At 43.0% G+C, this 57320-nt stretch carries 49 protein-coding genes and 3 pseudogenes; 4 read left to right on the top strand and 48 right to left on the bottom strand.

Annotated elements, in window-relative coordinates; genetic code table 11:
- From JL57_RS28495 to JL57_RS28355, 29 genes and pseudogenes are all read right to left on the bottom strand, one after another.
- Positions 1 to 759: pseudogene (locus tag JL57_RS28495) on the bottom strand (RNA-guided endonuclease TnpB family protein); the annotation flags it as partial.
- A gap of 299 nt (positions 760 to 1058) precedes the next feature.
- Positions 1059 to 1376 carry a DUF6951 family protein gene (locus JL57_RS28490; protein WP_034145264.1) on the bottom strand — a complete coding sequence of 106 codons (318 nt, stop codon included), beginning with the start codon at positions 1374 to 1376 and terminating at the stop codon, positions 1059 to 1061.
- A gap of 87 nt (positions 1377 to 1463) precedes the next feature.
- Positions 1464 to 3029 carry a methylenetetrahydrofolate reductase C-terminal domain-containing protein gene (locus JL57_RS28485; protein ID WP_034145263.1) on the bottom strand — a complete coding sequence of 522 codons (1566 nt, stop codon included), beginning with the start codon at positions 3027 to 3029 and terminating at the stop codon, positions 1464 to 1466.
- A gap of 108 nt (positions 3030 to 3137) precedes the next feature.
- The gene (locus JL57_RS28480) at positions 3138 to 4970 is read right to left on the bottom strand and encodes an ASKHA domain-containing protein (RefSeq protein WP_034145262.1); all 1833 of its coding nucleotides are present in this window, start codon (positions 4968 to 4970) and stop codon (positions 3138 to 3140) included.
- 150 nt (positions 4971 to 5120) lie between these two features.
- Complete coding sequence (locus JL57_RS28475; protein ID WP_034145261.1) at positions 5121 to 5744, bottom strand: HAD family hydrolase; 624 nt, start codon at positions 5742 to 5744, stop codon at positions 5121 to 5123.
- 139 nt (positions 5745 to 5883) lie between these two features.
- Positions 5884 to 6687, bottom strand: a complete 804-nt coding sequence (locus JL57_RS28470) for a methyltetrahydrofolate cobalamin methyltransferase (protein WP_034145260.1) — start codon at positions 6685 to 6687, stop codon at positions 5884 to 5886.
- A 336-nt stretch (positions 6688 to 7023) separates the two neighbouring features.
- Entirely contained in the window at positions 7024 to 7650 is a 627-nt protein-coding gene (locus JL57_RS28465) for a corrinoid protein (protein ID WP_034145259.1), read from the bottom strand.
- A gap of 86 nt (positions 7651 to 7736) precedes the next feature.
- Positions 7737 to 9179, bottom strand: a complete 1443-nt coding sequence (locus JL57_RS28460) for a trimethylamine methyltransferase family protein (RefSeq protein WP_034145258.1) — start codon at positions 9177 to 9179, stop codon at positions 7737 to 7739.
- Between the two features lie 169 nt (positions 9180 to 9348).
- Entirely contained in the window at positions 9349 to 10551 is a 1203-nt protein-coding gene (locus JL57_RS28455; protein WP_034145257.1) for a phosphotransferase, read from the bottom strand.
- A gap of 295 nt (positions 10552 to 10846) precedes the next feature.
- Positions 10847 to 11500 (bottom strand): corrinoid protein, encoded by a 654-nt coding sequence (locus JL57_RS28450; RefSeq protein ID WP_034145256.1) that lies wholly within the window; start codon positions 11498 to 11500, stop codon positions 10847 to 10849.
- Between the two features lie 13 nt (positions 11501 to 11513).
- Positions 11514 to 12788: a PocR ligand-binding domain-containing protein gene (locus tag JL57_RS28445; RefSeq protein WP_034145255.1), complete on the bottom strand. Its 1275-nt coding sequence runs from the start codon at positions 12786 to 12788 to the stop codon at positions 11514 to 11516.
- Between the two features lie 263 nt (positions 12789 to 13051).
- Positions 13052 to 14509 carry an ethanolamine ammonia-lyase reactivating factor EutA gene (locus JL57_RS28440; protein WP_034145254.1) on the bottom strand — a complete coding sequence of 486 codons (1458 nt, stop codon included), beginning with the start codon at positions 14507 to 14509 and terminating at the stop codon, positions 13052 to 13054.
- Positions 14510 to 14630: 121 nt separating this feature from the next.
- Positions 14631 to 15539, bottom strand: coding sequence for an ethanolamine ammonia-lyase subunit EutC (gene eutC, locus JL57_RS28435; protein WP_034145253.1), 909 nt, complete (start codon positions 15537 to 15539; stop codon positions 14631 to 14633).
- Positions 15540 to 15553: 14 nt separating this feature from the next.
- Positions 15554 to 16918: an ethanolamine ammonia-lyase subunit EutB gene (locus JL57_RS28430; RefSeq protein ID WP_034145252.1), complete on the bottom strand. Its 1365-nt coding sequence runs from the start codon at positions 16916 to 16918 to the stop codon at positions 15554 to 15556.
- A 30-nt stretch (positions 16919 to 16948) separates the two neighbouring features.
- Complete coding sequence (locus JL57_RS28425; protein WP_034145251.1) at positions 16949 to 17623, bottom strand: cupin domain-containing protein; 675 nt, start codon at positions 17621 to 17623, stop codon at positions 16949 to 16951.
- A 321-nt stretch (positions 17624 to 17944) separates the two neighbouring features.
- Positions 17945 to 18493 (bottom strand): BMC domain-containing protein, encoded by a 549-nt coding sequence (locus tag JL57_RS28420; protein ID WP_034143206.1) that lies wholly within the window; start codon positions 18491 to 18493, stop codon positions 17945 to 17947.
- Positions 18490 to 19833, bottom strand: a complete 1344-nt coding sequence (locus JL57_RS28415; RefSeq protein ID WP_034145250.1) for a 4Fe-4S dicluster domain-containing protein — start codon at positions 19831 to 19833, stop codon at positions 18490 to 18492. Before JL57_RS28415 ends, JL57_RS28420 begins: the two co-directional genes overlap by 4 nt.
- Before the next feature lie 18 nt (positions 19834 to 19851).
- Positions 19852 to 20145 (bottom strand): EutN/CcmL family microcompartment protein, encoded by a 294-nt coding sequence (locus JL57_RS28410; RefSeq protein WP_034145249.1) that lies wholly within the window; start codon positions 20143 to 20145, stop codon positions 19852 to 19854.
- On the bottom strand, positions 20142 to 20963 hold the full coding sequence (locus JL57_RS28405; protein WP_034145248.1) for a hypothetical protein: 822 nt from the start codon (positions 20961 to 20963) through the stop codon (positions 20142 to 20144). Before JL57_RS28405 ends, JL57_RS28410 begins: the two co-directional genes overlap by 4 nt.
- Before the next feature lie 2 nt (positions 20964 to 20965).
- Positions 20966 to 22363 carry a phosphate propanoyltransferase gene (gene pduL, locus JL57_RS28400; protein ID WP_034145247.1) on the bottom strand — a complete coding sequence of 466 codons (1398 nt, stop codon included), beginning with the start codon at positions 22361 to 22363 and terminating at the stop codon, positions 20966 to 20968.
- Positions 22364 to 22455: 92 nt separating this feature from the next.
- Positions 22456 to 22767: a BMC domain-containing protein gene (locus JL57_RS28395; protein ID WP_034145246.1), complete on the bottom strand. Its 312-nt coding sequence runs from the start codon at positions 22765 to 22767 to the stop codon at positions 22456 to 22458.
- 147 nt (positions 22768 to 22914) lie between these two features.
- Positions 22915 to 24399 carry an acetaldehyde dehydrogenase (acetylating) gene (locus JL57_RS28390; protein WP_291300699.1) on the bottom strand — a complete coding sequence of 495 codons (1485 nt, stop codon included), beginning with the start codon at positions 24397 to 24399 and terminating at the stop codon, positions 22915 to 22917.
- 22 nt (positions 24400 to 24421) lie between these two features.
- A complete protein-coding gene (gene eutL, locus JL57_RS28385; protein ID WP_034145245.1) occupies positions 24422 to 25069 on the bottom strand; it encodes an ethanolamine utilization microcompartment protein EutL in 648 nt (215 codons plus the stop codon).
- Between the two features lie 47 nt (positions 25070 to 25116).
- Positions 25117 to 25452 carry a BMC domain-containing protein gene (locus JL57_RS28380; protein WP_034145001.1) on the bottom strand — a complete coding sequence of 112 codons (336 nt, stop codon included), beginning with the start codon at positions 25450 to 25452 and terminating at the stop codon, positions 25117 to 25119.
- 510 nt (positions 25453 to 25962) lie between these two features.
- Positions 25963 to 27192 carry an ethanolamine utilization protein EutH gene (eutH, locus tag JL57_RS28375; protein WP_291300698.1) on the bottom strand — a complete coding sequence of 410 codons (1230 nt, stop codon included), beginning with the start codon at positions 27190 to 27192 and terminating at the stop codon, positions 25963 to 25965.
- Between the two features lie 371 nt (positions 27193 to 27563).
- Positions 27564 to 28136: an ANTAR domain-containing response regulator gene (locus JL57_RS28370; protein ID WP_034145243.1), complete on the bottom strand. Its 573-nt coding sequence runs from the start codon at positions 28134 to 28136 to the stop codon at positions 27564 to 27566.
- Positions 28105 to 29442 carry a sensor histidine kinase gene (locus tag JL57_RS35855; protein ID WP_291300697.1) on the bottom strand — a complete coding sequence of 446 codons (1338 nt, stop codon included), beginning with the start codon at positions 29440 to 29442 and terminating at the stop codon, positions 28105 to 28107. The genes JL57_RS28370 and JL57_RS35855 overlap by 32 nt, the downstream gene beginning before the upstream one ends.
- A gap of 55 nt (positions 29443 to 29497) precedes the next feature.
- The gene (locus tag JL57_RS28360) at positions 29498 to 30853 is read right to left on the bottom strand and encodes an amino acid permease (protein ID WP_034145242.1); all 1356 of its coding nucleotides are present in this window, start codon (positions 30851 to 30853) and stop codon (positions 29498 to 29500) included.
- A gap of 34 nt (positions 30854 to 30887) precedes the next feature.
- Entirely contained in the window at positions 30888 to 32348 is a 1461-nt protein-coding gene (locus tag JL57_RS28355; protein WP_034145241.1) for an amino acid permease, read from the bottom strand.
- 422 nt (positions 32349 to 32770) lie between these two features.
- Here JL57_RS28355 and JL57_RS28350 point away from each other — a divergent pair, with 422 nt between their 5' ends.
- Positions 32771 to 34195, top strand: coding sequence for a sigma-54-dependent Fis family transcriptional regulator (locus JL57_RS28350; RefSeq protein WP_034145240.1), 1425 nt, complete (start codon positions 32771 to 32773; stop codon positions 34193 to 34195).
- 35 nt (positions 34196 to 34230) lie between these two features.
- Here the strand turns inward: JL57_RS28350 and JL57_RS28345 are convergent, their stop codons facing one another.
- The 16 genes and pseudogenes from JL57_RS28345 to JL57_RS28270 all read right to left on the bottom strand — a co-directional run bounded on the left by JL57_RS28345 (position 34231) and on the right by JL57_RS28270 (position 50557).
- On the bottom strand, positions 34231 to 34431 hold the full coding sequence (locus tag JL57_RS28345) for a hypothetical protein (RefSeq protein WP_034145239.1): 201 nt from the start codon (positions 34429 to 34431) through the stop codon (positions 34231 to 34233).
- Between the two features lie 167 nt (positions 34432 to 34598).
- Positions 34599 to 36275, bottom strand: a complete 1677-nt coding sequence (locus JL57_RS28340; protein WP_034145238.1) for a sodium:solute symporter — start codon at positions 36273 to 36275, stop codon at positions 34599 to 34601.
- A gap of 353 nt (positions 36276 to 36628) precedes the next feature.
- A pseudogene (locus JL57_RS35850) lies at positions 36629 to 38095 on the bottom strand (trimethylamine methyltransferase family protein).
- Between the two features lie 288 nt (positions 38096 to 38383).
- Positions 38384 to 39022: a B12-binding domain-containing protein gene (locus JL57_RS28325; protein WP_034145236.1), complete on the bottom strand. Its 639-nt coding sequence runs from the start codon at positions 39020 to 39022 to the stop codon at positions 38384 to 38386.
- Between the two features lie 207 nt (positions 39023 to 39229).
- Positions 39230 to 39550: a pyrrolysine--tRNA(Pyl) ligase small subunit gene (pylSn, locus tag JL57_RS35845; protein WP_291300696.1), complete on the bottom strand. Its 321-nt coding sequence runs from the start codon at positions 39548 to 39550 to the stop codon at positions 39230 to 39232.
- A 75-nt stretch (positions 39551 to 39625) separates the two neighbouring features.
- Positions 39626 to 40447 (bottom strand): 3-methylornithyl-N6-L-lysine dehydrogenase PylD, encoded by an 822-nt coding sequence (gene pylD / locus JL57_RS28320; RefSeq protein WP_034145235.1) that lies wholly within the window; start codon positions 40445 to 40447, stop codon positions 39626 to 39628.
- Between the two features lie 5 nt (positions 40448 to 40452).
- A complete protein-coding gene (gene pylC / locus JL57_RS28315) occupies positions 40453 to 41643 on the bottom strand; it encodes a 3-methylornithine--L-lysine ligase PylC (RefSeq protein WP_034145234.1) in 1191 nt (396 codons plus the stop codon).
- A gap of 23 nt (positions 41644 to 41666) precedes the next feature.
- Positions 41667 to 42773, bottom strand: coding sequence for a methylornithine synthase PylB (gene pylB / locus JL57_RS28310; RefSeq protein WP_291300695.1), 1107 nt, complete (start codon positions 42771 to 42773; stop codon positions 41667 to 41669).
- A gap of 677 nt (positions 42774 to 43450) precedes the next feature.
- Positions 43451 to 44404: a choline kinase family protein gene (locus tag JL57_RS28305; RefSeq protein WP_034145233.1), complete on the bottom strand. Its 954-nt coding sequence runs from the start codon at positions 44402 to 44404 to the stop codon at positions 43451 to 43453.
- A gap of 102 nt (positions 44405 to 44506) precedes the next feature.
- Positions 44507 to 45457, bottom strand: a complete 951-nt coding sequence (locus JL57_RS28300) for a choline/ethanolamine kinase family protein (protein ID WP_034145232.1) — start codon at positions 45455 to 45457, stop codon at positions 44507 to 44509.
- A 98-nt stretch (positions 45458 to 45555) separates the two neighbouring features.
- Positions 45556 to 46389 carry a pyrrolysine--tRNA(Pyl) ligase large subunit gene (gene pylSc, locus JL57_RS28295; RefSeq protein ID WP_034145231.1) on the bottom strand — a complete coding sequence of 278 codons (834 nt, stop codon included), beginning with the start codon at positions 46387 to 46389 and terminating at the stop codon, positions 45556 to 45558.
- 424 nt (positions 46390 to 46813) lie between these two features.
- Complete coding sequence (locus JL57_RS28290) at positions 46814 to 47062, bottom strand: hypothetical protein (RefSeq protein WP_291300694.1); 249 nt, start codon at positions 47060 to 47062, stop codon at positions 46814 to 46816.
- Positions 47063 to 47086: 24 nt separating this feature from the next.
- On the bottom strand, positions 47087 to 48469 hold the full coding sequence (locus JL57_RS28285) for an APC family permease (RefSeq protein ID WP_034145230.1): 1383 nt from the start codon (positions 48467 to 48469) through the stop codon (positions 47087 to 47089).
- Between the two features lie 147 nt (positions 48470 to 48616).
- Positions 48617 to 48913 carry a hypothetical protein gene (locus JL57_RS28280; RefSeq protein WP_034145229.1) on the bottom strand — a complete coding sequence of 99 codons (297 nt, stop codon included), beginning with the start codon at positions 48911 to 48913 and terminating at the stop codon, positions 48617 to 48619.
- A gap of 75 nt (positions 48914 to 48988) precedes the next feature.
- Positions 48989 to 49273 (bottom strand): hypothetical protein, encoded by a 285-nt coding sequence (locus tag JL57_RS28275; protein ID WP_291300693.1) that lies wholly within the window; start codon positions 49271 to 49273, stop codon positions 48989 to 48991.
- A 285-nt stretch (positions 49274 to 49558) separates the two neighbouring features.
- On the bottom strand, positions 49559 to 50557 hold the full coding sequence (locus JL57_RS28270; RefSeq protein ID WP_034145228.1) for a 4Fe-4S binding protein: 999 nt from the start codon (positions 50555 to 50557) through the stop codon (positions 49559 to 49561).
- Positions 50558 to 50872: 315 nt separating this feature from the next.
- Here JL57_RS28270 and JL57_RS28265 point away from each other — a divergent pair, with 315 nt between their 5' ends.
- On the top strand, positions 50873 to 51199 hold the full coding sequence (locus JL57_RS28265) for a YnfA family protein (RefSeq protein WP_034145227.1): 327 nt from the start codon (positions 50873 to 50875) through the stop codon (positions 51197 to 51199).
- Between the two features lie 182 nt (positions 51200 to 51381).
- Here JL57_RS28265 and JL57_RS28260 read toward each other — a convergent pair whose 3' ends face one another.
- The 3 genes from JL57_RS28260 to JL57_RS28250 all read right to left on the bottom strand — a co-directional run bounded on the left by JL57_RS28260 (position 51382) and on the right by JL57_RS28250 (position 54864).
- Positions 51382 to 52245 (bottom strand): SDR family oxidoreductase, encoded by an 864-nt coding sequence (locus tag JL57_RS28260; RefSeq protein WP_034145226.1) that lies wholly within the window; start codon positions 52243 to 52245, stop codon positions 51382 to 51384.
- A 281-nt stretch (positions 52246 to 52526) separates the two neighbouring features.
- Positions 52527 to 53444, bottom strand: a complete 918-nt coding sequence (locus JL57_RS28255; RefSeq protein WP_034145225.1) for a GTP-binding protein — start codon at positions 53442 to 53444, stop codon at positions 52527 to 52529.
- A 43-nt stretch (positions 53445 to 53487) separates the two neighbouring features.
- Entirely contained in the window at positions 53488 to 54864 is a 1377-nt protein-coding gene (locus JL57_RS28250) for a uroporphyrinogen decarboxylase family protein (protein WP_034145224.1), read from the bottom strand.
- A gap of 578 nt (positions 54865 to 55442) precedes the next feature.
- Between JL57_RS28250 and JL57_RS28245 the strand changes: the two genes are divergently transcribed.
- Entirely contained in the window at positions 55443 to 56102 is a 660-nt protein-coding gene (locus tag JL57_RS28245; protein WP_034145223.1) for a corrinoid protein, read from the top strand.
- Positions 56103 to 56105: 3 nt separating this feature from the next.
- Positions 56106 to 57320, top strand: a pseudogene (locus JL57_RS35840) (monomethylamine:corrinoid methyltransferase); the annotation flags it as partial.

The following is a 57320-nucleotide window of genomic DNA, read 5'->3' as shown; positions in this document are numbered from 1 at the left end:
CCAGAAGGCCTTGGAACCTTTACGCTTTTTGGATATCTTTTTCGAAAGCTGAGCTAAGACTTTATTTCTTAATTGATACAACGACCGAAGTTCTCGCGCGGTGAGAATAAGGTGTTCTTTTCCATCCGTTAGAGTCAACGCATGAATCTCCCCTGGATCAGCCCCGGCGATGCCGGAGTCTGTAACGGTGATTAACTTTGGTTTCTCGATGGCTAGGTGAAGCCAATATTGATTGTAAGCCCAAACGATTTCGGCCGAATGGATAGACGTAAAGGGAATATGTTTGGGTCGTTTAATCACCAAAGACTCTTCATTTCGGCCATTCGAAAAGACAATGCAATCGGTCTTTTCTAGGTGACGGAGAGCAATTTTCTTATAGTTAACCGAGAAAAATCGTTTATATCGCCAAGGATATTTCCAATCGAGGTTTCCCTGTACTCGTTGCTCCCGGGTCCGATCGCACGTTTCCTGATGGAGTTCTATCGTCGCTTGGATCGTCTGGGAATGAAGTTTATGCGTTTTCGCATTAAAGAGCTTCTTCATTTGGCTCTCGGAACTCCAGACTCGATATGAACTCCAAAGCCACCAGTGAATATCCAAGATGTCATTCCAGAGACGCGCCGACTCCTTCCGAAGGCGATCCACGAGATCGTGTTGCTCCAGCTTAAGCCTCAATGGGATCTTCGAGACGAGAACATCGTAATCATGCTTCATATCCTTTGATGGATCGCTTTTACGTTTGGCTTGCTTGATACCCACTCTCTATTCACCTCCCTTCAAGTTAGGGAATGATTTGATTAGATTATATCAGAGAGCCACGACAAAATTATGTAGAAGAACGCAATTCATCCCCCACTTAAACACTGCGGAGTTTTGAAGTCGGGGGTCTTCTTGCTGACTTTGATAAATCAACTTGGAATTCCTGGGAAGCTGGATGGTATGTACTTATGGTTGACAGGATAGTGCAAAATCAGTGGGATTTTTAAAACAAAAGAAGGCCCATTAACGATCTTATCAATCGGCAATGGGCCTTCTACTTCTTCGTTAACGTTTCAAACTTACTCCCTAGTAACACTGATACTAGCATTTTGGGGCAAAGCCAACCCTGCAGCCACTTCTATGGTTTTTATAATCCCGGAAACACCCGGGCAACTGGGATGTGGGCTATATTTGGCAAAAACTTCATACACTTTCCCCATATGAAGTTTTTTAAAAATCTCTTGGAAAGCATCGACTTCGACTAATTCTTGAGCAATCTTTTGGTAATTCGGACAGTCACTAGTAATCTCCAATTTTACTTTATGCCCGTCCTCGCTTAGCGCTTTTACATTAATTGTAAAACCACATGCCCCCGCTTTAATAACTCCTGTTGCCATCATATTCACCTCGAACTTTAAATTTAGATTCTGAATCAAAGGGAGCAATCGCAATTTGACCATTAAAGAAATAATTAATTAAATCAATTATTTCTTTAATTTACTTTCTGGGCGCTTGATACCTAAGATAGGTGCTGAATGGTCTTTTCCTAAGAAGAAATTAGACCATGAGGACGTCTGATAGAAATCCCAGTTAGCGGGTGGCACCGGAGGAACATCTAAAGATGCTTCTTCACCATATTTCTTGAGTCTGGCATAAGCTCTGACCCAGACACATTTCTTCTCTTTTGGATAAACCTCACACCAACCGTCCAGGCTCCCGCCACAAGCCCCATTACGCTGATTTTTTGGACATTGGGACATAGGGCAAAGATAGGCTAAATCCAACATAGCACAATCGCCGCAATCCTTGCAATCAAGCATGACGACTTTGGCAAGATGCTCAACAGCATGCAGCCTCTTTTCAGTTTTCTTCTTACCCTCTGCTGCACGGTACATACTGCGCATCATGGGGAACAACTTCTTATCAGGTGTGAACATGAGACCATGCATTCCACGCATCAACGAATACATCGCTCCAGCTGGGGCATCTAAGGGGAGATTGGCTCGATTTGTAGGTCGATCTGTGTTCAAACCAGTTTTCTCATCTTTTTCAAAGTAGTAGAATCCATTCGTTTGAGGATAATCAAACTCTTTGACAAGATCTTGCCAATTCGGGTAAAGTTCTTCCCCTTTGTCAAGAATGTATTCTAATTGTTCGTATTTAAGGTTATGCCCGCCAATATGAACTCCGGCACAGCCTATGCCTTTCAAGATCGCGTACAATTTGGCGGCCCTCAACATCCGTTGACCTACCCCTTTATCCGCGGCGCCCTTTTCCTCATTGAGTTCTGCCAAAAGTTTGTCTGTGACGACACAACCAGGCAACTTGTTTTGATTCATGACATTAGCTGCTCCATAAGGCAGCACGTAAATATTTCCCACAACCGGAATATCTAACTTATTAACCTTCAGGAATTGGATGACTTCATGACATTTCCGAGCATCATACCCTAGTTGAGTGACGACAAATTGAGCGCCGCCTTCGATTTTCTTTTTCAGCTTGTAGTATTGAACCATCAGTTCAGCCTCTGTAGACTTGAACGGGGAAACAGCCGCTCCGGCAAAAAAGTCACTGGGTGCGTGATAAGTTGGTCCCTTCATTCCTTGAACTTCTAAGCCCTTATTCATTTCAGCGATCAGTTGTAAGGTATTAGAGGGATCGAGATCAAAGACTGGTTTAGGGCGTCCTTTAAATCCAGAATAGGTGTAGTCTCCTGTCATCACTAAGAGATTGCGAACTTTTGCACGATCTAAAGCGTATAACTGACTTTCCATCTGATTACGATTCTTATCTTTACAAGTGAAATGTACCAAGGGTTCAATCCCCATTTTGAGAATCTCCATGCCCAAATAATCAGCTAGGATTGCCGGATTACCACCAGGGTTATCTGTAATGGTGAGTGCATGGACTCTACCACCTTTAGCAGCTTGTTCTGCCGATGCGATAGCACTCTCTTGGGCCTTTTCATTGGCACCTCTTCCGGGTACAAGTTCCCAAGTTACAGAAAGTGTGTTTTTGTCAAGTATCGACTCTTTAAACTTATTTAACATTTAACAGACCTCTCCCTTTTCTCCAATATCGATCTTGTTTTCTTATTTCATTATAACCCTTCTTGGACTATAATTTAAGATGTTTTCCGGCAATTTTAAAAGATTCAATCAACTTAGGCGCTCTAAATACATGCTATTCATGAAGTAACTGGAAAATGTGGAATTTCCGCCCAGTTCCACATGGCGAATTTTAAGATATAACTCCTTGGCCTTCGTTAATTCTTGGTAATTCAGAAGAGCTCGTATAGCTCCTACATGCGCCGCATTACCAACCGATTTAATCTTATCTGGGGATATATCTGGAACAAGACCAATATTTAAAATGTTATTTGCTTTAAGATAGGTTGCAAAGGTCCCTGATAAAATAACTGAATCAAGCTCAGGTACTGTAATATCAGCCATTTCAACTAAGGTTTTAATTCCTGCGCAGACAGCTCCTTTGGCTAACTGCATTTCGCTAATGTCTTTTTGACTTAAGGTCACATCTATTCCTTGATCCGTACCATAAGCCAAGACAAATTCACGCCCTTTTTCACCTTTGCGAATCCGATTGGCTAGTTCTAGGGAAAGCCCTTCTCCCTTTTCAGGATCATAAAGTTTCCCTTGTTTGTTGACAACACCAGACTTTCTCATCTCATCGATCCCCTCAATGAGACCTGAGCCGCAAATGCCGACTGGTTTATGTCTGCCGATCACTTCAAAGGTTACTCCATCGTCCGTGATCGTAACTCCTTCAATGGCTCCCTGTTTTGCTCTCATTCCATGGGCAATGCCAGCACCTTCGAAAGCTGGTCCTGCCGCCGTAGAGCAGGCAATCATCGTGTTCTCGGTTTTTAAGAACAGTTCGCAATTCGTACCTAAGTCAATGAGTAAATGATTCCCTTCTCCCAAAACTTCAGGCGCTCCTACAATAGCCCCCATGGTATCTCCCCCAACAAAGCTTCCGATGTTTGGGAAGAGATGAACCTTAGCTTGAGCATTGATTTCCAGTCCTAATTCCCTCGCCGTGAACGTCAAGGGTCGATTACAGACTGAAACAAAGGGAGAAACTGCAAGATGAGAAACATCCAAACCTAGAAGAAGATGTTGCATCGTCGTGTTACCCACGATCGTCATTTTATAGATCTCGCTTTGTTGGATATCCGTCTTAGAAGCGAGTTCTTCAAGTAAGTGATTAATCGTTCTCCTCACAGCACTGCGTAAAGTCAAGGCATTCTCTCGACTTTCCGTAGCAAAGGAAATACGAGAGATTACATCCGCACCATAAGCTGTCTGTTGATTTTCCGTAGATACAACTTTCAGGACATCTCCTTGTAATAGATCGACTAGGGCGACTGCTACGCTGGTGGTTCCAATATCAATGGCTACACCATAAAGTCGTTTTGTCGTATCTCCCGCTTCGATATCCATAATCTCATCGTCAGAAGCTGTAATCGTTAAGGCGTACTTATCTGCCCGTAAAACGTCCGGAACCTTACCTAGGACATACAAGCTGGCCTTAGTATAACTCTTACCTGTGATCGTGCTTAGGGTATCTACGATACGATCCCAGTCCCCTCGTTCATCAGCAAGGGTTGGCTTGCTGGCCTGAATATATACCTTTTCCACCTTGGCATCTAAGGCAGTCGCCTTCATTCCGAGGAGAGCCCCTTCTTTTCGATCCTGGCTCTCGACAAAGTCCAGTTCAATAACCATACCCTCAGCAGGTACAACGGTACAGGCAAGCCTTATACCTGTCTTTAATTCAATGTCATTGAGATGCGCTAAATCTCGCTCACTTGGCGAAGAGACATGCCCAGTCATTCGAACTTTACATTTACCACAGGTTCCTTTGCCATTACAAACATTTTGCACGGGAAGACGATTACGGATGAGGGCTTCCATTAAGGTTTCATTTTCCTCTGTTGTTATGACTTGATTGGGGTAAATTGTTATCTCCATGACGACCTCCTATTAGCATATCGACTATCTGTCTTCCCCCAAGGCAAACAGTTCACCTGTCCCCTTGTTCTCCCACAGATACTTTCTCCTATAATTAATATTCGCCTCGTTTCATGGTTATCCTTCAAGATAACTCAGACTTATCTGTCATTATTCTACCTTTTCTAAGAAATTCGCCAGTTCTTTAGGAGTATTAAAGAGATGATCTGGAGAACCTTCCTGGAGTTTAGCGGGTGAATGCCATCCCCACGTGACTGCAATGGTCTGGGTTCCAGCATGTTTACCTTCGATCATATCTCCTTTAGTATCCCCCACATAATAGGCGGGGATTCTGGGATGTAAGGACATTGTGTTTTGAATCTTTTTAATTTTACTCTTTTCCTTTTCTGCCCCAATGACATCGATAAAACAAGTAATTCCGTTTTGGCTTAATATCTTTATCGTAGCACTGGACAGATTTGAGGTTATGACATAAACTAAGTGTTTTTCAGAAATACGTTGTAATGCTTCTCCTATGTCAGCAAAGAGTTCAAGATCTGCCAATTGTTCACCTTGTAAAATTTCATATCGCTTTAAAATAGTGTCAATCGTTGATTCATCCATACCGCGCTGCATCATAGTTTCGTAGACATTCCCTTCAAAAAGCCCGATCACATCATGCGGCTCTTGGATCCCTGTGAACCCATTCTCCAGACAGGCTTGTGAAAAGCGAGCTATAAAAACCTCAAGGGAATCAACGATAACTCCATCATAATCAAACATTACAAGCGCCACGTTCTACCTCCTAGCTTGCCAGTAGAATTCCTACTATTCTTAAGCGTACTGACTTGTCCATCAAGCATAGTACCCCTATTAAAGATGATCCCCTCCTCAAGCGAGAGAAGGGGATCATTCACTGATTTGCAGTTTAAGATTAGCCTAAGAAATCGAATTGTTTATTGCGGAAGGCCTTAAGATATTTGACACAATAGTCATCTCGTCCAGCCAGAGCCTCGGCAGTCACCAAGCTCGCCATCATCATCTTATCCAGCGGGTTGATGATGAGTCCATCCAACCCTTTGCCGATGGCCATAATAGCAAAGGCATGGTTCATGAATTTTCGAACTGGCAAGCCATAAGACACATTGGAAAGTCCGCAAATCGTATGGACCCCTTTAAAGCGAGTCATGATGGCTTCCACAGAGTTAATGAACTCAACTGCAAAGGTACTGTTGGTAGAAACAGGCTGAACCAACGGGTCAACATAAATATTATTAAGCGGAACATTATTTTTGACTAAGCCGTCAATCAGTTTTTCGGCAATTCTAAGCCGAGCATCCATTGTTTCGGGCATCCCTTCGTCACTCATGCAAAGGGCCACAACTTTTAAGTCAGTTCCGGCAACGACAGGAATTAAGGCATTATAACGTTCTTTTTCCAAAGATATAGAGTTAATCATCGCGATGCCTTTGTGCACAGACAGAGCCGCCTCGATGGCCTTGGGATCTGGACTATCAATGCAGCAAGGGGCGTCAACTGCTTCTTGAACTGTTTTCACTAGCCATTGCAGGTATTCAGGTTCTTTGCCCACAAAGATACCGGCATTCACATCGATAAAGTCCGCTCCTGCTTCATATTCGTCCTTAGCCACCTGTTGGATATATGCAGCATCCTGTGCTTTGATGGCTTCCCCAACAGCCTTGCGGCTTGCATTAATTAATTCTCCAACTACTAACATTGACTTTTCCTCCTCATATTTCAGTTCAACTTAATCCTCTTAGTGAATACTGCAAATTCTATGCCAACAATTATACTGGCAACAATCCCTCTTAATGACCTGACTCAAGCAAAATATTATCCCAAAAGGTCACTAATTAAATGGATCGGTATAAATATTCACTAACTTGTTACATGTCTCCTAAGTCAGCATCGACTTAAGTCTATCTGACTTAGATCCACTTAAGTCATTCACCCATTGAAAGGTCGTCATTCAAACTCAGATAACGGTAATGACTTAGTCAAGAATAAACTATAGTATAAGCTGAGATAAAATTCAAATCTTTAAAAAATGTTTTTATTTAGCAGTAAGTCGGCGAGCCGTCTCCACTGCTCCGGGAGCGTCAGTGCTCCAACCATCTGCCCCAATTTTGTTAGCAAAATCTTCTGAAACAGGTGCGCCGCCGACCATCGTCTTAAGGCTTAAACCCTGTTCGCGGATTGCTTTAACCGTGACTTCCATAAACGGCATCGTGGTGGTTAAGAGTGCGGACATGCAGATCACATCGGCATTTTTCTCCTTAGCCGTGGCCAGGAATTTTTCTGTATCTACGTCTACACCGAGGTCATAGACTTCAAAGCCGGCACCTTCCATCATCATGGAAACCAGGTTTTTGCCAATGTCATGTAAGTCACCTTTGACAGTTCCGATAATAATGGTTCCCTTTTTCTCGTTTTCCCCTTGAGACAACAATGGCTTAAGTACTTCAAGTCCGGCTTTCATAGCTTTAGCCGCCATGAGCATTTCCGGCACAAAGAATTCTCCTTCAGAGTAGCGTTGGCCAACTTCATCCATGGCTGCGATCAGACCATCACTAAGAATTTCAGAAACGTCAGTCCCACTAGCTACCTCTGCATTAACGAGAGTCACCACTTTGTCGATATCAAATTCAACCACTGCAGCAAAAATGTCTTGTACGCTCATTATTCTCTCCCTTTCCTATCGGCCGCTCTTGGCCGTCACGTTAAATTTCATGATTATGAATTAGTGATAAACTATTTACAATTAAATTATAGGCTCCATTTAGCGTCTCCCGCGACTAGTCCCTTAAAATGGTCACGAACTTTAGCATCCATTTCGTCGGTGAAGCGCGACTTATTAGGTTTGCTCAGAATTTTATTAGCTTCTTTCATCGCTCGGCTATGGGCATCCGGCTTACCTTGATCTTCCCAACGACGACGCATTTCTCTCGTCGCAACTTTAGGGAGAACTGCGATAGTACGCATATTCTTCATAGTATGGTCGGTGTCCATATAACTACCACCAGGTCCAATTTTAGCAATTAGATCTAAGCAGAGGTTCTCTTCGCTGTATTCATAGCCCTTTTTCATTCGTTTGAGCATTAAGGCGATTTCATTATCGATAACCGCTTTAGCAAAGTCAAAGGCCATCAGACTTCCTAAGAGACCACCCATATTGAAGAGGTCTGCCCCTGCCAGCAAGGCACCTGTGGTATTCATACCCGTCTCATAGCCGGATTGAGCATCATTTGAATGAGCATTCGTCAAGCCAATGTATCCACCGGAAGGAACATTGTAAAATCTTGCCATCTCTGTATGAGCCATTTGCATCATTCCGGTCTCGATAGCACCAGGTGCATAAGCCCCTGTCCGCATATCAGCAACCGTTGACAATACCGCATAAATCATAGGGGCACCCGGACGAATCATTTGGATTAGAGTTGCCAATCCCAAGAACTCAGCATTACCAAGCGTTAATGTTCCCATCAAGCTAAGTGGTGAGGTCATCCCTGCATTAGGCACAATCGTTCCATAGACTGGTAAACCTTGTTCAATCAGGTAGATAACTGCTTCCGTCGACTCCACATCAAAGGTCAAGGGAGAAACAACTGGGCAGTAGTGGTGGTTGATGAAGGGACGCTTACGATATTCTTCTTCGCTTCCTGCGATCAGGGCGCCTAACTCTAAGACTGTTTTGAGGTCCTCCATGTTGGGAGTATTACTACGGACAGGTTTTTTGCAGTTTTTCAAAGCAGGGTAAAAACGAGATATACTGAACTGCCCTTCTGGGGCATCATCAGCTAAGGTAGAAATTGAAAAAACATCAAAGCCTGGCAGTTCATTAATCAAATAAGCAATATTGGCAATATCGTCAGATGTTGCTCGACGTTCTTCGCCTGTTTTAGGATCGATAATATTAGGTGCTGAACTTCCTGTTACGACGATCGGTCGGTCTCCGGGCATTGTGACATCGAATTTAGGATCTTGGGCCGTAAAAGTATAAGTAGGAACAAACGACTTTCTAGCGTTCTCGACTACTTCTCTTGGAAACTTGACCATCATTGTCTCCATGTCAACTTGGCAGCCATTCTTAGCAAAAATTGCAAGTGCTTTCTCATTGCGAACCAGCATCCCAACGTTTTCAAGAATTTCCAATGAGGCTTCGTGAACGCGTTCTACTTCTACCTGACTAAATAATTTTGTAAATTCCACAATACTGTCCCCTTTCCATACTATCAATTTTTCTTTTACATCTCATTTATCGAGTGTAAGGTCTCCCGTTTCTATATGCGGGAGAAAAATTGGCACAATTCAATTTAGTGGTAGGGCAAAGACCCTTACTATATTACCGAGTGAATTCACTCTAATATGATTTAAACCATTATAAGGAGTTAGCAACGTCTGCAATCTCTGCTTTATGGTTTTCAATCCAATTCATCAAACGAACATTATGCTGTAAATAAGCAATGTACTCATACTCGTTCAAATTCGTTCCGGCATAGTAGGCTAATACATCCCAGTTAATCAAATAGATATTGGCAGCGGCAATCATCGTTGGCAGATACTCTAACTCCACTGCATTGAGCGGTTCAAGTCCTTTCAATTTAACCAATCTTTGTTGATATGCTTTTAGAAAGATTGCACATTTATCGAGAAGTAATACACCATCCTCGTCATCTTTCCAGGAGCAACAACAATAGGCTAGAGCAAGCGAAACATCAAAGAGCCGATGATCAATTTTAGACCAATCAAAATCAAAGATTCCCACAACCTTGTTATCCTCGTATTTTAAGTTGCCGGCATGAAAGTCATTGTGACAAGGTGTGTATGGCATTTTTTCTAGTATTTCATTGGGGATTCGCGAACTCTCAATAACCTCTAATATTGAGTCAAGCTTACTTTTATAATAGGTGTGAAACTTTGTGTCAATATCGGTCTGTGCTAAAGTCTTATATTTTTCCGGTAGAGCCAAGAGTAAATCCATGATCTTAGGTTCTACCCGCTCTAAACCATGTGAATTAAAATCTCTGGCAGCGTTATGGAACGTTGCGAGAACTTCTCCAGCGCTGGCACATTCTTCATCATTTAAATTAGGAGTATCCCAGGTGTATAAGTCCTCTCCTTTCAGAAATTCATACACCGCAAAATAGATATCCTTCTTCTTTTCTTTCGCTCCCTCGACTTTCTTGACAAATGTTGAACCATCTTTAGTACGAATTAATCCTGCCGCAATATCTAAGCCATGAGCTTTTGAGTATTCAATCATTAAATGTTCAAATGTTATTTCTGACTCTGTAATTCCGTATTTATATTTCCTCACAAAATATTCGTTCTTCTGTCCGTCTTTTTCAGTATAAATGCCAAAACTACGATTAACATATCCACCAAAAATTTCGTAAACAGCAGTAACACTCCCAAGATTATAAGGTTGAAGAGCATCAACGATTTGATTTCGGAGCAGGACTGATTCCATAGACTCAAAGAAATGAGCAGCAGCTTTTTTTAGTTCTTGACTTTGGGTAAACATGGAAAACGTTTGATCCACACTAGGTTCTTTAAGAAGTCTCATCTTTTTTGTGTCCACAGGCACCCTCCTCAAAATTATTACTCTCTAAATCGCAACCCTTCTCTATTTAAATATTATTTACTCTTTAATGCGCGATTAGTTTGACTATTGTTATAATAATAGCATCTAATGAAAACTTTTTTATAACACATTCCTGCTCGTTTTGACGCATTACAACCAATTGAATATTCGTACTATTTAGTACATATTGCTATTCTTTGTTGATATTAGCCAAAGAAGACTCTACCCTCACCTAAGCAAACTACAAAACACCCACTTGCAAGAAGTGGGTGTCTTAATTGCGGCTAGAAATTTAGCGACTTTTTCTACTAATGATCTTAGCTAGATTTTCTTCTAAGAAGACTCGAACTTCAAAAGCATCTTCAAAATAATAATCAGCCCCGATTGTCTTAGCATAACCTGAGTCGACAGGTGCACCTCCCACAATGATGACCAAGTTTTTACGAATCCCCATTAGCTCTAATTCGTCAATCACTTCTTTCATCACCGTCATCGTGGTTGTAAGCAAGGCAGACATCATAAGAATATGGGGTTTTTCTTTGCGAACGACACTGGCAAACTTTTTGGGCGTTACATCCACTCCCAAATTAATAATCTCTGCTCCGGTGCTGATGACTAACATCTTCACTAAGCTTAAACCAATATCATGAAGATCCCCAGCTACCGTTCCCATGACAATTTTAGCGGCAATTTTTTTATCAGAATCCTTTAGCAAGGGTTCTACAAGGCTTAACCCGGCATGCATTGCCCGAGATGCCATGAGAACCTCGGGGACCATCACCCTTTGCTCACGAAACTTCTCAGCTACACGATCCATTCCTGCGATTAAACCCTTTTCCAGAACAGACTCTGCCGAAAAACCCTGAGCTAACGCTTGTTTCGTTAGGGCCATGGTATTTTCTGCTTCTCCAGAAATAATGGATTTAATGATAGCTAGAAAAACCATTCATACTCACCCTCTAATACAAACTGTTTTTGTAGATCAGGGGTGTAACCCCGATATACTTACGGAAGACTTTAGAAAAATAACTTTGGTTTTGAAAGCCAACCGCTTTCGAAACTTGAGCAACACTAAATTCAGGTTTTTTCATCATTTCAACCGCTTGCTCCACTCTCACTCTGGTTAAGTAATCATTAATCGTACAATCGAGTTCTTCTCGAAACAAGCGAGAGAGATGCGAAGTACTTACAAAGAGATGCTCAGCCACATCCGCAACAGTAAGGGGCAAAGCGTAATGTTCCATGATGAAATCCCGAGCATTTTTAACAATGGCCAGGTGTTTTTTATCTGCTAAGGTAAAAATCCCTTCTAAGAAGGTTTCAACAATATGCTGAATCTTGTAAAAAAACTTTTCTACTCTCTCAATACCTTCGATTTCCTTGTTAAATTCTTTTAGATGCATCATAATACGTTCCGCGTTAGCTCCACCTTCGACGGCCGCCCTAGATGTTAAGGTTGCCAATTCCAAGATACGCACTTTGACCGTTTCCAGATCCCCTACAGTTTTGGTATAGAGGTCTGTTAAAAGACTTTGAAGCGTTTGGTTTGCTCTCGTTCGATCCCCAAGGCGTATATAGCGCAAAAATTTACGTTCTTTCTTTAGATAAGTGTCATAATCACTAATATCCGGTAAATTCTTCCGCTTTCTCTCCTCGATTTCCCGGCGTATCTGCTGTTGTTGCAAACGGGTGGCATCAATTTCTGCTAAGCTATTAATATTTCGTTTCACGATATGATTGACTACGACGAAAAGCATATCTGCAGCCGCTTGGGAACGAGCCGGAGAGACAACCTCAAGCTTACAGGCTTTGGACTTTAATTCCTCGAAGTTCTTGATCCCAACATTCAGCTTCTTCAGTTCTTGAAAGAAGAAGTGATCAGGTTCCCACATTAAAACTTGTCCACAGATAATGCTTCCCCTGGAAACCCCTTGAATCGTGATTGGAACGGCCCAAATCACCAATCCTGCATGACAACGAAAAAAATAGGGTTCCTCCCATTTTGCAGCTTCCAAGCTGGCTCGTTTATAGGAATCTTGACATTTTTTTTCTCCTTCAGGTTGGCAGCGAATATAACGACAAAAATCGCTGCGTTCTAATTCTCCAAGTACAGAAAAGGTTGCTCCCTCGTTATTAATCGCCTCGATATGCAAACCAGTAGCGTTGTGAAAACTACCTAGGATTTCTTCAAGATAGTTAGGGTCCAGTAGGTTAGCCTCAAATGTTTTGCGCATCGAACCCATCCTTACCTAAAGGGGTCAGTAATTCCCCTCAAGTTCATTGTTCATTATCTCTTCTATTCGTCAGAACTATTGCAAATCCTGCCCTAAACTGCACGATTTTAAAAGCGACTGAACATTGTTAAACTTCAGTCGCTTAGGAAATGTCACTTTAATATTATGTCAAATTTACGTCTAGTGAACTCGTTCAGTTAACGTCAAACCGAACATCGAGACTTCAAACTAAGATAGTCTCCAATAAAGGTTTGAAACTTGGCTCAACGATTGAAGACTAAGGTTTTCAAGACCACTGGAACAACTCTGCCACCCATAAGGGGTTTCCCAATATCAATATAATCACAATTCTCCACTTCCAGCTGATCAATGCAAACCAATTCTAAGTGGCGATTGGCTAAAGCATTAATACACTGTCCTAAGACTTTCCCACAGTCCGCTTCGATAACCAGAATAAGGGGTTTATCTGTACACAAGTAGTCTTCCAGCCCCCATAGCAGCCCTTGTGCCAAACCATTGATATCTGCAAAGGACATTGTGCGGGGACCTTTCATGGCTAGGGCTATGACTCCCTCTGAGTGATCCACTTGAAGGCGGAGAATCTCGTTTTTAACGACTTCAGCTATGCTTATTGGTGTATCGGGAATCCCGGCTGTGAAGGGAGAAATAACCATGACATTGCGCAATGGCAAGGTATTTTCCTGAAGATGGATGGTACTGCCACTTAAATTGACCGACTGAGTTCCAGTCCCAATGACGGTTGCTCGAACTGTTTCATTCGGCTTTTCTAAGACAAACCCAGCTGTTTCTAAGCTTACTTTAAGCTCCCAGCCTAAAAGCGGACCGAAATCTCCAAAAGCAGTCACTTCTGCCATAGTTGCAGGCCCATTTGAAGCATAGACATAGTCTGCTACCCCGCCAGAAATCATCACTTTTCGAATCGGATGTTCTAACTGCAAAGGAGGGGTCATCAGAAGTTCCTTGGTTAACCCAGCGTGTATAGAGGTCTTGAGCACCTCCACAACACACTCAGCCATTGCTTTAACCAAGGGGCGAAATTGAGCAAGGGTCACTCTCTCTCCTACTTGAAGCCTTTGTCCAGTGGCTTGTAAGGCAATTCTTGCCGGCTCAGAAATGTAAGTGATCCGGTCCCCTTGTCGTTCAAACTCGATTAAGTGTCCGCCGACGTTTAGGCATGAAGAATCGACTGCCTTGCCCTCCCGAAACGTAGCATAGTTGGAGGTTCCACCACCCACGTCGATATTGACGACGACTTGGTGTCTTTGGGCAGAGAATAACGCAGCACCCGATCCTTTGCCTGCAAAAATAGCCTCCAAATTGGCACCGGCAGTGGCCACTACAAAGTCTCCAGCAAACCCAGCTAAAGCATCAATAATTGCTTTAGCATTTTCCTTTTTTGCCGTCTCTCCAGTGATAATCACAGCTCCAGTGTCAATCATTTCTGGCGTTAGCCCAGCAGCCTGATATTCGCTTTCCACAATCTTGGAAACTGCAACCGCATTAATCAAGTCGCGGTCTAAAAGCGGCGTAAAATAGATCTGGCTGCGGTGGATCACTTCCTTATCCGTGATTTCCACACGAGGAACTAAGGTTCCGGAAGCCGTATTCTCAATGGTCAAGCGGCTGATCACCAGTTGTGTAGTCGTGGTTCCAATATCAATGCCCACACTCGTGATCTGTTGATTAGTCGATTCGGGCATTTTTCACCACCCCTATCTACCTCCGTGGCTCCCACTTCTATAAGTGGGAGTTCCATGCTCTGCTTCGGTGGGGGTAGACTCCCCCACCGAAGTCTCGATGTCCAGCTTTAGCTGGTCGAGTTCACTTTTGCTGGTTCAGCTTAACACCACTAGCTTTGGCAGCCAGAATTTGTTTAATGACATCCGTGAGGTGTGCCCCTGCTTCAGCAGGTGGGATTCCGCCCTTGTGAATATTGGAGATAACCGTACGGTCCGCTTCAACCGTGTTTTGATCGGGTCGGTAAATCATGTAGGCACTAAGGCTCTCCGCCGTTCCTAGTCCTGGACGCTCTCCAATCAAGGAAATGATCACATCTGAATTGACGATAGATGCTACATGGTCTTGAACCCATACCCTGCCATTCTTCACGAAGAACGGGGCTCCGACTTTGATTCCTGCAGCTTTCAATCCTTGCATTAAGGCAGGCAGTAAGTCGGGGATGTTGGCTTCAATCGCACTTGAACTCAGTCCGTCGACGATTAGAATCTGGACCTGGACATTCTTTTCACACTTCTCCGAAATCATTTTCACTGCTTCTGAGGATAAACGACGCCCCAGGTCTGGTCTTTGCAGAAACTCGTCCTTACTAGTAGCAGCACTTTGAACTGACATTAAGTTCATCCGTTGGAGAAATTGCTCAGAAACATCGAGGAATACGGCATCTTGGGCTACGGCATGATCCGCCAAAAACCTTAATAAGGCCATGGTCTTGGGTCGTGCTCCGGCTCTGCCAATTCCAATCCGGGCTGGGGTTGATTTCATCATAGCCTTTACCGCATCCGCATTGAACGGGTTGGAAATCTGCATTTCATCTAGGGGAGGGAACGTCACCATCTCCTCTGATTCTCTGCTAGGGAGTAGGGACGGATCCATCATCGCTGCCGACATCACGTGGTCTTTCCCCTTCTGTGAAAGCAGCCCTTTCTTAGCCAGTTCTTCCATAACACTTTGGATAATGACTTTTTCTAATTCGTTATTCGCAACTGCCACCTCGATTCGCCTCCCTATTTATCAAATATCGATGGGTCTCCGGCTCTCTCAGTCAGTTTGCCGTTTTCTAAAATCCCCATCTTCTCTAACCATTGCTCAAATTCAGGAAGCGGTCGCAAACCCAAAATTTCCCGGGTACTTGCATCATCATGGTAACTAGTATCCTGATAGCTCAACATGACATCATCACCGCCAGGAACTCCCATGAAGAAGTTCGAACCAGCCATGGCGCAAAGCAGGGTTCCCATTTCCTGATCATTCTGATCTGCTTTCATATGGTTGGTATAACAAGGTGCGATTCCCATCGGCAAACCATGCAGCTTACCCATAAATAGATCTTCCAAGTCTGCCCGGATCACTTCTCGACCTGAATAGATCGTCTCTGGTCCAATAAATCCAGAAACGTTGTTGGTCATAAATGGCCGATAACCACGTGCATACCCATAGGTTCTTGCTTCCAAGGTCATCATATCAACACCAAGATGGGCATCTAGAGAGACCTCGGAGCCTTGGCCAGTTTCAAAGTACATAAGATTAGGACCTGTCGCCGTTCCTTGGCGCTGTGCTAAAGCAAAAGCCTCATCCAGAATGGTCGCGCTTACACCAAAGGCATCATTCGCTTTTTGCGTTCCAGCGATACTTTGGAAAACCAAGTCAACAGGAGCCCCTTTTTCAATCGCTTTCATTTGGGTTGTCACATGAGCCAACACACAGTTTTGAGTTGGAATTGCCCATTTCACCATGAAATTTTTGACCGTATCTAAAAGTCGAGTAACCGTCTCTACATTGTCTTCCACAGGATTAATTCCAATTACGGCATCTCCCGAACCATACGATAACCCTTCTTTAAGGGATGCCAGCATTCCTTCGACATTGTCTGTGGGGTGATTGGGTTGACAACGAAAAGCAAGTGTTCCAGGTACACCGAGTGTGGTATTACAGTGTGACTGAATGCGCATCTTCTTCGAGCCAAAGACTAGGTCCATGGTGGACATTAACTTAGCTACTGCAGCAATCATTTCGCTCGTCAGCCCTCGACTGATATGAGCCAAGTCCTCTCCCGTTGTTTTATGGTCTAAGATATACTCACGCAAGTAGCCGACCGTCCAGCTTTTGATCTCTTGATAGATTCTCAAGTTAAGTCCGTCATAGATTGCTCGAGTGACTTCATCCTCTTCATAAGGAATGACAGGGTTATTATAAATATCCTCAAGGGTAAGATTACTCAAGACTAATTTTGCTGCCACTCGCTCAGAAGCAGATTTTGCGGCAATTCCGACCAATTCATCACCAGACTTCTCTTCATTGGCCTTAGACATAACTTCCTTGAGACTTTGGAATGCAAAAATTTTATTATAAACTTTTGCTTTTAAAATCATGGATCGATCCCCCAATCTGACTTAATGTCCTTAATCGCAAAAATCTGCCCAGTTCGCAGGGTAGGTAGCATAGAATACTTTACAAAACGTGGGAGAGGAAAAAACCACTTGGCTTCCCTTAGGAATATAGACCACATCTCCTGGTTTAGCGCGAAAGACTTGCCCCTCAACTTCTAAGACAAACTCGCCCTCTATAACATAATCGACTTCATCATAATTTAAAAACCAAGGCAATCTGGAATGATCAAAGGTCATAAAACCCGAGGCGAGGTTGCCCACCCGTGAGTCAATCACATCAACGAGTCCCACCTTTTGCCCTGGAGGAGCTTCCAGAAAAGGCTGGATGACTACGGTTTCCCCTTTGACATGAGTGGCTTTGGGATTCTCACAGGCTGGTTTGAGCACCTCACCCAGAATCTTCTGCACCGCTCTTTTCAGGTCTTCACTCTGGCTTCCTGCATCTGTTGAGTTTCCAGAGGAAATGCTGACTTCTTTAACACTAGACGGTTGATTCACCTGTTGTCCGACTGATTGACCAATAACACTGCGACTAACAATTTCCTGTCTCCCTTTGCTAATCGTGATCCCTAATTCTTTAGCAAGATCTTTGGCGGAGGGAGTTAGAACACTATCTTCTTCTAAAACTACATTTTTATCCAGCTTAGCCAAATCTCGTAATACGGCCGCCGAAATAAATCGTCCCATAACACACCTCCTTTTCGATGTTCGAAGTTCGAGGTTCGATGCTCGATTTTTAAGTTTTCGTTACTAGTTTTCTCTGGCTCAAACTTAGCGCTTCGCACCTCGTTTTAGTCTCCTTTAGTACTTCGTATTCAATAGATGCGTAGTTCAGGTCGCGTTTCGAGCCTCGAAACTCGCTTCAATTAGTCCTCGCGCCTCTTGTCTCCCACCTCATGCTTCGTTCTTCGCCATCCAGTTCGTTATCCTTGTTTCGAACCTCGTGCTTCGTATCTACCAGTTCGTGATCCTCGTTCGAACTTCGAACTTCAAACCTCGAACCTCGATTCAAGCCAGGCTTTCGATGAGTTGCTTCGCGGGCCTTGGGATGACAACTTGACGAATGAGGAGGCCCTTTTCACTGGCTATGGCGCTTCCCTCTTCGACCGCTGCTTTCACGGAGGCGACTTCTCCAGTCAGTACGGTATAGCTTTTGCCTCCGATTCCAAAGGCCAGATGGATCAGCATTGGCTCCACATCTCCTGCTTTTACCGCAGCATCGGCTGCTTCGATTAAGGATGCCACGCTGTATGTCTCGATAATTCCTAAGGCTTTTATATCATATAGCCGGTTGGCGTTGCCGATGGCTGGTAAGATGGAGGGATGAACATTGGGGATGACGAAAGAATCCACCACGGTCTCCGCTCCTAAGTCGATGCCGGCGTTCACGGATTGCTGGACTCCCGAGACGTCTCCACTCACCATGACGATATATTTTCCAGGGCAGATGGTTTTTGCTACCAAAATGGTCACGTCGGCTGTTTTGACCATGATATCGGCGCATTCAATCCCTTGCGCTATACTTGTTAATTCGACCAGCCCTATGGCATGGATCATTTGGCTGCACCACCTTTCCTTATCGTTATGGTTTGAGGGGTTATCTGTGTGACGGTTCCTCCGATGCTGGCGTGGACTCTTGCGCCAAGTACTTCTACTGGGATTTCCCCGACGAGTTGTCCTACACTCACGACGTCTCCAACCTTGACAACGGGTACTGCCGGTGCGCCAATATGCTGTTGGAGCTTGAGGGTGACTTCCTCCGGTTGATACACTTCTAAGGATAAGGGAGCTTCCTTATACCAGGGTCTTAGTCGCAAGCGATCCATTAAACGTGACGATGGGATTAAGCGATGCTTGGCCATCGGGTCAACCTTCCCGAGTTCTCCTTGATATTTGATGCCCTTGGCCCGAAGCTCAGCTTTCAAAGCCATATTCACTCTCAGCGGTGAGATTCCCACTGGACAAGCGTAGGCTTCACATACGCCACACTCTGAGCAAGTTAGGGTACTGGTTACTAAAGATGGATTTCCAACGTTTTTATAATTGACCGCTCGGATCAGGCGATGGGGAGAGAGTTCGTGACCGATGATATGCCTTGGGCAAAGCTCGGTGCAGAAACTGCACTGTTCGCAGACGGTTTTGGCGATTCTTAAGACGGTTTCAACGGTCATGCTTTTCCGCTTAATCAGTGGATGGTCCTTAGGAAGGCCGATCAATCCTCCGGTGGTTTTGGTCACGGGGGTCGAAAGGTCAGTGATTAAGGTTCCCATCATGGGGCCTCCGCTCAGATACGTGAGGTCCTGGTCGATGCCGCCGGCTAGTTCGAGAACGTCGCGCAGGGAGGTTCCGATCGGGACGGTGACGGTCTTCGGTACTTTGACGGCCCCTGTGACGGTAAGAGTTCGGGTGGTGACGGGGGTTCCCTTGACGGCTCTTGCTACATTGATCAGGGTTTGGACGTTATTGACGACAACTCCGATGTTTAAGGGTATTCCACCCGGTGGGACTCGTCTTCCCGTCGTTAGCCAGATGGTGATGACTTCGTCTCCGGCAGGATAGATATCCGGCATTATGGCAATCTCTAGGTTATCCGTGTTCATAATATAGGGCTCTAAGGCTGCTATGGCATCCTTATATTTGGCTTTTAAGGCGATGATTCCTTTTGGGGCACCGGTTGCCTCCATGGCTAGGGTTAAGCCTTTAACGAGAAGCTCTGGATGGCAGGCTGCCAATTGTTGGTCGGTTTTCAGTAAGGGCTCACATTCTGCGGCATTGACGATGACGAGCTCAGCCTTTGCTGCAAGCTTGACATGCGTCGGAAATCCTGCACCACCTGCGCCGACTACCCCAGCTTCTCGGACCTTCGCACTGATCTTATTCATGATTATCTCGCTCATTTTTTCACCCACTTAAGCTCACGCTTCAAAGGTTTCTTTATCGATGATGCCCACGATGATGGCATCGATGGGGATGCTATGATTCGCCAGCCCCTGCCTGGCTGAGGAACCGCCGGTGATCATGACAATCTCGTCTTCCCCTGCTCCGATTTGATCGGCTGCAATCAGGGAATTCCCGACTTCCTGAAGCTTTGGTGTTCCATCCTCATGATAGGTGAGGGTGACAGGTTGGACGACGAGAAACTTCAGACCCCGTAAAGATTCTTCTTTACGAGTGGACCATACATTTCCTATGACTCGAGCTAAGATCATCCGCGTCCCTCCTCCTTCTCCATCCACAGCTCAATTCGGCGTAACTTTAAGGTGTCTCGGGCCAGTGGGGAGATGACGGTCCCTTGCTTCACAAGAACTCTCGATTCTTCCGGAAATCCATAGGCCTGCTTGTCCCCTAGGAACTTCTTGAGAAAGTGGATTTCGTTGGGTTTGAAGGAACACTCTGCATAGGCAGCTGTTTTCTTCTGTTCGTCGATCACGGATGTCTGCTGATCAGGATGGGTTGGGTATTGTTGAACAGGATTTAGAGCAAAGGTGACGTCTTCTAGGTTAGCACATACCCTAACTCCGTAAGATTGGAGCGTCTGAATATACCCTTCATAGAGTTCTTTATAGGCCAGAGGGGTTTTGGCCGTCAAGCCAAGATACTCCATCACTAACTCGATGGAGTTCCCTTCAGTTATCCCACGCCCAATCATTTCACAGATGGGGTTATCTCGTATCCCTAAGGCTGCTTTTGCCAAGGTATTTGGAGAACACGTGGGGAGGATTAGTTTTTGCCAGTCTGACTTACTCAAGGCGTCTTGGGCCGTTATCCAGGTCATGCCAAGGGGGAGTTCTGGGTTTGCTGTATAGACCTGGTCACTCGGTAGAACGTTGAGGGTGTAGTTGGCTCCCCAGCGTTGTTGAACCTTGGTTAAGACGCGTGGGAAATCTGGGACATAGTTTAAAAGGACCAAGGCTTGGGATTTAACTGCCCTATCTCCTGCGGGGCTTAGGTTGCCTTGTAATAGCCCTTGCAAGGCAGGGTCAGACAGGATACGGCGCACGATTTGGTTAATTAATTCTTCATTCATGGTCATACCCCCATGAGTTTCCCCTGGCTCGAAGGATCGAGGAGGGCCGCATTGGCCTCATCGAGATCCAGGTGCATCTCTTTACGGTATTCGTCACTGACTCGGATCAACACGTCTTCATAGACCATCGGACGTTGACTTTCGACTTTGACACACACTCGGTCTCCATCCTTGAGTGACCACTCTTTAGCCTCGTCGGTGTGGAGGTGTATATGCCTGCTGGCTACTATGACGCCTGCTTCAAGCTCGACGCTTCCCACCGGACCAGCAATCCGAAGACCCGGGGTTCCTTCATGTTGCCCTGAATCTCGGATGACAGGGCTTATTCCTAATTTAAAGCAATCCGTGACACTAAGTTCTGCTTGAGTACTTTTTCTCACGGGACCTAATACGCGGACCTTCTCTAAGGTTCCTTTGGGTCCTTGTAAGGTCACTGTTTCTTGAGCTGCGAATTGTCCGGGTTGGGAAAGTTCTTTTTGGACGGTCAAGCTATAGTTTCGGCCGAAGAGGGCCTCTAAGTCGGTCTGCGAGAGGTGGATATGGCGATTTGAGGTTCCTAAAGGAACTAACTTTTCTGCGAGTGCTTGAGTTTTCCGTCCCCGTACTTCACAGGCCAGAATATAGAAGGCACTGGATAGCCGATTTAAGGCCTGAATCAGGTCGGTACGGCTACAGGCCCCAGTTTCATCATCCGTGAAAGCCCGGTTGGCATAGAGTTCGACTTCTCGTGACTTTGCTCTCAAATGATGGAGTTTGGCCACGATAGCTCCATGAGTATAGCTCAGCGGGGTATGATCAATTCCAAAATATTTTCTCGGATGATGGGATCGGTCCCGCAGTTCTTCTGCCGTCAAGCCGATCAATGTGGTCCATTGAAAGGGCTCTTGCTTAACTTCACTGACCATGAGTTGTCTGCAAAAGACGGAGATTTCTTCGAGTTTTAAAAGGAGTCCCTCTTCCCCTTCGTGGTGAAAGAAACTTTGGGCCTCAACGAGTTCACATTGAAACAAATCCAGTTGTCCTCGGTAGGCGATCACCGGATGTGTCTTGGTGACTAAGGCACCGGTGCGTAAATGGGTCATGTGTTCGGGTTTAACTCCTGAAGGAGTATTGGTATTGGTATTGGTATCAGTCTTGGTAGTGGTCTTCGTTTGAGTTTCCCAAAGGGCTTTCGGTTCTTCGAAGGATTTGTGGTTATATTTGTCTATGCTTTGGCTTGCACTGGAAAAGGTACTCTTATTGAGGTCCTGAAGCCCATTTCCTTCGATTTGGACCTCAATTCCCTTGGAGCGGATAAAGTCCCTTGCCGATGGGGTAATTACACTTCCGGGCGGCAAGCTCATCAATTTATCCTTGGTTTTGTGCCAATTGGCTCTTAGTTCATACTCTGTGACGATCAAGTCCTCACCTACCCTCTACAGAAGTCGGAGATCAGATGCCAGAGATCAGAGGATAGTTCTTAGTTTTCTGACCTCGAACATTTGAAGTTTGATTATTTTTCTCCATAACCCTTGTTATCACCGACGGGTAGAATGAACTCAACGTCTTGGTGAGGACGTGGGATGACGTGGACGCTGAGAAGTGCTCCCACTCGTTGGGCAGCTGAGGCTCCTGCATCGACGGCCGCTTTGACCGCTCCGACATCTCCTCGTACCATCACTGAGACCAGTCCACCGGAGACATGCTCTTTTCCGCATAAGGTAACATTAGCTGCTTTTAACATTTGATCGGCTGCTTCGATCGCTGGGATTAATCCTTTGGTTTCTATCATTCCGAGTGCTATTACACTTCGATCTTGTGCCATTTTGTTCCCTCCCAATTTCGATGTTCGATGTTCGATGTTCGTGGTTCGAGGCTTATGCTTCATGCCCGGGTCATTGGAACTATGCACTATGACCTCTTTTTACGAACTTTGATCCATGCTAATCAAGAACGTTTATTAAGATTAAGATTAGCATTTCATGCCATTCAGATGCTGCATGACTTGTTTAATAATTTCTTGCACGAGCTGAGCATCGACTTGCGGCGCTTGAGCTTGAGCTTGAGTTTGGTTAACTTTCATAGGTTCAACGAGTTTGCGTTCAGGGATCCCCAGATGCCAAGCGACTCGTTTGATGTTGAGAAGGTGCTGGGGGGTGACGTTTTCTGAGACGCTCGATCCTGCCCAAGTTCCGCAACCCAGAGTGAACGAGGGGGCTAGGCCAGTGGTCGCTCCGACGCCGCCCATAGCAGCCGGGGTATTAACAAGGATTCGGTTGACCGGTTTCTTGAGCGCAAATTCTCGGATCACTTCTTCATTATTGCAATGGATTGCCAGACTATGACCCACTCCACCAGCTTCTAAGAGTTGAAAGCTGCGTTCGCACCCTTCATGCCAGTCGGCCACTCGGTAAAAGCCTAAGACGGTGGTGAGTTTTTCGTAGGATAAGGGCCATTGCGGGCCGACACCGCTTAAGGGGGCGACTAGACATCGAGTTCGATCCGGGATACTGATACCTGCCAGTTGGGCAATGAATTTCGGGTCTTTTCCGACGACTTTGGGGTTGACCCCTCCGTTGCCTAACATGACAACTTTAGAGACTTTAGTGACCTCTTCAGGGTCGAGGAAGTGCGCGCCAAAGCGTTTGAGATGGTTAATGAGGTCGTCGGCGATGCACTCTTCAGCGACGATGGCTTGTTCGGAGGCGCAGATAGTTCCGTTGTCAAAGGTTTTTCCCATGATGATGTACTCGGCGGCTTTAGCCAGGTCGGCACTGCGTTCCACGAAGGCCGGCACGTTGCCGGGGCCGACGCCGAGGGCTGGTTTTCCGCTGCTATAGGCAGCTTTGACTAAGGCGCTTCCACCCGTGGCCAGAATCATGGCGATGCTGGGGTGTTTCATCAGTTCGTTGGTGGCTCCCATGGAAACGTTCAGGATGCAGCCGATCACGCCTTCTGGGGCTCCCGCAGCGACAGCGGCTTGGTGCATGATTTTGGCAGCTTCATTCGTGCAGCGTACGGCACTGGGGTGCGGGGAAAATACAATCGCATTTCGGGCTTTGAGAGCGATCATGGCTTTATAGATGACCGTTGACGTCGGGTTCGTCGTGGGGATGATCCCTGCGATGACTCCGACAGGTTCGGCGATTTCCCAGAGTTTTTGTTCGCGGTCTTCTCGGATGATTCCCACGGTTTTCATGGGTTTTATGAAATCGTAGAGGGTTCGAGAGGCGAAGTAGTTTTTAAAGCATTTGTCTTCGTAGTTTCCCATGCCGGTTTCGGAGACGGCCATCATGGCTAACCTCGCTGCATTAGCTTCACCGGCTTCACGCATCAGATCGATGATCTTATCGACTTGTTCTTGGGTGAAGTCTTTGAGGGCTTCTTGGGCTTTGCGCGCAGCTCGCACTAAATTTCGGGCTTCTTGTAAGGAACATAGGTCTCGATCGAGTTCCATTACGAGCGGCACCTCCCTTTTGCTAGAATTTCAGGCCGTTTTCACAGACGTCGATGACCGCTCTCTGGAACGCTTCACAGGCTGATTTGCAGGCGCTTTGCGAACCGGTTAAGAGTCCGCCACCAAAGTTGGTTTCGGTCGGTGGGCCGTAAAAGGCTTTCATAGTAACTTCCGCAGCTTTTAAGGCGGCATCTAAGCCGTACATGGCTTCGATCGGGGGCGCGATCAAGTAGGATAACGCTTCACCTTCTGGAATTCCTGCCAGTTTGGAGAGATAGCTTCCGGTTCTCGAGACGGTGTGCGGGAACCAAGCGGTCTTTCCTCCATCGCAGGTGTAGAAGAAGCATTCGTTTTCCAGGTGGTCGATGCAAGCATCCACTCCGGCTCGCACTTCGGCTGGGTTCGGGCCGGCTAAGATTCCGATGATTTCTCCGGATAAGGGCCCTGAGGCTCGTGCCGCTCCGCAATAGAAGCTTTTGGCATAGACGACTTCGACTTCGGCTTTTTTCGTGGCTTCGTCTAAGGCGACGTAGGTTGAATCATCGATGTCGGCGGTGATCATACCGATGGAACGCTGATACCCTGTGAGGCCCAATTTCTCGGCAAGATCCGGGGCCACATTGGGGATTAATCTAACGGCTAATACTTTTGGCTTAAGGGGCTCTATCATGGTTACCCTCCCTATTAATGCCGGACGTTTTGCTTAGTTCCGACGATTTATTTGGTATTCTCGACGTTTTTGGTTTTCGGCTTTTCTTCGATAACCGGTAATTTAGGCAGGATGGCTTCAAGTTCCGGATGCGGGCGCGGGATGACGTGACAGCTGACGAGTTCTCCGACTCTCTCGGCTGCAGCGGCTCCGGCATCGACCGAGGCTTTTACGGCTCCGACATCTCCTCGGACCATGACCGTGACTAAGGCGCCTCCTACTTTTACTTTCCCGATTAAGGTGACATTCGCTGCTTTGACCATGGCATCGGCCGCTTCGATGGCTCCTACGATTCCACGGGTTTCTACCATGCCTAGTGCTACGAGATCTGCTCTTATAGCCATTTGTGTTTTTCCCCCTTCATACATCAATTATCTCTTGGAATACATCGTTTCTGACTCAGCGACATAATATAGTGATCGCTCTAGTTTAAAGCTATAACTCATAAGCCGTTGTGTCAACGGCTGTATTCCCTACATTGAAGATTTTTATAAAATTTGTCTAAAATGCTCTTTTTTTATTAACTAAGGATAGCAGCTGTAGAACAGTCCTCTCACTAACCTTCGCAACTTAAATACTAATGCAAAAACCATGCCACTAAATAAAACTCCAAACCTTTGATGCCCTGCCACTAAACTATAACACGACATTGTAGGAAGAACCCCTGTCCCTGTACAAGTCTCTTTATTAAACCAATGACATCATGAAAGAACTTCAATACAAGTTTGCTTCACTAAGTCATTTATGACTTCGATAAACCATATTTCACTCATTTTTACGTGCTCCGAACTATTCCTTGTAGCGCAGAGCACGTTCCATCTTTAACACTTCTGGCTATTTGTTCTGCTGCCTGATTATTTTTGTGATTCGGCAAGTTTATCTGCTATTTCCAATTTAATCGCTTGCGGTACCGAGAGCCAGATGGCCAATCCCACGGCAATTAACCCGGCGCTGAGCTTGCCGATCATCACCGGTAGGATCATCGTTGGCTGAAAGTTTGCTGTGAAAGCCAAATGATCCCCAAATAGGAAAGCGGAGCAGACAGCAAAAGCAATACATTTCACTTTATCCGCAGCCGGCATATCCTTGATGATCCTGAATAAGGCTAGAATGTTGGCAGCTGCGGCAAGAATACCAGCGCTACCAATAGAGCTGAAACCAAATTTACTGCCGATAGCTTCCAGTGGCTTGGCCAAATATTTTTTAATTAGATACACCATGGGAAATGCTCCGGCTAACATAATCCCAATGTAGCCCGCTATCTCTAAAGCACGGAACTGGTCATCCGCATCGGCTATAATAGGGTCGAATCCCCAGACGCCTAAAACGCTAGAGAAAGCACCTGTGAAATACTCGACGATGGAAAAAACGAGAACCAGTTTAATCCCGGTATCCATCGATTTGCCGAAGAACATGAACCCTTTGATCATTTTCTCTGGAATAAGTTTTAATCCAATGGCAATAGCCCCGCAAATAACGATCAGCGGCACTAGATTAGCAAAAATAGTTCCGAAGCTCAAAGCCAGTTGATAAGTAGATTCGCCGTCTGTGGTGATGATATCGCGAACTTTGGCATTGCTTAGAGCTAGAATAGTACTGGTGATAAATACTCCGATGGGCACAGTGAGAATCCCAGACATCACCCCAAGTGCCATATATTTATGATCCTTTTTCTCCAACATAGCCAAGCCCACGGGGATACTGAAAACGATGGTCGCACCCGCCATGTAGCCCGTGATCATTGCCATAATCCAGCTTTCACGAGTAGTCGCCAATACGTCCGCCAACTGATAGCCGCCCATGTCAACCGCAATAAAAGTTGTAGCAGCGATGGCAGGGTCTGCACCAACGGCACCAAAAAGAGGACCAAATACAGTTTCCACAAAAAGCGCTAGATAGGGAACGGACGCCATAATACCGGCTACCGGAACAAAAATTGGTCCGATAGAATATAAACCTTCCAGAAATTCTTTTCCCAAAGCTGATTCTTCTTTAAGAATGGAAGCTAACGCCCCTGCCACCGCGCAGGCCATGATAATGTACAGAATATAATTTCCAAACTGTGCCATGATAACCCTCCTCAAATCTTTCTCTTTTTTGTCCCTAAATCTGTACTGCCCTCCTTCAGTGTAATAACTAAAATCTGCGTCTAAACTATTTGCGCAAATCTTTTACCCTTTTAAATAAAAAAATCCTCATAATCCGGTCAAGTATTTGACCGGATTATGAGGATTTCAGCACCCTCGTCAGGAACGACATTATTCCTGATAACTATACAATTTTCCGCTTACCATCCATTATTTACCACTGAATTATAGGTTTACTCACAATGAGTTTGAAATTGAACACAATATAGCACACTTTTTAACAAGTGTCAATCACCAACGAAGAGCCCGACTGAAGCAGCTTCGCACATTTCCCACGCAGGCAATCCTCATAATGGTTTTTCTAACCATTATGATAAGCTCAGAATAATTGCCTTTGCTACATTTTTCATAGATTTATTCTGTTCCATGCTTATTTGTCTAATTTTTTTGAATGCTTTTTCCTCACTTAATAAATATTTTTTCTCCAAGAGTCCTTTAGCTCGTTCAATCAGTTTTCTAGTTTCTAAGGCATCCTGAAGGCTCAAATTCTCATCTCTTAAGACGTTGAATTCCTCAGCTCTTTTTAAGGCAATTTTACAGGCAGCAATCAAACAGTTCTTGGTAACCGGTTTGATCAAATAAGCCAATACCCCAGCAGCTCCGGCTTGATTAATAAATTCGTCACTACTGTAGGCAGTTAAAAGTAGTACCGGAGCTATTCGCTCCTGGCTAAGTATTTTGGCAGCCTCAATCCCGTTCATCACTGGCATTTTGATATCCAGGATCACCAAATCCGGCTTAAGTACTTTGGCTAGGTTAACTGCACTTACTCCGTCCTCACATTCACCTATGACTATAAACCCTTCTTCAGTAAGTATTTCTTTTATATCTAATAAAGTAATAGGTTCATCATCTGCCAGTACGATCCTTAATTGTTTCATCTCTCTCACCCTCCTCACGGTACGAACTAGGGAACCTCATGCAAGCTTTAGTTCCATAGCGATAGCTTTCTAAAGAAAATTCCCCCTTCAACTTACGTCGAATAATACTGTCAACTATCTGCGTACCAAGTTGGCCTCCATTTTGAACTTTGTCAGAAGATATCCCAATCCCATTATCCTCAACAGTTATGATTACTTCGTCCTTTTCTCCTCTCACTGCTATCCGGATGTTACCCTCGGAACGAGTGATGAAAGCATGTTCCACCGCGTTTTGAATCAATTCTGTGATGCAAAGAGAAACATTGCTGGCTACGGTAGCGGGAAGGAATACCTCGGTCCCGGATATTTCACCCGTTATATTTTGATTTGAATCTACCATATTCGATAAAACTGTTTGTAAGATATTATAACTAGTTTGTTTAATATTGACTACTTCAAAGTTTTGTTTTGAAAGGGCTTCGTGGATTAGTGCGATGCTTAAAATACGATTAATACTTTGGTTCAGGATTTTTTCCACAACTTTCGAGTTCGTTCTTCTCATTTGCAAACGCAGTAAACTGGTAATGGTTTGAAGATTGTTCTTTACACGATGATGAATTTCTTTGATTACTGTATGTTTTTCCATGAGTTCCTTTTCTATTCTCTTCACAGAGCTTCTGTCTGAGAGAATCAGCTGTGCCCCCAAGAATTTCTCCCCAGCAAAAAGAGGAATAATTATCAAAATAATATCGAATTGTTCAATAGATAGGTTAAGTGCCAAAAAAACTGGTTGATTAATGTATTTGGCAATGTCTCCTTTGCTAAAACCCATTGCTACAACAAGGTCGCTAAGAGATAAATCTTGAAAACCCAGCCTAAATAAAATGCAGTCGGCTGTATAATTGGTAGACACTATCTCTCCTTTAGAGTTTATGATTAAAAATCCATCGGGAACTAAATCATTCACTGGAGAATATGAATAAGGCCTCCCTGTATAAAACTGCTTTATATCCTCAAAATAATTCTCCGCTAGAACTTTTTTCCCCTCAATGGTTACATTTCCTATCTTATTATTAATTCCTAGATAGATAGGAATTGTTTTTTTATCCTCTTCACTCCACTTATTATCCGCAAATAATCCTTCCGATAAATCATTATTATCATCACCTAAAATAACTTCCTGTTTATCTTTACTGAAAATAGAAATCTCAGTCCGAACATACAGATAAGGCCTATGTAATTTAACGTGTTCGGTTATTTTCTCCAAAGCAATAATTTGATCAAACTTAAGCTCATTATGAATCAAGCATTTTTCGTTGCTGGGCATTTTCTGTACACTCCTTTAACGCAAACAATGGCGGTCAAATGTCATAATGTTAATGTTAAAACCACGAAAGTCTGTCTGTTTTCACGAAAGAGAGAAAAATAATAAATCCTACAATGAAAAGAGCCCAAAAAAAACTTATTAGACGGATACTAGTTCCAAACTTACCAAGATAAAAAGATCCGTAGTTTTCTTCGATTTTTTGATAGCCCCAAATTGCAGCCCCAAGCGTTATGACATAGGACAAATACATTCCCATAGTACTGAGTGAAGTAATAAAATATAAATTCCGGGTCAAAAGGCTTAATAAAAAGGTCAGTGTTGCCGCTAAAAACACGCTATAAATTGGAGTATCATATCTAGAAGAAACACGCCTCCAGAGTTTTGATAATGGTAACCCATCATCCCGAGAAAAAGAGTAAAGAATTCGTATTAATACTGTTTGTGAAGAAAGTCCCGCTGCAAACTGAGCCATCAGTATGAAACCCATAATAAACTTATAAATGGTAGGGCCTGTTGTCTGTCTGATTACATAAAGTGATAACGGCATTTTCGGATCAACTGGCTGGTTTAAATCTGGCAAAGCTAAATTAAGACTAATCAACAGGATCATACCAAGAAATGCAGAAACCACTACAGCATAAAACATTCCCCAGGGTACAACTTTAGAGGGATTAATACTTTCTTCTGAAACACTAGCTGCAGCATCAAAAGCCATAAGAGTCCACGCGGACATGAGAAGCGGTTGAGCGAATTGGGCAACTATACTCCCATCTAGTTTTTCTCTAATGAGAAAAGCATTAGTAGCCGAATTCCTTTGTCCAAATATTAATAATAAACTTACTAGGATTACCACTCCAATTATATGAACATTGACACTGAAATCATTGAACCAGGTTACAATACGAATGCCATAAATATTTATTAAACTGTGCAACAAAATAATTATTCCGGTCATCCCCATTATTATCCATGGATTCTTGTAATCCAAATCCAAATAATAACTTAGAAATATCCCCATTCCGAATTCTATCCCTGCGGTACAGGCAATCCAGCCGATGATAGAAAAATAGCCACAAAAATTACCTATACTTCGGTTATTACTAAGCAGCTCTGTCCATTTATACACTCCTCCTGCCAAGGGGTAAATCGATGCGATTTCGCCAAGTGCTAACGCTAAGATTATCTGAAAAAAACAGACCACACCCCACGTCCAAATATTCCAATTTCCTGCTAATTGTTGCCCGTCGCCATAGAGAAACAATAAGCCACTTAAAATTGAAATTACCGAAAAAGTGATTGCGAAATTAGAAAATCCACCTATTGTGCGGTAAAGTTCCTGTGCATATCCTAATCGGTTTAAATCACAGATATCCTTTTCAATTTGACTTTCAAATTGGTTCTTTACTTCCATTTTTCGACTCCTTAAAGACCGAGGAAAACTAAATCTAGTTAAGAAAACGTATACGGTTTCGTCTCATTTTTAATGCGGCTGCCGCTTCTTCGGGTGCCTCTTGCCGAATACTCTTAAGACTCCATTTAAAATAATAGAAATTAAGAATAATCAAAGCAAAAACTATTATTCTCCAATTCCCAAATAAATAATTATAAATTAAGCTAAATAAAATACCTGTCAATATGAGGATAATCATATATAACAGGAAGGAATAATAAACCCGTCTATACGAATAAAAAAACTCCGGCTCTGAATTACGAATTTTGATAAAAGAAATTATAACCAGCAAATGTACACAAACAGCTGAACTGAATGCCGCAACTATTAGAAGTTTGATCGGGACCATGTAGGACAGGCCTAAACTAATTGCTCCAGGAACAAGAATTGCATAATAATAAGTCTTCCTTGTGGAATGGAGCTTACTTAAAAAGGATGGGAAATATCCTCCTCTTGATAACGCATAAACTTGTCTGGAATAACCGTTTATAAACCCTTGCAGCGCGGCTATAAATCCGACTGAACTCAAAACTGTGAAGGTGCTTAACAGGACTTGATCCTCACTTTGAACATGTTCTAGTGTAAATAGCAAAGGAAATTCGCCGGCGTCTAAAAGTTGCCAATCAACCGACCCCACGGTAAAATACCAGATACTAAAACTAATTAGCACTGCCGTCAAAAGCCCAATGTACAGCCCCCTAGGCATACTCCGTTCAGGGAATCTGACTTCCTCTGCCGTCATTGTTATAGTTTCCAAGCCTAAAAAAAATAATGACACAAATGGAAGTGCTTTTAATATTCCTTGCCACCCAAAAGAGGAAGGTGCTGCTATTAAAAGATTAGTACTTTGTACAGTTTCGTAAGTTCCCAGGAAGAAAATAACAAGTACACCTAGCGCACAGCAAGTAATGCAGTAATGAACAAATGTCATAAGACTAGCACTGAATAGTTGCAAATTAACTAAGAGTAAGATAAATATGCTGATACACAACAAGGTGGCATACTCACTGTTAAAAAACGTTAGATAGTTTCTGAACGCTGCCAGAACAACCGCGGTACCAACAATAAATTCGAAACAAGTTAGAACCCCGGCCCAATAGGCCCCAAAAGACCCTAACCCTTGTCTAACGTACGCATAGGGCCCCCCGATGTATGGAAAAAGTACGGATAATTTTGCTGTAATCAAAAAGAATACTAAATAGCAAAAAGAAAGAATAATCAAGGCTACTAGCATACCCAGCGGCCCTGCTTCGCCCAAGCCCCAATTCCATCCAATAAACGGACCGGCCATGGTGGTACCTATACCCAGTACCCATAAGGATTTTGTATCTAAATTTTTCTTCAAGTATTGGCTCCGCAAAAAGTCCTCTGCAATACGATTGGTAATCAATATGTCCTGGGCATCGGATTTCATATCATTTGAGAAAAAGAGTGAACTTTCCTTATCTTGGAGCATTTTGACCAGACCCCCACTAATACCTTTTGTCTAGTTATATGTTGCCTTAGGAATATTCCACTGTCAAGAGTGGGGAGCAGGACTGATCAGTATAAGCCAAGATTTATATAAACATTCTTATATTGTGAAATTTTTTAGAGAATTCTTTCAATGTGCATGATAGAATAGTTGTAAAACGAGTCAGCATTGACTTCTTTAAGTCAGAATCAACAAAAAACTTTACGCAAATAATAAAAATATCGGATTCAAAGACCATTATATGATAAAATAATTATCCTATGCAAATAGGTGGAAATTTAGAGGTTTTTCCTGAAATAAGTCGAAACATAAGTTGATAAATGATTTCAACATTGAAAAAATTCGCCTAAAGATTAGGTTGCATTAACTATATAAAAACACACTGATTATAGGGGGTAAGCAGGATGAGTACTGAACTAGAAGAGTTAGATTTTTACACGCTTAAAAAAATTCTCGACAATTCCCACGACGAGATTTACGTTACCAATGCGAATGGAATTGTCATTTACGTGAATAATGCCTGTGAGAAACACTACGGTGTACCATCCTCCGAAATCATTGGTAAAAAGTCCAGAGAAATTTCAGAAAAAAAATATTGGGGTCCTCGGGTCAGCCCCATTGCCATCGATAAAAAAATGAGCATTACCCTCGAGCAAAAAACATGTACCGGTAAAACATTACTTACGACAGCAACTCCACTCTTCGACTCAGATGGTAATATTGAACTGATCATTGAAAATTCCAGAGACGTAACTGAGTCAGAAGGAATTAAACATGAATTAGATAAAAGCATTCAGTTACTAAAACGATATGAAAAGGAAGTTGCTGTCCTTCGCGAGAAAGAAACGAAGATCCCCGAGTTTGTATGCAAAAGTTCAATAATGGAATCCCTTCTGGCACTTGTTCGACGAATCGCTGCGGTGAATTCAACGGTTCTCTTGCTTGGAGAATCCGGTTCTGGTAAAGGACATATGGCTAAATATATTCACAATAACAGCCCAAACAAAAACGGCCCATTTATTACAGTAAACTGCGCTTCAATTCCATCCGAACTCATGGAAGCCGAGATGTTCGGCTATTCCAAAGGAGCCTTTACTGGAGCCAATATTAAGGGAAACATAGGTTTAATCGAATTGGCTAATGACGGTACCCTTTTCCTAGATGAAATCGCTGAACTTTCCCCTCGTATGCAAGCAAAACTTTTGCAAGTACTCCATGAAAATCAATACTTCAAAGTAGGAGGCCGCGAGATTCAACATGTCAATTGCAGAGTAATAGCGGCAACGAATCGCAACTTGCAAACCATGATCGCGAATGGAGATTTTAGAGAAGATTTATATTACCGTTTAAATATATTTGAGCTCGTACTTCCCCCCTTAAGAGAACGGAAAGAAGAGATTATTCCTTTAGCCCAAGAAATACTGGCAAAATTTAATCAAAAATATAAACTAGACCACGAATTTAGCGAGAGATGTTACGATATATTTGTTGAATACCCATGGCCAGGCAACGTTCGAGAACTGGAAAATATTATTGAACGCTTAACCGTCATCACCCAGGCTAAGGTTATTGATGAATATGATTTGCCTAAATCCTTTCACCCTTCAATAAATCATCCGATCGACCAGATGCCGTCCTTCTCAGGCAAACCGCTTTCTCTTGAAGATGCTTTATGTGATGTGGAAAAAAACCTCATCTTACAAGCCTATAAAGAGTTGGGAAGTTCCTATGAAGTCGCCAAATCCCTGGATATTAGTCAAAGCAAAGCCAGTCGTTTGATACGAAAGTATTTTCCTTCTGAGGAAAATGACCTTAAAACGACGGATTGATTCTAAATTCTAAATTCTATATTGAATACACACACTTAATTAACAAAAAAAGCAATATAACCTAAGGCTATTGCGCAGACTAAGCCAATAATATTTTCCACAAAAAAAAGTTTATTAAGATTCCCTGAAAATTCTGGTCTAATCTTCTTTTTGAGATATAATGTGATCACCATTGCGCCCATATTAAGAACGAATAAGGGAATAAGTACAAATCTCGAAAAATCAGCTGTCAGCATTTTTTAAAACTCCTCTCATGATAGAGTTAATAAATTGTTAGCATTTAAAAAATTATATCGATTTAGGCAACGTATTACAACTTTATTAATATTGTAAAATGGCTAAGGAATGATTCCTTAGCCATTTTTATCTATATCCAAATCTTAATCCTAAATCTTCGGGTAGCTTACAGGTGCATCCCTGCAAAGAACTCTTCATTGTTATCAATAGGCTTATCTGAGATAGCAGCAAGCAGTTCCTTGGACGGCGGTGGGGATGCGAAAGTACCAATTAATACACCAGCTATACCGCAAACCAAACCGACGACGCAGTAACCCAAGTAGGAGTTAGCCATTGCTCCTGCACCGAATATCCAGTCCCAAACTGGCGTGTTATAAGAGAATTCCCATACTTTGTATTCCAGAATGAAGAAGGTAAAGGTTCCTATGGTGCCGAATAATCCACCTAACATTACACCTAAAAGTGTAGCACGCTTCCACCATAATACATAAAGCATCACGGAGACACCGGCTGTAAGCAACCCTGACGACAAGAAGTAGGCGTCATTGAGAGTCGCTCCCACGACTGGGCTGTTATAGAGTAAGGCCAGAAGAATATTGAGGACAATCATGAACACGGTAACCAAGCGCGACCATTTAACAATCTTAGCATCAGACCAGTTCCTCTTCTTGTATACCAGAGGTTGCAAAACATCATACGATAAGTTCATAGCCGTAATATTGCTGTAATTGGCTACCGTAGACATCGTATGAGCTGACAATAAGAAAATCAGCAGTCCTTTTAACAAAGGAGGCATATAGGTATTGATGTACGCTGAAATTATGTTATATGCACCTTTATCTCCCAGAACAGCAGCAGCAGCTACGACGCCGTCTGTTGTTTCAGGCGGGAACACGATTAGACCCAAAAGACCAATTATTGCAGCGGGGATAACGATAATAAAGGTATTGAAAGCGATGCTATATAGTCCACCTCGACGAGCTTCAGCTGTACTTCTAGCAGCTTGCGCTTTAAGCCAGAAATCTTCTGCAGCAGCCCAGCCCGGTACCAGTCCAAGCATGACAATCAAGGGGAATGATAAGGAAACATAGGCGAAAAAGCTGGTTGAATTCTTAGCCGCGTCAACCGGATAGGCAAGACTGTTAACGACAGGCTGGGCTTGCAGCATACCCCAAACCGTGGTACCTTGAGCAGTCGCAATGCCATCGGCTGTTAAGTAGATAGCAACTGCGGTGACAATCAAAATAATTGCACCCATGAAGAATTGAACGACATTGGCATTGATGACTGACCTGAAACCACCCATCCACATATACATGGCAATTGGAATTGCATAGATAATAATCATTGCCTCGATTGATATTCCCAGAGCCGGAGCCATGATTAATGATGCAGCATAAAGTTCTGCAGCCGACCAGATAGTATAAGAAAAGATATTAATGGGAGCAGAAAGGATCCTAGCAGGCAGTCCGAAACGCTTTTCCAGCATCTGGCATTGGGAGATAGCCTTAATCCTTCTTAATGGACGAGCCATTAAAAATTGCCAAATGTTTGAGAGAAACCACGGTATTGCCACGACCCATAATCCGGATAATCCCAGATCGTAGGTGGCCCACGTCATCCAGGTGATCATACCTATTAGCATCCAACCGGAAGCTACAGACATACCCACCATATAGGCTGGTTGACTACGACCTGTGATCCAATAATCATTATGCTCTTCTTCCGCACTAGAAGTAGCTTTCTGCTTTTTATAGGCATTCAGACCTACGGCGATTAGAAATACAATGTAGGCAATAAAAACTAACCAGTACCACAATGGACTTACATCAGCATAACCCATTCATTGTCACTCCTTCGATATTGAATTACAATGGAATCGCTTCTTCAACTCCTATTCAATTTTGATTAAACTCTCACCTTCCCTCTTTAGCAAAATAATCTACTCAATACTCCAGAAATATTATTGAATAGTCAAAAAATACCGGCTTGTATATCTTAATGCAAAAACTGTGCCATCTATATAAAACCCGATTGAATGCCCTATCCCTAGTAATTACGTTTATACGCCTTATAACCAACACCTATATCGAGTCAGTTTTAACTTAAGTAAGTCAAAGAAGTGAAAGAAGTGAAAGAGCCGATACTATATACCGACTCTTTCTTCATAAATACATTGCTACTATTGTTATGTGGTTAGAATTTCGATTTTCTAGGTCGTCTTCTAGCTTCTTTTTCCTTCGCCTTGATTTCTGTTGTTTCAGCTTCTGCTTCTAAAACAATGTCTTTCAACTGGCGTTGGATATCTTCTGAAAGGGGATTCTGATTTTCGTAGTTCTCAAGAATATCGATGGATTTAGCATAAGAAGTTTCGACAATATCCTTACTGCCAGCTGCTTCCCAGTTTTCACGATTCCTGCGATCTAACAATTCAGATTTGGATAGCTCTTTGTAATGCGCGTAAGTGTGATCACAGCTAATGAATTCTCCGCCGATACCTACCGAACGGACAACTTCCAATGCCATTTTCTCATCACTTATCGGAATACCTTTAATGGTATGCAAAATCATACGAGCCATTTCATTCTGCATAGCCATTTGAGCATAGTCCCAAGTTAGGCCACCTTCGAGCATCCCCAAACCATATATCATGTTAGCGCCTGCTAACGCTGGTAATAAGGCGGTCAGGGTAAACTCATGGGCTGCTTGGGCATCAGGTACTTTACTATCCGTCTAGCCACCGGCGACCCAGACAGGGATATTATAGAATTGAGAAAGTTTGGCACAAGCTGCGCTAAAGAGAGCAAGCTCTGGAGTTCCTACGCAGGCCACGGTTGTTCTCAAATCCATCATGGTCGTGGAAGTTCCATAGACCATGGGATACCCTCTCTTTTCCAGCTGACCCAAAACAAACATACTGAGAATTTCGGCATTATGGGTCACAAGAGTGCTGGCAAGGTTAACACAAGTCGTCCCGCCAGCTAATCCCATGGAGTTAATTTTAGCCGGAACGCCCAAGCGAATTGCTTGAAGTAGAGTATCAGTTGCACCCTTAGCATGGACAAGGGGGGCGACTGGGTCTGTACTTTGTGAGAAAAGGGGTCTTTGTCGGAATTTATCTTCGCCACCGGAAACAAGATAGCCCATTTTGGCGACTGCTCGCATGTTTTCAGGACGATTCATCCCGATATAAGCATGCTTGGTAGAATAGTTATAGAACGATTCGGCAATATGCACTTGCGCAACGTCTGGGTCTACTTCCGAAGGACCTAAAGCCCTTTCAAAGACGATAATTTGATCCATCGCTTCACAGAAGCGGGTTACATCATCCACGTCTTTTTTAAAGGGTTTTCTAAGCTGCCGAGTATAAGGGTCAATCATCCGGATAGCTTCACCGAAGTTAACAAATCCGGTCCGATTCCCTTCATTGAGCCAGTCATTCTCGCGTTTTCTGCCACATGCTCTAAAGGTCTTAGGAATCGAGCGAATGGCGTCCTCCACTAAGAACGCAGGAATTTTCACAATATTAGTAGTACGGTCAAGGGTACATCCAGCACTATAGAATATCTCTCGTGCCTCTTCACTTTCCACCTTTACCCCAACATCCCATAGAAGGTCCAAGGTCGCTAAATGGACATCATACAGCTCATCGTTGGTAAACATATTCAGCCCGATCCCCTCCATGCGGGTGGAACCAGCGTGTATACCTCTGAATGTCAAAAAACTCACCTCCATATAGTTTAAGGACTATTAAAAGAAACATAAATGGTAGACCTAAAATCCATTTTGTGTGGACAAACCACCCCCTTAAATGGCCTTTTAATTTCGCACTAAATCTTTATCCTGTTTTCAAGACCCTCACTTCTATAAGTGGGGGTGGGTTCTTCGTAAACTTCAGGTGGGGTAGAGTCCCCATCTGAAGACTCGATGTTCAGCTTCAGCTGAACGAGTTCACTTGGACGCCAGAAGTCTCTTGCAAAGTTCTACAGCTGAGCCGGCATCTGCTCCATAACCGTCCGCACCAATGGTGTCAGCATATTCCTGAGAAACGGGAGCTCCACCAATAATTACTTTCACTTTGTCTCTGAGCTCCTCTTCTTCCAACATTTCAATAATGTCTTGCATAGCAGGCATCGTTGTGGTTAACAGCGCGGACAGTGCTAAAATATCAGGTTCATGCTCAATAATGGCATCAATAAAGTCTTCAGCTGAGACATCGACTCCCATGTTGATAACTTCCAGCCCGCCACTTTCGATCAGCATACCGACTAAGTTTTTGCCGATGTCATGAAGGTCTCCCTTAACAGTGCCAAGCAGAATTTTGCCTTTGCTTTTTTGGTCAGCAGCGGCAATTAACGGTTTCACCAGTTCCAGACCGCTACTCATACTTTTTGCAGCCATGAGTACCTCTGGAACATACATATCCCCAGCCTTGAAGCGGACACCTACAACGTTCATACCAGCAATTAAGCCTTCGTTTACGATTTCCAGTGGATTGTTACCCGCTGCAATCAGGGCCTTAACCTGATCCAAAACCTGATCTTTTTGTCCCTCGATAACACTTTTTGCAAGATCCGCATAGTTAGCCATTCCTAATTTTCCTCCTCTTTTTAGGTATTCATAACAAACCAAAAATCTGATTTAGCCCACTTACCTGTGCAAACCTCGCGCCCCAGGTAATGGTCTTAATAATAAAGCCCGCCTACCGCCAAAGGTAAGAACAAGCATTATCAACTAAAGTAACCTTCTATACAAACACTGTTCTTTTCTGAGCCTTAAAAACAGTTGAATTAGAATTTATAAACGGGACCCGTAGTTTTGGTTGACAAATGTTGCTGAGTATTTTACCAATTTCCAGTTCGGAATTTTGCATGTACCGCAAGCCCTAAAGAACAATTTGTTTCTAAGGCAACGAGCAGCCCGGCTATTTTTAGAATTGTAAATCATGAATGATTCATTGCAATGAGTTATGATTTCGGCGCGATTCCCTCTAATCGTCATGCTCTTAATACCATGCAACGTCCCACTTTTTGAAGGCCATAATTTGAGCTTCTCAACAAACTTGAAGAAATCTACATTTTTACGATAATAACGCTTTTTTGACGAATCTACCGACATCTATCTCAACTCCAATCCATCCTAAGATTCCTGTGATTCGAGTGAAACCAACTTACTTTGCTACGCACAAGACAGTTACAAAACTTCCCCTAGCATAGTGGCTACTCCGATTTGCAGCGGATCATGCAGCAACCGATCAGTAAGTAGTTGCTCTACCCCTAATCCCTGCACTCCTAAGGGGATTCCAGGTGCTGCAATTTTTGTATTCTTCGAAATATACCTTAGCTCTATAACATTCTCAGCTGGACAAGCATCCACAAAAATCTGATGTCTTGCTAAGGCGCTCTCCAAGTCAGTCTCTACCTGAACGCTATAACCTAACTCTTCGATTACACCCCTCAGACGTTGACTAGCAGATAAATCTATATCAAAAACAGTTACCAGCGCTCCATAACGGACAAGGGTTAAAGCAGCACTGTTTCCTACTGGACCAGCCCCTAGGAGCAACACGTGCTTACCTTCAAGCCCTTGGCACATGTGCTTAAGGCCTGTAACATAACCTTTACCAGTCGCATCGCCGTTATCAGACACCTTGCCTGTTTTAAGATTAATCGCTACAAACCGATGATCGTCGGCCATGAATAAGATTTCCGCACCCTCTTGAACTGCTTCAGCAACACCCCCAGCGTCGCTGTTGTTTGTAATAACAGTCCTAAAGCCCAGATAAGTAATAATGCTGGCCACTGATTCTGAAAATCCTTCGATAATTCCCTGACCACAGGTCATGGGTACTACCGCCACAAGGGGATTCTGTCTATCGAGGTAGTCGATCTTTTTGCCCGAAGCCTGGGCAGCTATTTCCTTTAAAGTACATCCCGTCATTCTCACGAGATCGTTATTATAAACCACTAAGGTTTCGGCGATTTGGTTAATATCCTTTTCCTTAAGTCGTGTCAATATTGTCAACTCCCTGAAGCGCTTTTAGTATGCTTAACGCTCTCTTCATAGACTGGGTATCGGTCAAGATAATGTCGAATACCCCATTCCTTACGGATCGCTTGGATGACTGCGCAGCGCTTATTCCACGCCTCTTTTAAGTCTAAACCTGTGATTATAAGGGTTGCTGCCCACTCCGTTTTACCTGGTGAGTAGTTGGTAAGTGCTTCATCAGCTCCAAAGAAATCCGGATAAAGATAGAGCGGTCCAACACCCGCCATAATATGTTCGCCAGAAACTTCGAGACAGTCATAGCCTACTTGAATGTGTTCTAGAATTGCACCGCACTTTTCAATAATCTCAAAGGCAGACCAAGACTTATTAAGGACAAAGGCTTGACCGAGGATTTCTAACATGTTAATCCCAGTAGCATGATAAACTGCGATAGGAGTTTGACTGGGAAGCCGAGCATCTATTTCTAGAACTTTCAGCTGTCCTCTATGTAATATCGTCTCAACATCCATAATTCCATTCAGATTTAAGCTCTTGGCCAAACTTAATCCGATCTGCTCAAACTCTTCCCTCAGCGAATCTGATAATTGGGCCGAACCCACAACTCGTTTGCAATCATAGACTTGATCCATCTGCAATTCTGTGATTTGTAAGACTTTATAAACTCCAGAAAAACCGATAATCTCCAGTGAATATGATGGACCTTCCAGGTATTCCTCTATGACCCAATCCTTCATACCTTTTTCAAATAAGCGGTGAAATTCTTGACTACTCTCGAGTTTGACAACCCCCTCACTCCCACTTGCTCCAGAAGGTTTTACGATCAGGGGAAAACCACACTCCGGCCAAGGGATTGGTGCAGGTACTCCCAGGCGACCAAATAATTCATTAGACCTAATTTTCGAAGATGAGATGGCATAAGCATTCTCGTCAAACATCAAAGGCACATCGGCATATTTGGCACTTCTTACAAGACTATCTAAAGCGACTTGATTTTCTAAAGCTGGAATGATCAGATCAAAATCTTTTAGAAAAGGTATCCACTCTACAACTTTTGTGACATCAATTGAATGAAACTGATCACAAAGTTCAGACGCCGGAACCCAAGAATTCTTATCAACTAGGACAACTTCCCATCCAGCCTTCTTGGCCAGATAGACCGCCTCAACTCCCTGAAGCTTACCCCCAACAACAACAACCCTCATGCTAATGCTCCTCCCCAAGGAAATTATGAACGATTTTGACGCTTCAGGACCCAGTCAGCATACTCATCTCTGCTTGCCGGAACCAGCCCGTGCTGAGCTAGTACCGGAATAATTCTACTTACCGTTCGATTTCCGTCATCAATATCCAGGGATTGATTAGACACTCCAGCCAAGCCAGACTGGGGAGGAATAATCGAGGTTACAACATTAGCCCCAGCGTCAAGGCGATCCGCTAAACCCTTAAGACCATCAACATCTAAGGAAGCTGGAATCAGGCGATCCGGAAAGACTAAACGCATAATAGCGATGATTAGTAACTCTCTATATGGAGCTACCGAAGTGAAGCGGTGCATAGGAGTGCCCTCCTGCGGAACAAAACTCATAACCCGTACTTGATCCGCTCCTAAACTTTTCATAGCCTCCAGCGAATCTACCAAGTCTTCGTCCGTATCACCCACCCCAGTCAGTAACCCTTCTTCAATAAGAAAACCTAACTTGTGGGCTGACTTTTTTCCTTCCATGCGTTCAGAATAGCTTTGTCCAAGTCTTAGTTTATGATATAAATCAGGGTTATGGGTTTCTTGATAGGTAGCATACCAATCGATGCCGGCTGCCTTAAACTCGCGTAGTACCTCCTCCGAAACAACTCCTGCGGAGATCATAATCGGAATCTCTGTGCTTTTTTTAATCAGTTCTACAGTTCTTATCAAATGTTCAAAGCCTGACTCTTGTTTGTCAAAATAATACGGATCTTCTCCCATGGTTAAATCCAACAAGTGAACTCCCGATTCCACGAGACTTAAAGCTGTTTCCATGATTTCTAAATCCGTTTTACGATATCGTTCTAGAGAGTGATTTGACTTACGATACAGACAAAAAGCACATTCATTGCGACAATAGGTTGAGAAATAAACAAATCCGTATATAAATATTTTATCCTCAAAGTAGCGGGTCCGAAGCTGGCGGGCAACGTTAAACACTTTTGAAAGATCTGTTTCTTCAGACAACGTCAGCAAAAACAAAAGTTCGTCTCTGCTTAAAGGGTTCTCTTGAGCCGCTTTTTCTAGAATCACGTCTAACTTTGAGCTTGCACAATCTAACATCAAATCACCTTCTTTTTGTTCAATCATTTCTATAACTCCTAATCTTTAATGATGCAAATTCTATGCCAAGAGATAAATATTTGTCGGCTGTTATCAGATTCTCTTTCTCGATCCCTGAAACCCACGCACACTAAGGCTATCCGCAAAACCTTACTCCATTTCGGTGGAAATAGTCGAGTATTAATTTTTAAATCTTAGTGAAAATATGGATTAATTCAAGTCCATCAGCACTCTGTTAAGTCATTATTAACTCACACAATTAAAAGGGTACCCTTTGGTACCCCGAAACATAGGCAAGGATTTAGACGTCTCTCCTACCCACGAAGTTTATCTGCAAACTCCGACTTAAGTGCGCGATAATATTAGATACTACCTCCCCTAGTAACATTTTTAACTTATTATATTCTTAAGTTAATACAACCGCAATAAATATAAACCTTGCTTTAATCCATCTTGTCATTACGGATTGAATATTTGATTTATTCTTTTGGATCTCTTTCGACAGCAGGCAGGGTATCCCTAGTGATAAAGAAAAGTCTGCATCTTTATTGACTTAAATAATTAAGAAAGGATCCAGTGTCGATAGCACTGGACCCTTTCTTGACGAGATGTTTGAGGTTTTCGAGATATTGAGATATTGAGATATTGAGATTAGAGAGGTAGTTGAGTCATATAGTTAACAAGATCCGAACCAAGAAAGAATCTTATTGATTCGCTTTAATAGATCGGTCTAAACTACCATTATGAATTAAGGCATACGCTCGGTTATATCGATTCAATCCATACGGCCAATACTCATCTCTCGATTTACCCATAGCGATTTGTAGTACGGCCCAATAGGCCCATAAAGTATCACATAAGAACTTATTAATAATTAGGGAACCTAGTTGTTGCTCTGTTAATTCCCCGCCATAATACTCCTTTAAGAAAAAGCGTTCTTGTTCATCCGTGAGTTCTGCCTCAATGGAGAGCGCTCCCAAATCAAACAAAGGATCATTCATACCGCCATATTCCCAATCAATTAAGTAGAAGTTCTTCTGATCATCCAACCAGTTTTCGCATAGTGGATCATTATGGCAAGGTGCTAAGCGCGGGGGATTATTCTTAAAGAGCACTCTGAGTTCTTCAATTTTTCCCCGCATGGTTTCTGCACCTTCATAGAAGGCAAAGTTTTTCTCTGCTAATAATTGAATATAGGTTTCGATTTCTTTTAAGGGATTAAAGTCAGAGATAAATTCTTTATTTGAGTCATGGTATTTTCTAAAAACATGTGCTGCCATACTCAAGTAGCGTGCTTCTTCTTGGAAATCCTTGATGTGTAAAGTTTTGCAATCGTCAATATACTTACACACTTGATTTCCTGTTGTTTCATCATAATAAATAATGGGCGCGCTAATTCCTATATCAGCCATAACTTGAGCATTGTGCTTTTCAGCTGGGCGATTTAAGTACTCCATTGTTCCTGCTCCAGCAAGCCTTAGCGCATAGGTTACTTCATCTATCGTAACTTTGTAGTTACTGTTCGTTAACCCACCAGGTAAAATTTCAATAACACTAATTCTCGAATTTGAAAACTTTGGGATCTCACTAATCAGTTTATAGACTCGCCCAATAGTCTCCAATGAGATAGAGGGCTCAATCAAAGTTATCTCATGCATAAAACTATATCCTCCAATGCAACTTATAGACTAATTAATCCTTTGCCCTAATTGCAACAATATATTACTAAAAGGTCTGCAGATAGTCCAAGACACTGAGCCCTATTGATTAGCTTTAATTGAGCGATCTAAACTTCCATTATAAATTAAATCATAAGCTCGATTAAAGCGATTTAACCCGTACTCCCAATACTCTTCCTTTGGTTTGCCCATGGCAATTTGAAGGATAGACCAATAAGCCCATAAAACGTCGCACAGGAATTTATTAATAACGAGGGAACCCAATTGTTGCTCTGTCTGTTTCCCGCCAAAATATTGTGTTAAGAGAAATTGCTCCTGTTCTTCAGTAAATTCAGCTTCGATAGATAAGGCTGCTAAATCAAAGATGGGATCGTTCGTCCCAGCATACTCCCAATCAATTAGGTAGAAGTTCTTTTTGTCATCCAACCAATTTACGGGAAGAGGATCATTATGACAAGGAGCCTTAGGAGGGGGGTTCTTTTTAAACAACTCTTTAATTTCTTCAATCTTTTGGACCATTGTTTCTGAGCCTTCATAAAATCCGTAATTCTTGTCAGCAAGTAGTTTTATATAAGCATCAATTTCTTTTAATGGATTAAAATCGCAGTAAAATTCTATATTACCGTCATGATATTTCCTGAAAACTCGGGCTGCCAAAATGAGGTAATTCTCATCCTTGAAATCTTCACCATGCAACGTTTTACTATCGTCAATATATTTGCAAACCTGATTCCCAGTAGTTTCGTCGTAATAAATAATCGTGGCGCTTATCCCCATATCTGCCATGACCTGCGCATTGTGTTTTTCAGCAGGGCGATTTATATACTCTATGGTTCCGACTCCAGCAAGCCTTACAGCATAGGTCACTTCGTCGATCGTAACTTTATAGTTACTGTTTGTTATTCCTCCGGGTAAAATCTCAATCACATTAATTCTTGAGTTCGAAAAATAAGGGATCTCACTGATCATTTTGTAAACTCGCCCAATAGTCTCCAAAGAGATAGCGGGTTCGATCATAATTTGTTCATGCATAGACAATAAATCCTCCCATTCACTAATTGCACTTTTTTAGCATCCTACACCCTAAGTATCAAGGATTTACTGAGATTGGTAATATTGTCGATCAGCCCTTAAATGTTTAAGCGTACTCCGTCAAGATAAGTAAGGCTTCTTCCCATACTCTGGACATTCTGAGATTCTTCCTTCATCATTAATAGACGTTCTAAACCAAATCCAATCCCAACCCATGGATCAATAATCCCCCACTGGTCGTCTAATACATGGGGACCCATAGCACTTGAACCTAACTCGATACCTTTAACAACATCTAAGGTATCTCCATAAACAACGGACGAGGTTAATTCCAACTGATAATCGGCAATACCGACGGTATCCATGACCAAAGATGCAAGTTCTTCCAAGCGTTGATGTCTCTGATCTTCTGGTAAACCCAGTTCTGTCAGGTTAAGCATCGTAAACTCGTTTAAATGTAGAGAACCCTTAGACTCTTTCCGGTAACAAGTCCCGACCTCGAAGATGCGTATCGGTTTTTCCCATAAACGCAATAAATCTTTCCAGAGTGTATATAGATTGGGCGCCAGCATAGGACGTAAACACCGCTTTGCATCAAGCCAGAATACTTGGGCAAAAAGCGGATGATCCTCAGAGACTGACATTTTAGCTAAGGATGCTTTGGAGATTATCGTCGGAGTGACCACCTGTACGAATCCTTGCTTAGTCAAAGCTTCAACGAGTTGCTGTTCGAGAAGACATATAGAGGGTCGTTTCTTAATATCCCGCAGTTCCAATAAACGCTGCTTTCCATCGAGCACCAAAAGATGTTCTTGCTCTTGAAAAGCTCTGTCGCGCGCTTGCGGAGACTCAAAACACATTTCTCGCTGGGCTTCGCTGGCATTAAGTTCTTGTAATCGTTGTTTTTGGATCGGCGTCCATGTGATGTTCAATCAGCTTACCTCCAGAATTTATTGGCGAGGAGTACGGGAGTTTCACCCGTCTACGCGGATTTAGAGTCCACGCGATCAATCCGATCTACCCCCCATGTATAATGGATTCTAGAACTTCACTGGAACACGATTTTTATATTATGCAAATTTTGTGCCAAATTCTACTTTTAAGCACCTAAACATAATTGTTTTTAGCTGCAATTTTCAGCAACTGTTTCCACAAGCGACCCTAGATAGCATCTTCCCTAGAATTTCTAGGATAACCATCGTAGTTTGTTCAGGCAAACTGAAGCTTAAGCAGAAAATTGGCAGAAGATTAACCATGCTCCTAGGTTAACTTATCTTAGTTTTCTCAATAGTTCAAGTCACGAAGGACTTTTTTCAGTCATTCTTAACTCATAAATGACTTGTAATTAGGGTTCTCTCATCTCGAATAACTCACTCGCTTTTTTCTTGTCATGTGATATACCTCGAGAACAGAAATTACCCAAACAGCGATTCCTCCAGAATATCTACCAATCACGGAAATTTCAGGCGAAGTTAATTGAAAAGTAATGTAGCCAAAGATACACATCCAAAATAGCATCACTAACCCACGCATGGGCCTCGCTAAAAAGAGATAGCCTGAACCTGGAATGATCATAGCAGCTATGATAGGAATTTGATGTGGCAATCGAAGCCTCCTCCTGATCATCCCTTAGTACCCACGAGGTCTAGGCCAGCGACTAGATCCAGCCTGGAGAAAAGCCTTTGTATCTACAAATTTATAGCGATGCAAGGTGAACCACAGAGAAGCCAAAAAGTAAAATAGTAAACCTGCTAAGACATTCACCCAATACCCGAAATACATTCCGCCTAACGTCGTTAAAGTCAGTACCAGTAAGATCAGTGCAGGAAGAGGATGCCAAGGAGCGACATACCCACGTTCAATCGAGCCCATGGGATACATCTTTCGGAATTTAAACATCATGTATCCCATGAATAAATAGACCAGCAAGGCCGAAAGGATCGAAAAAGTAATAACCTGATCCAACAATCCAGTATAACCAAAGGCAATCGATATGGGAAGCAGAAACAAAATTGCCCGATAAGGAGTCTTATACTTTGGATGGACCGCTGAAAAGGCACTTGGAATCAAGGTATCTCTTGACATCGAAAACCAAGCCCTACTAGCATCATTGATACATCCATTCGCGCTCGCCATACAAGCTAAAATCGTACCAACAAACATCACGACAATGACCCCTGACATTTTTGTTGCCAGAGCAGCTTCATAAAGGGGGTAAACAGACCCGCCGAGAGTACCTGCCTCGACCAAACCAGAGCAGACGAACCAAGTTACAGTGGCCCCGACCAGTAAAGTTACCATTCCGATCAAGGTACCCATGGGAAGTGAGCGAGCGGTTGAACGGCATTCCTCAGCGGCTAAAGCAGTTCCTTCAATTCCCAGAAAAAACCAAATTCCAAATTGAAGAGCTGCTACAACCCCAATCCAGCCATAGGGTAATCCGTTGGTTAGTTCGGAGAGCCTGAGAATGCTTTGCGAAGGGATATGAAACTTCGTTGAGAAAAGAAGAACGAAGATAGTAACAAAGGCAATCGCTGTAATGAAGAAATTAAGGGTTAAGGTTGCATAAACCCCTCGATAGTTAAGATATGTTAACAATAATAACGTTAAAATTACATAAGGCAAGCTCTGAATCGCCGGATTAATCGATTGCAAAATTGCTCCGACCACCAAGGCATCTGCCGCTTCAAGCATGACGTATTCAAAAACCAGCATTAGTCCCACGTTAAAAGCAGCTAGGGGCCCGAGAAGATATTTAGCCATTGCATATTGCCCACCAGCTTCAGGAATGACTGACCCGATCTCGGTGTTAATCATTACTAAGGATATATAAAGAATTCCGATGACCCAACAGGCGATAATAGCTCCCAGCGAGCCTCCTTTTGCGACTGTGAAGTTCCAGCCCATAAATTCTCCGACTAGAACAATACCGACTCCCAGTGCCCATATATGCATCGGACCCAGGACTTTTGAAAGATGTTGCTCCTGTTGAACGCCCACTGAATCACTCAAGACTTGCCCCCTCCTTTGCGGTTCGTTTCAACACGGATAAAATCTTGTGCCATAATTACAAACAAGATTGCGCAAAGCCCCCAGGCAACCCAGTTCATTATTCCCCATATATTCACGGTTGTGTAACCTCCATCCTAGAATTTTGCTTTAGCTAACCTTTTTATGAACTTCTTTGTAAAGATAACTAATCATGGCTTTAAGTTCCTTATTAGAACTAGAAAACACGTAGAATAAATAGATTCCTAAGGCTGAAACAAGCATTAAGAAAATCGGCAAATTGAAGGAATAATCCATCCCCCCGGTGGACCCCGAACCCACTAACACCTTACCTCTCATCAACATAGTTGAAAGAAGTATAACAAAACACAATACCATGATGAACATAACGTCAAATACTTCCATCAAGGGACTGTTGACAGGTTTTTTCTCCTTATCCGCTTTCAATATTCATTCTCCTTCTTAAGCAAGCCTCAATATCTAGGCATTGCATCCAGAATATTTCACCTCCGGCATAGCCGGTCATTTAAGACTGCTTGGCACTGTATTTTGCAATTCTTCGCTATATAGGGCAATGCGATTTTTCTTTAGATGAACTAATACAGCAACTAAAGAACTTGTCACGAAAATTCCAGCGACAACCCCAGCGACTAAAGCAACATTCCGAATCAAATCACTCACTGCCAATCTAGCAACGCTCATTAAAACGAAACCTAAAACCACCCAAACAAATAGTATAAAGACAAAAACTAGCCCGGTATCCTGCCTGTACAACTTATTAATTTTCGACCCATCAAACTCCAACATTATCACCTCACAGATTTAGTCTTAACAAATTGCAAAATGCAATTAGCGTGCCAAAAATCCGAGTCAGATAGTATACCTTGCGTTAATTTTTCAAAGCATAAACCCTTCCACCTATTTAGCATATATCTAACCAAATTTATTTTGTTATTCCTAACAATCCATTGATTTAAGACTTAATAATTTTTGAATTTTCTATTGAGTTCGACTTATTACTACTTTAATAAGTCAAAATTAACTTAACTCATAAAAAACAACCACCTGCTTATAAACAGATGGTTGTCCAGTTCAATGCCCAATTTGATCAATCACAGGCAGGAGTCGTCTATACACATCCATCGACATCTTTGACTCCCAATGTCCTGTGAGAATTGCAACACCGATGATCAAAATCCATAGACCCAGAACACCAAGAGCTAAGTGTTTTAAGGTAAGAGATCTCTGACCTGATACGGCTTGAAACGTCAGAGTCTCTTTAACTGGACATTGCTGCACACAGCTCAAGCAACCCGTACACTCTGGAGACCATACCTGACCTGCTTTTTCAACAAGAATCCGATTCGGACAACTTGCTGTACATTTCCCACACTGTATGCAAGACTGCATATTGCGTGTAATTTTAAACGGACTGAGTGTACTAAACAGCCCTAAAAGTCCACCATATGGGCAAAGATAGCGGCACCAAAAATTTTCGAAGAGAATCGAAAGTAGGACAAGAAAACCAATAACTGACATCCCTACAATGCTTAAGCTCTGAAAAAATCTCAGCATTTTAACATCCGATACCATGTTGTAAGGCGTATTCATGAAAGCCACTGCGTCTGCCCCACTCATTCCAAATAAGATCAATGAGACAAAGATGAACAATAGAATGTATTTAATCGATCTAAGAACATAGTCCAACCAGTTTGGAACTTTGAAATTCCTACCAAAGATCATTTTTCCGATTTTCGCCAGTCCTTCAGAAAGTGTCCCAATCGGACAGATCCATGAGCAAAAGGTCCTTTTAAGCAATAGAGATAAAATGATGGCCGCCAAGAAAATAACTAGACCCGCTGGATGGATAGGGTCAAAGTTTCCCGTGGAGATCCATGCTTTCAAACCAACTAAGGCACTGATCGGCAAAAAAGCCTCAACTCCGGCAGGTCGGGATACATTAGTTATTGAGTCATTGGCAACCTGTTCGAGAAACACCACAAAGGTTATTCCAATATAAAGCACGACAGCCGCAAACAGTATTTGGACAGCGTTTCGAATCGTAAGCTGCTTAAAATTGCTTGATTTCATAAGGTCCCCCTTTCAACCATGTAAACGCTAATGGAATAAAATTAATCAATATTAAATTACTCAAGCCCCCAAAACTCACATGCTTAGCGGCAAGCATTTAACCCTTCGATCATTATAATTAATATATAAATAACAAGACGTGACTTTAATCACAAATTTGGCAATTTGTGCGGATCAATATCAAACTATAAGCTAAAAAAGGACATAAGCGTCAAGTATAAATGAATGAATTATATATTAAAACTAATCATGATATACTTACTATATTGGCTATATTCTTCCAATATTTCTTATGAACAGAAGGAGATTTATGTTATGTTTATTGCAATATCCTTATTTATCTTAGCAGGATTAGCCGAAATTGGCGGCGGTTATTTAATTTGGCTTTGGCTTAGAGAATCAAGACCGTTATGGTATGGCATAATTGGGGGATTAATCCTCATAGTTTACGGTATAATACCAACGCTACAGAAATTTCCTAACTTCGGAAGAGTCTATTCAGCCTACGGGGGTGTTTTTGTCATTTTGGCGATTCTTTGGGGTTGGGGGATCGATCATAAAGCTCCAGATATCTATGATTGGATTGGATCTGCTGTATGTCTAATCGGTGTATCCATCATGTTATGGGCTCCGCGTTCTTGACTTATAAAAATCTTTTTAATATTAACCAAAAGAGTTTACTATTCTGTCATTTTAAATCAACCTAGAAGAAAGCCAACAAAAGCACAGGATATTGAACCATCCTGCTCTTGTTGGCTTTCTTCAATTAATTTATCAAGAGTAGATTTCTAAATTCTACGATCTCGCCTTAGTCGAGTAGTAGTTTAATTGTTAATGATTGTGCCCCCATTGACATGAAGCATCTGCCCAGACATATAAGAAGAATCACTCGAGGCTAAAAAAACATATACTGGTGCCAACTCTTTAGGTTGCCCGGCCCGTTGCATGGGGGTTGTACTTCCAAAGGTCGCCACCTGATCCGCCTGAAAGCTAGCAGGAATTAAAGGGGTCCAGATCGGACCTGGCGCTACACCATTGACGCGAATCCCCAATTTACAGAGTGATTCTGACAGAGAGCGGTTGAAGGAAACAATAGCCCCTTTACTCGCGGAATAATCGATCAATTGGTCGTGTCCCTCATACGCCGTAATCGATGCCGTATTAATAATCACACTTCCTGATTTAAGATGGGGAAGGGCCGCTTTAGTTAAGTAAAAATAGCTAAAAATGTTGGTTCGAAATGTTCTTTCAAGCTGTTCACTCGTTATATCCAGCAAACTGTTTTGCGAATGCTGCTCTCCGGCATTGTTGACCAAAATATCAAGTTTCCCATACGTCTGAATCGTCTGATCGACCACTTGCTGACAAAAGGTCTCGTTTCCGATATCTCCTGCTAATATCAGACAACGATGCCCTAATGCCTCCACTCGTCCTTTCGTCCCTTGCGCATCCTGATGTTCATTGAGATAGGCAATCACAATGTCGGCCCCTTCTTTAGCATAAGCGATTGACACAGCACGACCAATTCCACTGTCTCCTCCAGAAATTATGGCGACTTTTCCATTTAACTTATTATTTCCCACGTACATTGCATCTTCCGCGATTGGTAACGGATTCATCAAGGATTCAAGTCCAGGTTGTTGATCTTGATGTTGAGCCGGAAACGTGGGTTGAGGTACTTTTGACATCGATTTATTTCCTCCTCAATTGCTATTTCACCTATTAAAATGACCTTTTATTTAGTCTGTACACATTGTTTTTTCCCTAGTCTTTCTCTTTAGCATGTTTTTTTACATGTCACACATTACTTTTTTTATACCAGATAGAAATTAAATAACTATTGACAATCTAATATTTCTCATATATAGCAAGAAACTCCTCCAATCCCTTATAAGGCATTACGCAAAATTACGCACTAAAAATCGAAGGAAACTTGAATTAATAGTGGGCGATGCATATGCATATTTCATCATATCTTTATTGATTTGGGGGCATTCATTTTTATCGCGTTAGCTATGGCCCCTGTCAAGCCTATCCCAACAGCGGAAATAAGTACTATTTCAGAAGATGGAATATCTCTGGTCCATGGCATGATCATCATATGAGAGCGCACACAGCTCACAGAATAATTGGTATCTCCCACGGTTACAAAACCTTTCATACGATAAGTAAAGGGCGCAATGAAATTTAGAAAACCCTGAAGTTCTTTCATTGTAATAGATGGCAGAACCTTGATGATAAATGTCTGCGGCCTGTTTTCCGGCGTATTGGTGCTGTCTTTGCTCGCCGATTTTGAGGGCTGCAAATTCATTACTAATGTATTGATATCGATATTGCAGTGACTGGTAAAATATATAGGGGCATGGGTATTGGCATTCCGTACTTCTGCCTGGATTTCGGCCTTAATTGCGGAAGAAATCAGATCTTCTTTGTTTACAAGAACAACCCCAGCATGGGTCAACTGGTGACCTACTGCCGGAAGAAGATCGTTCAATTCAAGAAAAGCTTCGCCGTCCAAAACACATATGGAACCTGAATAGTGGTACGAATGAACAGTGTATTTGTCGATCACCTGCAGAATCTGCTGCATGTTACCAGGATCTGCCAGTCCGGATGCTTCGATAAACAGATATTCGAAGCCTTGGGACGACATATCGATAAGAGCCTTGATGAAGTTCTCTTTGATGCAGGCACAGAATATTGAGCCGTTGGATAACTCACGCATAATAATCCCGTCTTTTTCTAGCAAACGGGCATCGATATTGATTTCACCGAATTCGTTTACGATAACCCCCACTGGGCTGTCCTTATAGTAATGAAGCAGGCGCTCCATAAGCGTGGTTTTTCCCGTACCCAGAAAGCCTGTAAGCAGGATCAGTTGTGTCATAAAGCATCATTCTTTCCATCTCAGACATATTAATCGGCACTTCTCATTTGTTGTGCTTTGCATTGTAGCGTTTGGTTATCTCGGCGATCAATTCGTCTCCGTCGGGAATTATGGAAATGTACACACTTTCACCGTCAATGCACATAGTGGGAAGATTTTTTAGTCCCATTTTAGCGGTTCTGGCAATGTCCTCTTTGATAAAGTACTTATAAACAATATAGTCAGCCATATCTTTAATCTCATCAAAAATATCGGTTACACTTTTCACCATATAAGTGCAGGCGGCACATTGTTCTGGATCCAGCGTGAACAGTTCGATATATACTTTATTCATGCCTGAGTAATTGGGAATCTCGATTTCAATCTGGTCAAAGTCGCTTGCGGAATAGTTGACAACCATGGCACGGGCGTCATCAGGATGATGGACAGCCAAAGCACAGGCAACTGTATTTTCCAGAGGCACATCATATGGCATATCACAGCCGGGACTGATAATGAGGTTGTGTTTGTTGTCGATGCTATCGATCAAATCCAGAACGCCCTTTATATTATCTTGTTGGGTACCGAAAAGCATGGTGGTTGTCAGCGGAATGTTGCCGCTCAGCGCAATGTTATAACGATCCGTAATCGCTTTGGCGGAAACCATATCGACGTTTTCGTCGACAGCCATGGAATCCGGATAGGTCTCACACATGACTTCTATTTGGTAAGAAGCATTCCCGCACACAAAGAAAGAAGACTTTACACCCTTCAAACGGATATAGTCAAAGACAGCTTTGAACGGCTCGTGCATCAGATTTGCAAATACCTTCGGGGAAATCTGGCTGACCAATGGGTCAACGACAGCGATCACATCCATGCCAGCATCAATATATAAGTCGGCCATTTTCTGAGCATACTCGGCACAAAAGGACGTGAGCTGTACGACGTAATCAGGATCTTTTCTAATATCTTTAAAAAAGTCGCTTCCGCGAAGATGCGAAGCGAGTGTCAATGGTCCGCAGATCAACCCGTAAAGCGCGGTTTTATCGCCAATTTCTTCTTTCATCACGCGCATTGCTTCCAAAACAACGGGTATCCGTCCAGATTCCGGAGTCGGGAATTTGCATTTGCAGGGAATCCCTTTTTCTTTGTCGAACAGGTGAGACACAACGGAGGGGGGGTTGTAATCAGCCCACATAAGCTCACAACCAAGAATTTCGGCTTCTAGTTGCAAGTCAAATGTAATTGGCATACCGTCCGGTTGATAAAGCTTGTATACTTCCCGCAGACTTTCGATTAATTTGGCGGAATCAGTTAAGACTTCTCTTCCTGAATAACCTTTTAGTTTTCCTGCATGGACACCCGCGAAAGGAATCCATGGGATCTGTCCGTTAGTATCCTCGTGATTCAACACCTTCATTAGTAATTCTTTGCCCATTTTTGTATCCTCCTGACGTTTTGAAATGAACATTCATCCACCGAACCCCGCGTCAAATGCAGGGCTTTCTATACAAAGAGACGCTTCCGATAAGCTGGTACAGCGTCTTTGTCTTTGCTGTGATGAGTTTCTTGTTGATTTTAAAGAAGTATAAATCATGGTCTAAAAATTGTGAAGCTACAATTTGAAAGGATTTTCAGGATACAATTTCTTCGGCAATGAAATCGTCCAAAGTGTATTCTTCATTGACTAAGTGAAAAAGCTACATTGTTTAATCGACAGACACAGACCGTTGGGAATTGTATCCCGAAAAAATTCTAAAATTGTATCTTTGAAGCTAAGGAACGGTATCTTATAATTTGCATATAGATTTGGCACAGAAGACAGACAAGACGAAGTGATATGCAAACAATGGAGTCGCAAATATTTATGGCTCTTTTTTTATTGCCATTTATAGCTTTAGGGGTATTGCTTGGCATTAAAACAATCTTGTGTTAAATCAATCATATCGTTAGCTTGTTTGTAATGAGTCAGTATTCTAGCAAAAGAAAAATTCTATCAAAGGAGGAGAAACACACTTGAGCGAAGATATTTATGCAAAACTCAAAAATTCGATTGTGGAAATGGACCCCGATTTAGCAGAAGAAGCAGCTAATGAGGCCATTGAAGCAGGCCTTGATCCGTTGGAGTGTATCAGCTTGGGCCTCTCGAAAGGCATGGCGGTTATGGGTGACTTGTTCGATGTAGGCGAGGCTTTTGTTCCTGATTTGATGATGGCTTCCGAGGCATTCGAAACCGCTGTCAATATCTTGACGAGTTCAATGTCTGCCGAGGAGAAAAACAATGCTTCCAGTGGTAAAGTAATTATTCACACAGTGCAGGGCGATATTCACGATATTGGCAAGAACATAGTAAGTACAATGTTTTCGGCAAACAACTTTGAAGTATTTGACCTTGGACGCGACGTGCCGGTTTCGTTAGTTATCGAAAAGGCTGAAGAATACGGCGTGGATCTTATCTGCGGTTCCGCCCTTATGACGACAACAATGGCGTCGATGAAGGAAATTATCAATTCTCTCAAGGAAGACGGAATTCGTGATAAATACATCGTCATGTTCGGAGGCGCTCCCGTATCTGCAAAGTGGTGTAATGAAATCGGAGCAGACGGTTACACCGATACGGCTTCAGAGGTAGCTGCAATGGCCAAAGACTTGATTGCCAAGAAAAGAGGTGCATAATTGATGAATGCAATAGGGAAAAACGTTACGGTGTTTGACGTATATGATCGGGCAAAGACCGGACCAAAAATGAACGAAAAAGATTGGGATTTCAAATTAATACCGCAGACCGCCCGAATATTAAAAGATAAATACGGAATAAAAATGGACAAAAAAACAATTATTCCGGAGGACAAAGAACTTATAGACAAGCTGTTTAATGCAGGTTTGGAGATGCTGGTTGAGTGCGGCATTTACTGCATGGATACCGGACGGGTAATCAAGTACACAAAGGATGAGGTGCTCCATGCCATTAAAGCCGCACCGGACCATTTCACGTACGGTGAAGGCAAAGAGGCTATAAATGTGGTGCCAAGGAGTTATGATTCGCCCAAAGCTCCCGTTATTCAGGGTGGCCCAACTGGTTCTCCCTGTTCTGAGGAACTATTCCTGGCAATCCACCAGTCCTATGCACAAGAACGGATCATAGATGCGATGGTTGACGGTGTGTTGCAGACTGTCATGGGTAAGGACCCGTCGCCCGGTTCTCCGTGGGAGATAATGGCTGTGCGTTCAGAGGCTTTACAAGTGCGCGAGGCACAGCTCAGAGCCGGACGCAAAGGCATGGGAACGTAGGGCAATGAGACATCATTAAGTGCCGCAGGGGTCATATCTGCTGACTTTGAAGGCGGCATGAGGCCATCTGATTCACATGAGGTTTCTCAGCTGAATGAGCTCAAAATCGACGTAGGTGCGTTGGTTGTTGGAGCACATTACGCTACAGCTGGTGTAAACGTAATGGTAGAACAGATGCCTATCTTCGGCGGATACGCAGGTGGCCTGGAAGAGACCACAATCGTTGATGTCGCTACAACTTTAAACTCATTTGTAATGTTACAGGCCACCTGGCATCTGGATGGGCCGGTGCACGTGCGCTGGGGCATAACAACGACGAGAGAGGCTCTTGCCGTTGCTGGTCACGCAGCTCGTGCCATTGAAGAGAATACCCATCTGATCTTGGGAAATCAGTATTACACTTTAGCAGGTCCCTGCACAGTCATGTGCTTACTGGAGACGGCAGCTCAGGCTATTACGGATACAGTCAGCGGACGAGAGATCTTGTCCGGTGTCGCTGCCGGTAAAGGTGTTGTCACTGACCTCTTTACAGCCATGGAAGCCCGTTTCATGGGTGAAGTAGCCCATGCAGTTGCGGGAATGGATCTTCATGAAGTAAACATT

Source organism: Desulfosporosinus sp. BICA1-9, assembly GCF_000802135.1.
This window is presented reverse-complemented; position numbering and strand designations above follow the sequence as displayed.

Coding starts and splice junctions, on each gene's coding strand:
- pylC (WP_034145234.1), bottom strand. CDS start 41,643: ATGAGGGTTGTTGTTGTTGGGGGTAAGCTTCAGGGAGTTGAGGCGGTC.
- JL57_RS28380 (WP_034145001.1), bottom strand. CDS start 25,452: ATGGCTATAAGAGCAGATCTCGTAGCACTAGGCATGGTAGAAACCCGT.
- JL57_RS28470 (WP_034145260.1), bottom strand. CDS start 6,687: ATGTTAGTAGTTGGAGAATTAATTAATGCAAGCCGCAAGGCTGTTGGG.
- JL57_RS35855 (WP_291300697.1), bottom strand. CDS start 29,442: ATGCCCAGCAACGAAAAATGCTTGATTCATAATGAGCTTAAGTTTGAT.
- JL57_RS28415 (WP_034145250.1), bottom strand. CDS start 19,833: ATGAGCGAGATAATCATGAATAAGATCAGTGCGAAGGTCCGAGAAGCT.
- JL57_RS28340 (WP_034145238.1), bottom strand. CDS start 36,275: ATGGGTTATGCTGATGTAAGTCCATTGTGGTACTGGTTAGTTTTTATT.
- JL57_RS28410 (WP_034145249.1), bottom strand. CDS start 20,145: ATGATCTTAGCTCGAGTCATAGGAAATGTATGGTCCACTCGTAAAGAA.
- JL57_RS28370 (WP_034145243.1), bottom strand. CDS start 28,136: ATGAAACAATTAAGGATCGTACTGGCAGATGATGAACCTATTACTTTA.
- JL57_RS28305 (WP_034145233.1), bottom strand. CDS start 44,404: ATGCATGAGATAACTTTGATTGAGCCCTCTATCTCATTGGAGACTATT.
- JL57_RS28250 (WP_034145224.1), bottom strand. CDS start 54,864: ATGGGCAAAGAATTACTAATGAAGGTGTTGAATCACGAGGATACTAAC.
- JL57_RS28480 (WP_034145262.1), bottom strand. CDS start 4,970: ATGGAGATAACAATTTACCCCAATCAAGTCATAACAACAGAGGAAAAT.
- JL57_RS28490 (WP_034145264.1), bottom strand. CDS start 1,376: ATGGCAACAGGAGTTATTAAAGCGGGGGCATGTGGTTTTACAATTAAT.
- pylB (WP_291300695.1), bottom strand. CDS start 42,773: ATGATTGAACAAAAAGAAGGTGATTTGATGTTAGATTGTGCAAGCTCA.
- JL57_RS28360 (WP_034145242.1), bottom strand. CDS start 30,853: ATGGAAGTAAAGAACCAATTTGAAAGTCAAATTGAAAAGGATATCTGT.
- JL57_RS28325 (WP_034145236.1), bottom strand. CDS start 39,022: ATGGCTAACTATGCGGATCTTGCAAAAAGTGTTATCGAGGGACAAAAA.
- JL57_RS28465 (WP_034145259.1), bottom strand. CDS start 7,650: ATGAGCGTACAAGACATTTTTGCTGCAGTGGTTGAATTTGATATCGAC.
- JL57_RS28260 (WP_034145226.1), bottom strand. CDS start 52,245: ATGTCAAAAGTACCTCAACCCACGTTTCCGGCTCAACATCAAGATCAA.
- JL57_RS28405 (WP_034145248.1), bottom strand. CDS start 20,963: ATGAATGAAGAATTAATTAACCAAATCGTGCGCCGTATCCTGTCTGAC.
- JL57_RS28420 (WP_034143206.1), bottom strand. CDS start 18,493: ATGATCCATGCCATAGGGCTGGTCGAATTAACAAGTATAGCGCAAGGG.
- JL57_RS28350 (WP_034145240.1), top strand. CDS start 32,771: ATGAGTACTGAACTAGAAGAGTTAGATTTTTACACGCTTAAAAAAATT.
- pylSn (WP_291300696.1), bottom strand. CDS start 39,550: ATGTCGGTAGATTCGTCAAAAAAGCGTTATTATCGTAAAAATGTAGAT.
- JL57_RS28265 (WP_034145227.1), top strand. CDS start 50,873: ATGTTTATTGCAATATCCTTATTTATCTTAGCAGGATTAGCCGAAATT.
- JL57_RS28440 (WP_034145254.1), bottom strand. CDS start 14,509: ATGCCCGAATCGACTAATCAACAGATCACGAGTGTGGGCATTGATATT.
- JL57_RS28395 (WP_034145246.1), bottom strand. CDS start 22,767: ATGGCACAAGATCGAAGTGTAATAGCACTCGGAATGATAGAAACCAAA.
- JL57_RS28345 (WP_034145239.1), bottom strand. CDS start 34,431: ATGCTGACAGCTGATTTTTCGAGATTTGTACTTATTCCCTTATTCGTT.
- JL57_RS28445 (WP_034145255.1), bottom strand. CDS start 12,788: ATGCGCAAAACATTTGAGGCTAACCTACTGGACCCTAACTATCTTGAA.
- JL57_RS28275 (WP_291300693.1), bottom strand. CDS start 49,273: ATGTTGGAGTTTGATGGGTCGAAAATTAATAAGTTGTACAGGCAGGAT.
- JL57_RS28255 (WP_034145225.1), bottom strand. CDS start 53,444: ATGACACAACTGATCCTGCTTACAGGCTTTCTGGGTACGGGAAAAACC.
- JL57_RS28390 (WP_291300699.1), bottom strand. CDS start 24,399: ATGGAACTCGATCGAGACCTATGTTCCTTACAAGAAGCCCGAAATTTA.
- JL57_RS28425 (WP_034145251.1), bottom strand. CDS start 17,623: ATGGGACGATTTATTTCGGCGGCCGTATTACGAGATTTGGCTAAGCTG.
- JL57_RS28355 (WP_034145241.1), bottom strand. CDS start 32,348: ATGCTCCAAGATAAGGAAAGTTCACTCTTTTTCTCAAATGATATGAAA.
- eutL (WP_034145245.1), bottom strand. CDS start 25,069: ATGATAGAGCCCCTTAAGCCAAAAGTATTAGCCGTTAGATTAATCCCC.
- JL57_RS28485 (WP_034145263.1), bottom strand. CDS start 3,029: ATGTTAAATAAGTTTAAAGAGTCGATACTTGACAAAAACACACTTTCT.
- JL57_RS28450 (WP_034145256.1), bottom strand. CDS start 11,500: ATGGTTTTTCTAGCTATCATTAAATCCATTATTTCTGGAGAAGCAGAA.
- JL57_RS28270 (WP_034145228.1), bottom strand. CDS start 50,557: ATGAAATCAAGCAATTTTAAGCAGCTTACGATTCGAAACGCTGTCCAA.
- JL57_RS28430 (WP_034145252.1), bottom strand. CDS start 16,918: ATGATTTTAAAAGCAAAAGTTTATAATAAAATTTTTGCATTCCAAAGT.
- JL57_RS28300 (WP_034145232.1), bottom strand. CDS start 45,457: ATGCATGAACAAATTATGATCGAACCCGCTATCTCTTTGGAGACTATT.